The 57,671-nt window shown below is 52.7% G+C and carries 56 protein-coding genes (2 of these 56 cut by a window edge); 8 read left to right on the forward strand and 48 right to left on the reverse strand.

The genetic code is table 11. The features are described 5' to 3' along the window. Positions 1-153 carry the beginning of an L-serine ammonia-lyase, iron-sulfur-dependent, subunit alpha gene (locus tag MHH78_RS21070; RefSeq protein WP_341168711.1) on the reverse strand. Its footprint begins 1,056 nt before the window's first position, so the window shows 153 of its 1,209 coding nt (coding positions 1-153); it begins with the start codon at positions 151-153; the stop codon falls past the left edge of the window. 17 nt (positions 154-170) lie between these two features. Continuing rightward, entirely contained in the window at positions 171-1,007 is an 837-nt protein-coding gene (locus tag MHH78_RS21075; RefSeq protein ID WP_341168712.1) for an enoyl-CoA hydratase/isomerase family protein, read from the reverse strand. A gap of 42 nt (positions 1,008-1,049) precedes the next feature. On the opposite strand from MHH78_RS21075, the gene MHH78_RS21080 reads away from it, so the two are divergent. Then, entirely contained in the window at positions 1,050-1,964 is a 915-nt protein-coding gene (locus MHH78_RS21080) for a hypothetical protein (RefSeq protein WP_341168713.1), read from the forward strand. Between the two features lie 74 nt (positions 1,965-2,038). Here the strand turns inward: MHH78_RS21080 and MHH78_RS21085 are convergent, their stop codons facing one another. Next, positions 2,039-2,920, reverse strand: a complete 882-nt coding sequence (locus MHH78_RS21085) for a LysR family transcriptional regulator (protein ID WP_341168714.1) — start codon at positions 2,918-2,920, stop codon at positions 2,039-2,041. Between the two features lie 120 nt (positions 2,921-3,040). On the opposite strand from MHH78_RS21085, the gene MHH78_RS21090 reads away from it, so the two are divergent. After that, on the forward strand, positions 3,041-3,940 hold the full coding sequence (locus MHH78_RS21090) for a DMT family transporter (RefSeq protein WP_341168715.1): 900 nt from the start codon (positions 3,041-3,043) through the stop codon (positions 3,938-3,940). A gap of 546 nt (positions 3,941-4,486) precedes the next feature. On the opposite strand, the gene MHH78_RS21095 is transcribed toward MHH78_RS21090, so the two are convergent. The 8 genes from MHH78_RS21095 to MHH78_RS21130 form a co-directional block, all read right to left on the reverse strand. Beyond that, the gene (locus tag MHH78_RS21095) at positions 4,487-5,974 is read right to left on the reverse strand and encodes a DHA2 family efflux MFS transporter permease subunit (RefSeq protein ID WP_083684801.1); all 1,488 of its coding nucleotides are present in this window, start codon (positions 5,972-5,974) and stop codon (positions 4,487-4,489) included. 42 nt (positions 5,975-6,016) lie between these two features. Then, the gene (locus MHH78_RS21100) at positions 6,017-6,640 is read right to left on the reverse strand and encodes a TetR/AcrR family transcriptional regulator (RefSeq protein ID WP_341168716.1); all 624 of its coding nucleotides are present in this window, start codon (positions 6,638-6,640) and stop codon (positions 6,017-6,019) included. A 195-nt stretch (positions 6,641-6,835) separates the two neighbouring features. Next, the gene (locus MHH78_RS21105) at positions 6,836-7,612 is read right to left on the reverse strand and encodes a stalk domain-containing protein (protein ID WP_341168717.1); all 777 of its coding nucleotides are present in this window, start codon (positions 7,610-7,612) and stop codon (positions 6,836-6,838) included. A gap of 99 nt (positions 7,613-7,711) precedes the next feature. Next, positions 7,712-8,479 (reverse strand): M15 family metallopeptidase, encoded by a 768-nt coding sequence (locus MHH78_RS21110; protein WP_341168718.1) that lies wholly within the window; start codon positions 8,477-8,479, stop codon positions 7,712-7,714. Between the two features lie 69 nt (positions 8,480-8,548). After that, a complete protein-coding gene (locus tag MHH78_RS21115; RefSeq protein ID WP_341168719.1) occupies positions 8,549-9,883 on the reverse strand; it encodes an FtsW/RodA/SpoVE family cell cycle protein in 1,335 nt (444 codons plus the stop codon). Then, on the reverse strand, positions 9,883-10,215 hold the full coding sequence (locus MHH78_RS21120) for a PadR family transcriptional regulator (RefSeq protein ID WP_036694109.1): 333 nt from the start codon (positions 10,213-10,215) through the stop codon (positions 9,883-9,885). The genes MHH78_RS21115 and MHH78_RS21120 overlap by 1 nt, the downstream gene beginning before the upstream one ends. A 182-nt stretch (positions 10,216-10,397) precedes the next feature. Continuing rightward, positions 10,398-11,852 carry a DHA2 family efflux MFS transporter permease subunit gene (locus MHH78_RS21125; protein ID WP_036730057.1) on the reverse strand — a complete coding sequence of 485 codons (1,455 nt, stop codon included), beginning with the start codon at positions 11,850-11,852 and terminating at the stop codon, positions 10,398-10,400. A 66-nt stretch (positions 11,853-11,918) separates the two neighbouring features. Then, entirely contained in the window at positions 11,919-12,488 is a 570-nt protein-coding gene (locus tag MHH78_RS21130) for a TetR/AcrR family transcriptional regulator (RefSeq protein WP_036728785.1), read from the reverse strand. 351 nt (positions 12,489-12,839) lie between these two features. Between MHH78_RS21130 and MHH78_RS21135 the strand changes: the two genes are divergently transcribed. Together MHH78_RS21135 and MHH78_RS21140 are read left to right on the forward strand one after the other, a co-directional pair. Beyond that, positions 12,840-13,667: a lipase family protein gene (locus MHH78_RS21135; protein ID WP_036728788.1), complete on the forward strand. Its 828-nt coding sequence runs from the start codon at positions 12,840-12,842 to the stop codon at positions 13,665-13,667. A 52-nt stretch (positions 13,668-13,719) separates the two neighbouring features. Continuing rightward, entirely contained in the window at positions 13,720-14,556 is an 837-nt protein-coding gene (locus tag MHH78_RS21140; RefSeq protein WP_076078174.1) for a lipase family protein, read from the forward strand. A 131-nt stretch (positions 14,557-14,687) separates the two neighbouring features. Here the strand turns inward: MHH78_RS21140 and MHH78_RS21145 are convergent, their stop codons facing one another. The 7 genes from MHH78_RS21145 to MHH78_RS21175 form a co-directional block, all read right to left on the reverse strand. Then, positions 14,688-15,218 (reverse strand): hypothetical protein, encoded by a 531-nt coding sequence (locus MHH78_RS21145; RefSeq protein ID WP_076077883.1) that lies wholly within the window; start codon positions 15,216-15,218, stop codon positions 14,688-14,690. A gap of 115 nt (positions 15,219-15,333) precedes the next feature. After that, complete coding sequence (locus MHH78_RS21150) at positions 15,334-16,266, reverse strand: NAD-dependent epimerase/dehydratase family protein (protein ID WP_076077880.1); 933 nt, start codon at positions 16,264-16,266, stop codon at positions 15,334-15,336. A 288-nt stretch (positions 16,267-16,554) separates the two neighbouring features. Continuing rightward, positions 16,555-17,544: an ROK family protein gene (locus tag MHH78_RS21155; RefSeq protein WP_341168720.1), complete on the reverse strand. Its 990-nt coding sequence runs from the start codon at positions 17,542-17,544 to the stop codon at positions 16,555-16,557. 232 nt (positions 17,545-17,776) lie between these two features. Further along, positions 17,777-18,562 (reverse strand): ABC transporter permease, encoded by a 786-nt coding sequence (locus MHH78_RS21160; RefSeq protein ID WP_076077875.1) that lies wholly within the window; start codon positions 18,560-18,562, stop codon positions 17,777-17,779. A gap of 8 nt (positions 18,563-18,570) precedes the next feature. Next, positions 18,571-19,365: an ABC transporter permease gene (locus tag MHH78_RS21165; RefSeq protein WP_036730060.1), complete on the reverse strand. Its 795-nt coding sequence runs from the start codon at positions 19,363-19,365 to the stop codon at positions 18,571-18,573. 70 nt (positions 19,366-19,435) lie between these two features. Next, complete coding sequence (locus MHH78_RS21170; protein ID WP_036728804.1) at positions 19,436-20,491, reverse strand: ABC transporter ATP-binding protein; 1,056 nt, start codon at positions 20,489-20,491, stop codon at positions 19,436-19,438. 75 nt (positions 20,492-20,566) lie between these two features. Beyond that, positions 20,567-21,349: a GTP cyclohydrolase II gene (locus MHH78_RS21175; RefSeq protein WP_340979301.1), complete on the reverse strand. Its 783-nt coding sequence runs from the start codon at positions 21,347-21,349 to the stop codon at positions 20,567-20,569. A 232-nt stretch (positions 21,350-21,581) separates the two neighbouring features. Between MHH78_RS21175 and MHH78_RS21180 the strand changes: the two genes are divergently transcribed. Continuing rightward, entirely contained in the window at positions 21,582-21,908 is a 327-nt protein-coding gene (locus tag MHH78_RS21180; RefSeq protein ID WP_036728810.1) for a winged helix-turn-helix transcriptional regulator, read from the forward strand. Between the two features lie 96 nt (positions 21,909-22,004). Here MHH78_RS21180 and MHH78_RS21185 read toward each other — a convergent pair whose 3' ends face one another. From MHH78_RS21185 to MHH78_RS21205, 5 genes are all read right to left on the reverse strand, one after another. Continuing rightward, entirely contained in the window at positions 22,005-22,886 is an 882-nt protein-coding gene (locus MHH78_RS21185; protein WP_341168721.1) for an ABC transporter permease subunit, read from the reverse strand. Continuing rightward, a complete protein-coding gene (locus MHH78_RS21190; protein WP_339256412.1) occupies positions 22,883-23,875 on the reverse strand; it encodes an ABC transporter ATP-binding protein in 993 nt (330 codons plus the stop codon). The genes MHH78_RS21185 and MHH78_RS21190 overlap by 4 nt, the downstream gene beginning before the upstream one ends. Then, complete coding sequence (locus tag MHH78_RS21195; RefSeq protein WP_341168722.1) at positions 23,872-24,999, reverse strand: hypothetical protein; 1,128 nt, start codon at positions 24,997-24,999, stop codon at positions 23,872-23,874. Before MHH78_RS21195 ends, MHH78_RS21190 begins: the two co-directional genes overlap by 4 nt. A gap of 23 nt (positions 25,000-25,022) precedes the next feature. Further along, on the reverse strand, positions 25,023-25,538 hold the full coding sequence (locus MHH78_RS21200; protein WP_036728818.1) for a sigma-70 family RNA polymerase sigma factor: 516 nt from the start codon (positions 25,536-25,538) through the stop codon (positions 25,023-25,025). Positions 25,539-25,860: 322 nt separating this feature from the next. Then, positions 25,861-27,141, reverse strand: coding sequence for a stalk domain-containing protein (locus MHH78_RS21205; protein WP_341168723.1), 1,281 nt, complete (start codon positions 27,139-27,141; stop codon positions 25,861-25,863). Positions 27,142-27,368: 227 nt separating this feature from the next. On the opposite strand from MHH78_RS21205, the gene MHH78_RS21210 reads away from it, so the two are divergent. Further along, positions 27,369-27,581: a hypothetical protein gene (locus MHH78_RS21210; protein ID WP_341168724.1), complete on the forward strand. Its 213-nt coding sequence runs from the start codon at positions 27,369-27,371 to the stop codon at positions 27,579-27,581. Between the two features lie 160 nt (positions 27,582-27,741). Here MHH78_RS21210 and MHH78_RS21215 read toward each other — a convergent pair whose 3' ends face one another. The 6 genes from MHH78_RS21215 to MHH78_RS21240 all read right to left on the reverse strand — a co-directional run bounded on the left by MHH78_RS21215 (position 27,742) and on the right by MHH78_RS21240 (position 34,492). Then, on the reverse strand, positions 27,742-28,056 hold the full coding sequence (locus MHH78_RS21215; RefSeq protein WP_341168725.1) for a hypothetical protein: 315 nt from the start codon (positions 28,054-28,056) through the stop codon (positions 27,742-27,744). 142 nt (positions 28,057-28,198) lie between these two features. After that, the gene (nagE, locus tag MHH78_RS21220; RefSeq protein WP_339256402.1) at positions 28,199-29,653 is read right to left on the reverse strand and encodes an N-acetylglucosamine-specific PTS transporter subunit IIBC; all 1,455 of its coding nucleotides are present in this window, start codon (positions 29,651-29,653) and stop codon (positions 28,199-28,201) included. 43 nt (positions 29,654-29,696) lie between these two features. Next, a complete protein-coding gene (locus MHH78_RS21225) occupies positions 29,697-30,218 on the reverse strand; it encodes a PTS sugar transporter subunit IIA (RefSeq protein ID WP_339256400.1) in 522 nt (173 codons plus the stop codon). A gap of 21 nt (positions 30,219-30,239) precedes the next feature. Then, a complete protein-coding gene (locus MHH78_RS21230) occupies positions 30,240-31,106 on the reverse strand; it encodes a PRD domain-containing protein (protein ID WP_340753842.1) in 867 nt (288 codons plus the stop codon). 186 nt (positions 31,107-31,292) lie between these two features. Beyond that, complete coding sequence (locus MHH78_RS21235) at positions 31,293-34,025, reverse strand: CHASE3 domain-containing protein (protein WP_341168726.1); 2,733 nt, start codon at positions 34,023-34,025, stop codon at positions 31,293-31,295. A gap of 71 nt (positions 34,026-34,096) precedes the next feature. Then, a complete protein-coding gene (locus tag MHH78_RS21240) occupies positions 34,097-34,492 on the reverse strand; it encodes a DivIVA domain-containing protein (RefSeq protein ID WP_036728841.1) in 396 nt (131 codons plus the stop codon). A gap of 187 nt (positions 34,493-34,679) precedes the next feature. Between MHH78_RS21240 and MHH78_RS21245 the strand changes: the two genes are divergently transcribed. Further along, positions 34,680-35,243 (forward strand): TraR/DksA C4-type zinc finger protein, encoded by a 564-nt coding sequence (locus MHH78_RS21245; protein ID WP_341168727.1) that lies wholly within the window; start codon positions 34,680-34,682, stop codon positions 35,241-35,243. A 106-nt stretch (positions 35,244-35,349) separates the two neighbouring features. On the opposite strand, the gene MHH78_RS21250 is transcribed toward MHH78_RS21245, so the two are convergent. The 3 genes from MHH78_RS21250 to hrpB all read right to left on the reverse strand — a co-directional run bounded on the left by MHH78_RS21250 (position 35,350) and on the right by hrpB (position 39,767). Further along, a complete protein-coding gene (locus MHH78_RS21250; protein WP_036694148.1) occupies positions 35,350-35,709 on the reverse strand; it encodes a helix-turn-helix transcriptional regulator in 360 nt (119 codons plus the stop codon). Between the two features lie 812 nt (positions 35,710-36,521). After that, a complete protein-coding gene (locus MHH78_RS21255; protein WP_340941069.1) occupies positions 36,522-37,166 on the reverse strand; it encodes a general stress protein in 645 nt (214 codons plus the stop codon). A gap of 108 nt (positions 37,167-37,274) precedes the next feature. Continuing rightward, positions 37,275-39,767, reverse strand: a complete 2,493-nt coding sequence (hrpB, locus tag MHH78_RS21260; RefSeq protein WP_341168728.1) for an ATP-dependent helicase HrpB — start codon at positions 39,765-39,767, stop codon at positions 37,275-37,277. Positions 39,768-40,040: 273 nt separating this feature from the next. Here hrpB and MHH78_RS21265 point away from each other — a divergent pair, with 273 nt between their 5' ends. Continuing rightward, complete coding sequence (locus MHH78_RS21265; RefSeq protein ID WP_341166367.1) at positions 40,041-41,234, forward strand: IS256 family transposase; 1,194 nt, start codon at positions 40,041-40,043, stop codon at positions 41,232-41,234. A 389-nt stretch (positions 41,235-41,623) separates the two neighbouring features. Here the strand turns inward: MHH78_RS21265 and MHH78_RS21270 are convergent, their stop codons facing one another. The 16 genes from MHH78_RS21270 to fabD all read right to left on the reverse strand — a co-directional run. Further along, positions 41,624-42,022, reverse strand: coding sequence for a DnaJ family domain-containing protein (locus MHH78_RS21270; protein ID WP_341168729.1), 399 nt, complete (start codon positions 42,020-42,022; stop codon positions 41,624-41,626). Between the two features lie 151 nt (positions 42,023-42,173). Then, the gene (locus MHH78_RS21275) at positions 42,174-42,554 is read right to left on the reverse strand and encodes a GIY-YIG nuclease family protein (protein ID WP_341168730.1); all 381 of its coding nucleotides are present in this window, start codon (positions 42,552-42,554) and stop codon (positions 42,174-42,176) included. A 25-nt stretch (positions 42,555-42,579) separates the two neighbouring features. Further along, positions 42,580-43,368, reverse strand: a complete 789-nt coding sequence (locus MHH78_RS21280) for a DUF2087 domain-containing protein (RefSeq protein ID WP_445668059.1) — start codon at positions 43,366-43,368, stop codon at positions 42,580-42,582. A 155-nt stretch (positions 43,369-43,523) separates the two neighbouring features. Continuing rightward, positions 43,524-43,868, reverse strand: coding sequence for a DUF1801 domain-containing protein (locus MHH78_RS21285; protein WP_341168732.1), 345 nt, complete (start codon positions 43,866-43,868; stop codon positions 43,524-43,526). Positions 43,869-43,895: 27 nt separating this feature from the next. After that, positions 43,896-44,705 (reverse strand): SDR family oxidoreductase, encoded by an 810-nt coding sequence (locus MHH78_RS21290; protein ID WP_076077824.1) that lies wholly within the window; start codon positions 44,703-44,705, stop codon positions 43,896-43,898. A 205-nt stretch (positions 44,706-44,910) separates the two neighbouring features. After that, positions 44,911-45,777, reverse strand: coding sequence for a transglutaminase family protein (locus tag MHH78_RS21295; protein ID WP_341168733.1), 867 nt, complete (start codon positions 45,775-45,777; stop codon positions 44,911-44,913). Then, entirely contained in the window at positions 45,774-46,727 is a 954-nt protein-coding gene (locus tag MHH78_RS21300) for an alpha-E domain-containing protein (RefSeq protein WP_341168734.1), read from the reverse strand. The genes MHH78_RS21295 and MHH78_RS21300 overlap by 4 nt, the downstream gene beginning before the upstream one ends. Positions 46,728-46,756: 29 nt before the next feature. Further along, complete coding sequence (locus MHH78_RS21305; protein ID WP_076077816.1) at positions 46,757-48,220, reverse strand: circularly permuted type 2 ATP-grasp protein; 1,464 nt, start codon at positions 48,218-48,220, stop codon at positions 46,757-46,759. A 552-nt stretch (positions 48,221-48,772) separates the two neighbouring features. Next, positions 48,773-48,970: a hypothetical protein gene (locus MHH78_RS21310; protein ID WP_340826980.1), complete on the reverse strand. Its 198-nt coding sequence runs from the start codon at positions 48,968-48,970 to the stop codon at positions 48,773-48,775. A gap of 16 nt (positions 48,971-48,986) precedes the next feature. Continuing rightward, positions 48,987-49,979 (reverse strand): signal recognition particle-docking protein FtsY, encoded by a 993-nt coding sequence (gene ftsY / locus MHH78_RS21315; protein ID WP_076077811.1) that lies wholly within the window; start codon positions 49,977-49,979, stop codon positions 48,987-48,989. 57 nt (positions 49,980-50,036) lie between these two features. Beyond that, complete coding sequence (gene smc / locus MHH78_RS21320) at positions 50,037-53,606, reverse strand: chromosome segregation protein SMC (RefSeq protein WP_341168735.1); 3,570 nt, start codon at positions 53,604-53,606, stop codon at positions 50,037-50,039. Between the two features lie 207 nt (positions 53,607-53,813). Further along, on the reverse strand, positions 53,814-54,518 hold the full coding sequence (gene rnc / locus MHH78_RS21325) for a ribonuclease III (RefSeq protein ID WP_036728876.1): 705 nt from the start codon (positions 54,516-54,518) through the stop codon (positions 53,814-53,816). A gap of 14 nt (positions 54,519-54,532) precedes the next feature. Further along, positions 54,533-55,771: a beta-ketoacyl-ACP synthase II gene (gene fabF / locus MHH78_RS21330; RefSeq protein WP_341168736.1), complete on the reverse strand. Its 1,239-nt coding sequence runs from the start codon at positions 55,769-55,771 to the stop codon at positions 54,533-54,535. A 176-nt stretch (positions 55,772-55,947) separates the two neighbouring features. Continuing rightward, positions 55,948-56,181, reverse strand: coding sequence for an acyl carrier protein (gene acpP, locus MHH78_RS21335; RefSeq protein ID WP_036694165.1), 234 nt, complete (start codon positions 56,179-56,181; stop codon positions 55,948-55,950). A 124-nt stretch (positions 56,182-56,305) separates the two neighbouring features. Then, the gene (gene fabG / locus MHH78_RS21340; protein WP_036728883.1) at positions 56,306-57,055 is read right to left on the reverse strand and encodes a 3-oxoacyl-[acyl-carrier-protein] reductase; all 750 of its coding nucleotides are present in this window, start codon (positions 57,053-57,055) and stop codon (positions 56,306-56,308) included. A gap of 51 nt (positions 57,056-57,106) precedes the next feature. After that, positions 57,107-57,671, reverse strand: the 3' portion of a protein-coding gene (gene fabD, locus MHH78_RS21345; protein WP_076077805.1) for an ACP S-malonyltransferase. Its footprint extends 359 nt past the window's final position; the window shows 565 of its 924 coding nt (coding positions 360-924); its start codon lies beyond the right edge, outside the window; it ends in the stop codon at positions 57,107-57,109.

Genomic DNA, 57,671 nt, shown 5'->3' on the forward strand with positions numbered 1-57,671 from the left:
GCCTGTTTTGGCAAGAGAACCATAGATCAGTGCCTTGAACTGGTCTGCGTCTTCATTTTCTGCTTTGAAGATTCCGGACGCCTTTTCCGGCCCCATGGTATGGGAGCTGGACGGTCCGCTGCCAATCTTAAATAGCTCAGTCAACGATCTCATAGCACCCTTATCCCTTCTCAGTTGTCATTCCTCTGAAAACGTTCCTTGAGCTTCATCAGTCGCTCATGAATCCCCTCTTCATCAATCGCCATGTCAACCAATTGGTGAGTAAGCTGAAGACCCTGATTCTCTGCCAAAGCTTGTTTCCACGGGTGCGTGACAATCGAATGCGTAAGATGTCTTGTAGAGCGGGGGGCCTGCATGATCATCTCTGCCAGCTCCCATGCCCGTGGAAAAAGCTGTTCACGAGGCAATACCTCACTGACCAGTCCGAGGTCTAGTGCCTCCTCTGCAGTAATGTTCATCCCCGTGTATGCATAGTATGCCGCTTTCTTGGTTCCCACTATCCTTTGAAGTGCCAGGACGATTCCGTCTCCAGGAGGAACACCGCCCAGATAATGGGCATCGAAGAACACGGTGTCCTCCGCACAAAGGGTAATATCACAAAGCGTTCCCAGCTGCCAGTGTGCGCCTGCCCCATTGATCGCCCCAATCGTGGGGATGTCGATGCAATGAACCATATTTTCAATCATTCGGAGCGATTCATGATACATCTCCAGCTTCCGGCCATTCGGCCAATCCATGAATTTGGTGGTCCAGACTTCAGGATTGCCGGTCTGCCATAACTCTCCTGTCCCTGTAAGAATCATGACCTCATTCTCAGAATCACGGCCAATAACTGACCATACCTGACCATATGCGGCTTGCACCGGCCAATCGAATTGCAACGGTCCCCCGTGAGTGTGCATACGCACTTCGAGGATGCCGCCGCGGCGGGTCATGCAGAATAAGTCCTTGTACTTCTCGGAGTACTCTTCGAACCGTGTAGGTCCTGTCATCTTTCTATTGAACATCGTTGCCCATCAGGCGTCCCTGCATTTTCTTCAGCCGCTCCAGTGCTCCTTCTTCATCAATGGCCATGTCGTACATCTGGTGGGCCAGCTGGAATCCCTGATCGGAAAATAGATCTGTCCATCACGGCCTTCGGCCACTTTATTCCGGAACTCCAGAAGCACGGCGTCAAATATATCTTAATCCGGCCCACTTTGGAGAGCGTTAAAGAAACCATCAGCGAGATCATCAACGAGATTACCATCCTCAAGCTTAAGAACAAGAGGGCAGTGGTTGCGTGCTTATCGGTCCAAAATGAGCAGCACTTCTCCGAAGAGGAGCTTCATGAGCTGAAAGTCCTTGTCGGCAATTTTCTGCGCAGCGTGAATCTGGCAGACACGGCCCAAATCTTAGAAGGCTATGTCAGACTGTACACCACCTACGGCCATTTCATGAGAATCACCTCTAACGCTCATAACTGTTCCCTGCTGGAGTATCTGGAGGAGCGCATACAGGGCAAGGTAAAGATCGGGTGGGGCTCGGGGCATGAATATTTTCAAGCAAACGTTAACGCCACCAAGGCTCACAGACAGGCGGAAGCCTATACAGGCAGCAGCAGCTTTTTTATAGACGAGAATCAGAAAGTTGCCGGCCCCATGCGGAGCATGAATGTCATTCAGTTCTCCGAGCAGGGGGACCCGGAAATCCTTGCGTTAGCCAAAACCATCGGAATCAACAACATCAATTTGCAAAAAATCATATCTTATGCAGAAATCATGCGTACCAATAAGCTATCCTCTGAGGATGTTGCACAGTGCCTGTCCATGACCGTTAAAGGTGCAAACCGAATTCTTAACAAAATTGAGGAAAGTAAACAAGTACAAGCGGTATTTGAAAAGAGGGACAACAGTAAGGGAAGGCCCAAAAAATACTACGAGCTGTTGTTTCTCGACCATGAAGGGCGCAAGTTAAGCGAATGATACGCGGGTACGTATTGGCAAAAAGGCATGTTTTCAAAATAGAAAACATGCCTTTTTTTCGCTTTTTCAGCAAGTCAAATGGCTCCTTGGCTGGAAGACCAGTGCTGCACATGCTGTAAGAATCGCCGCGTGGCAGGTGAAGCATATTTCATCGAGTTGACTGCGATGCCTAGGGAACGGAAGCTCCGCTCCTCCAGCTCGAGCATGGCTACACGCTCATACTGGAACCGGGTGACCAGCTCTGGAAGGATGCTGATGCCCAGGCCTTTTTCCACCATGGCAATAATGGCGTAATCGTCCCCGGCCGAGAACTTGATGTTCGGCTTAATCCCGGCCTTCTCCAGCACCCGCTGCACATCATAATCCGAGCCGGGCTTCGGAATGATGAAGTCCTCGTAGGCGATCTGGGCCAGCGGCATATAAGGGGCCTTACTCAGCGGATGGCCGAGCGGGAGGATCGCCAGCATCCGGTCCTGCTTCAGCGGAATGACTTCGAACCGCTCCCTTGTCGGCAATGAGAGGAAGCCGCAATCAACCACCCCAGCCTCGATCCACTGCTCAATCTCCAGATAACCACCCTCCATCAGCTTGAACTCAATGTACGGATATTCCTCACGGAACTGCTTGATGATATCCGGCAGCCAATGCACAGAGACACTGGTGAAGGTGCCGATCGTGATTGTCCCCGTCTCCAGGCCGTGAATATCCGCCACCTGTTGCTTGAGCTGCTCATTCCAGTTGAGGATCTCCCGGATGGGCTGCATCACCTGCTCCCCGTTCACCGTCAGCTTCACCCCCGAACGGCTGCGCACGAGCAGCGGGAAGCCGAATTCATGCTCCAGGCTGCTCAGCGTGTGGCTGATGCCGGATTGGGTGAAGCCCAGCACCTCTGCCGCCCGCGTCAGGCTGCCCAGCTCCACCACTTTCAAGAACACCTCGTACTTAATCAGACTCATATCCAGTCCCCTCACTTAGCATGAAAATTTCTCATGTATCCTATGATAAACATTCAGTTACCTTATGTATTCGAGCGTATTATACTATACTCACTTGAAATAAAGAAGGATGATGACTGAATGAAGCCGCTTAAGGCCGAGCTAATGCTCATTGTAGTAACACTGTTCTGGGGCTCCTCCTACCTGTTCATGAAGCTGGGACTGGGTACACTGGGAGAATTCAATCTGATTTCACTGCGCTTCGGGCTTGCATTCATCCTGGCGGGGGTGCTGTTCCGCAAACGGCTGCGCAGTGTGGATGCCAGAACCTTGAAATACGGAGCCTTGCTCGGCTTCCTGCTGCTTGGCGTATTCACCTGCATCACCTTCGGGCTGAAGACGACCACGACCTCTAATGCCGGATTCCTGGTTGCGTTGACCGTTGTCTTTGTTCCTATGCTTGAGGTTCTGGTGTTTAGAAAAAAAGTCGCGCCCCCGCAAATCTTCGGCACTGTGCTCGCCATCAGCGGCATCGGGTTGCTTACGCTTAACGGCTCGCTGCAAATCCGGCCTGGTGATCTCCTCTGCATTCTGTCAGCAGTATTCTATGCGGTGCAGATTCTCGTGACGAGCCGGGCGGTTAAGACCTGCGACTCACTGAATATCGGCATTCTGCAGCTCGGCTTCGCCGGGGGCTATGCCCTGATTCTATCTGCTATCTTCGAGACGCCTTCGCTACCGTCCACCCTCCCGGGCTGGATCGCGATTCTGGCTCTGGGGATCTTTTGCAGCGCCTGCGGCTTCATCCTGCAGCCTGTGGCCCAGAAGTACACCTCGCCAACCCGCACCGGTTTGATCTTCGCCCTTGAGCCGGTATTCGCTACCTTCTTCGGCTACTTGTTCGTACACGAACAGCTTTCGCTCCAGGGCTACACCGGTGCTGCCCTTGTCCTGCTGGGCATTCTGGCCTCTGAGCTGCTGGGCAAGCTGCATATGGTTCCTCCGGCAAGGATGCTGAAGAAGCGGCGGGCGCATTTATAGGTTCTTCTGGCAGATCGAGTGGATGCGGGACAATTTCCTTAGACGTTCATCCGCTCCTCCCTTCTGGCTAAAGCTACTCTCACGTACCCTCACGCGCCGCTCCCGGTCCAATTGTAATCGGTTTTTCGATTACATTTGGACCACGCGCCGCCCCCAGTCTAAATGTAATCGGTTTTTCGATTACATTTGGACCACGCGCCGCTCCCGGTCCAATTGTAATCGGTTTTTCGATTACATTTGGCTCACGCGCCGCCCCCGGTTCAATTGTAATCGGTTTTTCAATTACATTTGGCTCACGCGCGCCCCCAGTCCAATTGTAATCGGTTTTTCGATTACATTCGGTCTACGCGCCGCTCCCCCGCCCATGCATTCAGTTTTCTCCCTATCATCAGCCCCGCACCTAACGCCCCTCTTCTAACATTCTCCCTTCCCCGCATCATTCATCGGGAACAACAAAAAACGCCCCCTGCCAACCGGCAGTCAGGGACGCTCTTTGTATGTCTATAACATTTGTCTACAACTTGTGTCTATAACAATTGTGGCCGATTAATGCCCCATCATCATAGCGGCATCTGTCTGCTGTTCTTCAGGAGAAGGTGCAGCGCCTGCTGTCTTCGGACGGCGCAGAATCAGACTGAGGACCACTCCGGCCACGGCGATGCAGCCCGAGAGGAAGAAGACATCCCCGAAGCCCTGTACGGCAGCGGCAAGCGGATTGCTTCCTGCCGTCATTTTACCCATATGCACCGCAATCTGGCTGGTCAGGTACCCGGTCATGCCGGCAACAGCGAACGATACCACAACCTGCTGGGCAGCGGCGGTAAGCGGGGTAACCCGGTTCACCCATTCACGCGGCGCAGAGTTCAGAACATGGGTGTTGACCGGCATCATCGACAGCCCCATTCCCAGGCCCATCATGACCAGAGACAGTATAATAACAGGAAGACTGGTGTCTACTGTAACTCCTGAGAGCAGGAACAGTGCCGTCGATATAATACTGAGACCTACGAACACTAGCGGACGCGCTCCGATCCGGTCGAACAATCGGCCGCCCAGCGGCATCCCTACTCCGGAAGCCAGCGCCTGCGGAAGCAGGATCAGCCCGGTCTCTAGCGGTGTGTAATTGCGGATCTGCTGGAGGTACAGCGGAACGAACAGCATGGAGCCGAACAATGCCGCCTGTGTGACCCAGGACAGAATAATCCCGCGCGTAAAGTCCGAGGAACGGAAGACGCGCAGCTCCAGCAGCGGATGCTTTTGCAGCAGTTCAACAATGACAAAGACGATCAACGCGGCTCCGCCAACCGACAAGCCTAGGATAGCCCCGGTTGAAGTCCAGCTCTCTCCGCCGCCCTGATTGACGCCATAAGCCAGCATCGAGAACGCGAGCGGAGCCAGAATGATTCCGAGGATATCGAGGTGGGCTCTTCCCTTTTTCTCGGTCACCGGCAAATACTTAAGGCCAAGAATAATACCTACAATACCGATAGGCAGGTTAATCAGGAAAATCCAGTGCCAGCTCACATACTCCACCAGATAACCTGCGAGGATCGGGCCAAGGGCCGGAGCCAGCAGCATTGGAATACCGAGCATCCCCATGATCGAGCCTCTGCGTTCTGCCGGAGCGAGTCTGAAGACCATCGCCATCCCGATCGGAGCGACCATGCCGCCGCCAAGACCTTGAATGACTCGGAACAAGACAAGCTGCCCTGAAGTCTGAGCTACCGAGCATAACACAGAGCCAAGCACGAACATGGCAATGGTCGTTAGGAATACCTGCTTGGACCCGAACCGGTCGGTCATATAGCCTGCCAGCGGAATTACAGCAGCGAGCGCAAGCGTGTAGCCGGTAATCGCCCATTGAACAGTCTTCAGGTCCGTATCGAAATATTGCACCAGATTAGGAACGGCCACATTGACTGCGGTGCTGTCCAGAATAACCATGATCATGCCGACAATAATCGCCAGCAACGATGGAAGTATAGCTCTCAGCGAGAACGGCGCCTCTGCGGCGGCGGTGTTACTTGGATTCATAGGTTTTGACATTCTCTTGTCCACTCTTTTCTCTATTCATGATTAGTTATACTTGTGAAAATACAGCTCAAACAACCCGTCAATCTGCTCCTCCAGCGGGGCCAGCTTGAAGATCTGCTGAAGATCCTCACGCTCCTTGGGGAGACTGCTCACCATAATCACCGGAAATACGATGGCCCCATAGATCTGCATCGTCATCGTCATCAGCTTGTCACGGTCCTGCTCTCCGGTAATCTCGGCAAGTGCATCAAGAATCCGTTCAATTCTCATCAGCTTGGAATATTTCGCATATTCATCGTGTGAGCCCATAATATGGTGTCTCTGATCCAGCATCTGTCGGGCCATCCCGGGATAACGGCTAAGATTCATAATGTAACGGGTGAAAAACAGCTTCATGCGCTCCTTCGGCGGCAACGAAGTGTCCTCCAGTGCCTTAAAAGCATCGTCAAAGGTCGCCACGAGCTGCTTCACAGCATCGCCGAACAGCTTCTCCTTGGAGCCATAGTGGTAGTTCACCAGGGCCAGATTGGTCTCAGCTCTTGCCGCGATACTGCGCAGGGTAATGCAGTGGAATCCGTCCTCACGAATCAGCGCAACCGTGGCATCGAGGATAAGTTGCTTCGTATCTTTATCTGAAGAATCAGCTTTGTTGCCCAATTTAACCATAATGCAGCTTGTCGCCCTCCTCTGTCACAGAATCTTAATCATTGATCTAATCAACGATTTAAACATTGTTTAATTCGAATTTAAAATTACTCTCTTTCCGGCATTCTGTCAACACAAATATAAAGGGAGAATTCCTGCAGCTATACTTAAGCCGTGGAATTCTCCCTTGGGAGCAGAGTTATGCCTTATGAGAATCTAGGATGGGGCCGGGCCGGCCAATACTTCACTGGCTGCCTGGACCGGCGTTAGGGTTAGCTTGGTGAGCTTACCTGAAGCGCCCAGTTCCAGAGTCAGTACGGCCTCCGCTTTGGTGAAGGACAATACGCTCACAATCGTGATTCCTCCATCCTGCTGTGTGCTGGTGGTCGATTTCACTCCGCGGTAACTGCCCGCCAGCATGTTAATTCCTTCCCAGCTCTGCTGGAGAGCCGGAAGAGCAGCGGGTTCTGCGTCCTTGGCGTAATACCGCTCCTTCAGTGCCGGATAGTTACCAGCTGCCAGCAGACCTGCTACGGCACTTGCCATTACCTCCCGTGTGTATACGTCAACCTGAGCGGTTTCCGGATTATAAGAAGTAACCAACCCGATCGCTGCAAAAAAAGACAGCGGCGCGTACGCTTTTTTTTGTTTTAACTCAAAGCCGCCTGTAAACGGTACTTTGTTCTTGCCGTCCAGCACAAGCTCCTTACCGGATAATCTGAACTGAACACTCTCCTGGAACCGTTCCAGCAGGAACGTCCCGGTAGCTCCACTGAAGGTGACCTTATATTTGAGGGCCTCTACCGTCTCCCCCAGCGGGAGCATGACGTCCGGTCCGTTGGTATAGGCCGATGTCTCACCCGTCTGTAATTCCTGACCGTTCACGATAATCCTCAAGCTTCCGGCGGCACTAACGTTATTACTGGTCAATACACCTGCTCCTGCTGCAAATAACATTACACTAAGGAATACGGCTACGATTCTTTTGAACAAATCGATCCCACCTTTCCTATATTCGAATATTATGCACGCATGCTTCAGAGATTAACCTTGCCTTATCCATTAACCGTTCTATACTGCTTTGGAACAGCCCTACTCCACTTTGAAGTTGAAATATTGCTTCGGGTAAGGCTCCTTGATCAGTGTGAAATGCCACCATTCCTTGGCGTACGGCTTGAAGCCCTGCTTCACCATCGCATCCTTCAGCAGCTTCCGGTTCGCATGTTGGGTGCTGCTGATGAGATTCGTATTATAGTAAGAGATTTCGCCGAAAAAATCATAAGGACTGCCCATATCCACCAGCTTGCCTGTACTCTTCTGAGCCAGCGTCAGGTCGATCGTGCTGCCCCGGGAATGCCCGGATTTCTTGGCGATGAAGCCCAGCTTGAACAGATTCCGCTTGTCCAGCTTCGGATAATACTGCGCCTTCATCTTCAGATCACCGGCGTCTTGTGACCAGCGCACGAAGTGATTAACGGCTTGCTGCGGACGGTAAGCGTCATAGATTCTCAGAACATAGCCTTTCTGTTCCAGATCTTCGCTAACCTTCTTCAGCGCAGCAGCGGCAGTCTTCGAGAAGATCGCGAGCGGGGCCTTATATCCGTCCACTCTGGTGCCGGTAAAATTATTCTCACTATAGTAACGGATCTCATATTGCGCCGAGGGAATAACCTCATCCAGATAGACAAAACCGCCGGGGAGATTGTTTTTCTTCACAACTGTACTTGGTGTAAACGGTGTCTCAGGAGTCACGGGTGCCGCTGCAGCCGTTGTCATGACGCCCAGAAGTGCAGCCCCGCTTACAATCATTGCGCCTAACAGTAATCCCAGTCTTGTGCCTCTAAATCGCAGCTTATTCACAATGTTTACTCCTCACCTGCCTCATCCCATATTTACCCTTCCAGTATACGGTGCAGCCCCAGGGAGCGTCTATAGCGAAGATGGAGCTTGACCCGCTGGGAGCATATCTTTGCGCCTGTAGACCCCCATCAGCAGCCCGAGAGCCGCGAATTCAATGAACACATGCTGGCCGTAGCTCAAAAACGGGAACGGTATGGAGATCAGCGGCATTCTGCCGGAGAGAATAGTCAGGCCATAGATTAGACGAATGGAGAGCATCAGAGCCAGTGCCAGAATCAGTGCCCGTCCATAGGTATCGCTTACGGTGCGTGCAGAGGATAACATTCTGAGCACAAACCAGCAGACCAGCACAAGCAGCAGCAGGCCTCCGGCCCAACCGAAGGTTTGGATCAAATACACTGGAAAAAGGTCCGTATACGGAAACATCAAGCGTTCTTCCGCAATTCTGTAGCCCATTCCCTGTCCCCTCCAGCCTGCGGAGGTTAACGTGTTATGAATTACACTATTCAAGTACCCAGCGCCGGTATCCCTATGATCCGCTTGAACGGCCGCGATGAACCGCTCCCGGAGATGCAGGTGGTTCCACACATAGAATGCCCCGCCCGTTAGAAATGTTACAGCAATCACCGTACCTCTAATCCAGCGGCGGGTAATCCAGATATAGAGCGTCAGGGATACGGCCAGATATACAATCAGTTCAGGAAAAGCTGGGATAACCGTATAAATCACGACAGGCAGCAGCAATAACGATAATTCCGCCAAGTCTCTTGTTCGTCCGCTCCATGATTTCATGAAGCCTTGTCTGTTCCATATCCCTGCCAGAGCAACTACAAATATATAAGGACTGTATCCGATCACATCGAAGAAGAGTCCTAGAATGCCCACATAACGCCTAACACCATTCGTCACTTGAAGACCATCCAATATGCTGAAGAGGATTGCCATTAATGCTGTGCCATATATCCATCCCGAAGACCGCAGAACGTGCTTGAAATTGATGAAATACATTATGGCCATGACCGCGATCCCAAGAACGATATACACAGATTGGCGCAGCATAAGGGCATCAGGAAATTTGTAATAATCCCCAAACCCCGCTTCCACAGCCGCCATCCCCAGCAGACTTACCGCCGACAACAGAATAACACCCGCCAGCAGCGACCAAGGAATCCTGGGCTTGTGAATCTGGTGCAGATCCCGGCCGATGGCCTGCGGATCACCCAATTGTGCAATTGCATACTGCTGCGCCTCTTCTTCGGATGCCCCCTGCTGCTGCCTCTCCGTCATCAGGTCGGCGAAATGTCCGCTCAGCTCCTCCCGGATCTCAGCGTGCATTCCTTTAGCCTTGACTTCGGCGCACACCTTATTCAAATAGCGGTTCAACACCTTCTGATTTGGTTCCATCAGCCGCTGCCCTCCCCCAGAACGGTATCCATGGCACCCTTGAACAGCGCCCATTCCGCCTTCTTCTCCTGAAGCTTGTGCTTGCCCTCATCCAATAGCCGGTAATACTTGCGTCTGCGTCCGTCTACCTCCATCCAATACGCTTCCACCCAGCGTTCACTCTCCATCGCATGGAGAATCGGGTAGAGCGTACCCTCCTTCAGGGCAAAAACTCCCTGTGAGCGCTGCTCCAGCTCCTTAATCAGCTCGTACCCATACAGCGGCCTGTCCAGCAGCAGAGTGAGGATCATCGTCCCCGTGCTCCCCTTCAGCATTTCTTTGCTGACCTTCATCGGCATTTCCTCCTGTTTGTTTCACCTATACATCGTTAATCTATGCTTAATATACAGTATTAACCAAACGAAGTCCAGCCGCCTCACATCCGCCTCCATACATTAGCAAACACAAAGAAACCTCTCCCGCCAAATGGTTGCCCATTTTAGCAAGGAGAGGTTCTTAGTCAATAGCAGATTAATTAATGCATCGAAGCCTGAGTCTTGTGCGATACGATGACACGCTTAAGGAAGAACGCAATCACCAGACCTATAATAGCCATGACCATCCCGAAGATGAAGGCATTCTGCACTCCATGAGTGAAGGCAGCGCCGATGTTTAGCGGATCAGCCGGGTTAGTGACGGTCTGCATGTAGCTTTTGGAGCCGGAGGTCATGATGCTTACCGCCAGCGCTGTACCAATCGCACCCGCCACCTGCTGAAGTGTATTCATAATGGCTGTACCGTGCGGGTAGTATTCCAGCGGAAGCTGATTGATCCCATTCGTCTGTGCAGGCATCATAATCATGGAGATTCCGATCATAAGCACACTGTGAAGCACGATCACGAAGACAACGGTCGAAGTAGCTGTAATTCCCGAGAAGAACCACAAGGAGACGGCGACGAGCGCCAGTCCTGGGATAACCAGCCATTTCGGACCGTATTTGTCGAACAGACGTCCCATGACCGGCGACATCAGCCCGTTGATGATTCCGCCCGGCAGCAGCAGTAATCCTGCCTTGAAGGCTGAATACCCTTGTCCCTGCTGCAGATACATAGGAAGAATCAGCATCGAGGAGAGAATAACCATCATACAGATAAAGACCATCAGTACCCCAACCACGAACATCGGGAACTTGAAGGCGCGCAGATCAATCATAGGCTGCTTCATCGTCAACTGGCGGATACAGAACAGAATAAGGGCAATCGCACCGATCACGATGGCGATAATAACCTTCGGACTTCCCCAGCCTTCCGCTTCACCGGCACTGCTGAAGCCGTAGACAATACCGCCAAAGCCGAAGGAGGACAGAATAATGGACAGGACATCAATCTTAGGCTTCGTCACTTCCGTGACGTTCTGCATGAAGAGAATTCCGCTAATTAGAGCCATTACCAGGAACGGCAGGGACAGCCAGAAGATCCAGTGCCAGCTCAGGCTCTCAATCAGCAGACCGGCAATCGTAGGTCCAATCGCTGGAGCTACCATGATTACCAAGCCGATAAGTCCCATCGCCGCCCCTCTTTTCTCAGCGGGAATGATGATTAGAATCGTATTGAACATCAGCGGCAGAAGCAGCGCGGTTCCCATCGCCTGTACCACTCTCGCAGTGAGCAGAAACTCGAAATTCGGCGACATCGCCGCAAGGAACGTGCCCAGAATAGAGAAGCATAGGGCAGCGACGAACAACTGTCTTGTGGTGAACCACTGCAGCAGCATCCCTGAGATCGGAACCAGAATGCCCAGCGTCAGCAGATAGGCGGTAGTCAGCCACTGCGCCGTCGATGGTGTAATTTGCAGGACATTCATAAGATCACTTAAAGCTACATTTAGGGCAGTCTCACTGAACATGCCGATGAAGCCGGCAATCAGCAGGGAGATCAGAATGGGTAAAGTCTTGAATTGCCGGGGCTTACTTGAACCCTTGTCAGTCATAGTTGCATTCACTCTCGTATCCTCCTGGTATCTGTGTATATCTCTCTAGGGTCTTGCGTATTACGGTTAAGCCAGTATTGCCGGAATGCACTCTGCTGCTGCTTCCAGCGGTTGAATATTTCTGCAGGTCAACGCCTGCAGCAGCGCCCCCTCGAACAAGGAGACCACCACCGAAGCTTTGCACTCTGCCGTTTCCTCCTGTACCCCCTCCCGGATCAGACGCTTCGCAATAATATCCTGCCAATCCCTGAAGACACACTGGCAAGCAGTGCGCAGCTCATGGCTGACACAAGAGGTCTCCACGGCTACCCAGAAGCTGAACGGAACCAGTCCTTCAAAAGAGGATTTCTCCGCCTCATTTGCCATAGACATGATGAAATTCTGCACAGCCTGAGCCGGCACCGCTTCACTCTCCATATAATGGCGCAATAAACGGGCTACCTCTTCACTAGTCCGGTTAATGCAGGTCAGGGCCAGCTCCTCTTTGCCGTGGGGAAAATAATAATACAAGGAACCCTTGGGCGATTCGCTGTCTTTAATGATCTGATTCAGTCCGGTAGCATGGTACCCCTGTGTAAAAAACAACCTGGAAGCCGTATCCACAATGGCTTCGCGTGCATTAGGCTTGTTCGACAAGCTCTACACTTCCTTATCTTGACGATCCAACCATTATAACAATTGGTCTACATAATAAAACCACAAAAAAACGCCTCCTGTCAATGGATAATAATTTTAAATTTTGGTAGGAGCTTAGCGTATATTTACGGTAAACTGTCGGCGAACCTCCAGAAAACAAATTCAAAAGCGAATCGCGCAGTTTCTGTATGGTATTTTCGCATTTCGCCAGTCGGTGACATCATCATTTAGGGATAGGTTTCATATTAATAATCAAGAACCCTTAACAATCTGGCCAAGTCAACCTCACGGATTGTTCAAGCTTAGGAAGAAGACGAAGAATAATCTCTCATGCGGAAAGGAGGTATACAGATGGTTTTCGCTCACAAACCGCCTGTTTTTGATAGCAAAACAGCCATATTTCTCTCTGCGATGAGCTATCAGACCTACCCGTTCTTTTTTGAGGGAAAGCTTGTCTTGCCGGAAGGCTTTAAGCTTCGATTTACGATCCGCGCTTTTGCCGACGTTGAGAACCCTACGGAGCTCGTATTCGGCTTTATCGCCGTGTCGCGGGATCAAATCGTTGTTGCGTTTAGAGGATACGCTTCGTATCCGGCAGACCTTCTTGCCTCATATGACATCTTTCTGACCCCATATCCTTTCGTCCGAAGCGGGGGGAAAACCTCTCGTGGCTTTACATGTTTGTATCGATCAACCAGAAACAACTTAATCCGTGAATTAAACAAGCTTTCGACAGCTAAAAGGCTGTATATTACCGGCCACAACTACGGTGGGGCTTTGGCCACGCTGGCCGCTTTGGATATTGCAGTAAACACCAGGTTCAAGCATCCGTTCGTCTATACGTACGGCAGTCCTCGCATCGGAGACCCCAACTTCGTTTCCCGCTTTAACAGTACAATTAAAAACAGTGTGCGAATCGTCAACATTCATGACTCTTTCCCGACTTTCCCGGCCCGAAGGTATCCGCCTCCTTTTACAAAGAGAGGAATTACTTATAGGCATGTAAAAACGAAGGTACCCATCTCTTTTCAACTGAACAATGTGCCGCGCAACGACTCGATTGCCTGCTATTTTAACAAGCTCAGTCAAAAGAATCCCAAATTCGCCAAAGCGTTATGCGACGAAAATCCGGGGTTCTGTCCTGATACCGGCATGTGCTTTCCGTTTCAAGGATGCTAGCGCTCGAATCCTTGAATATTAAGGAGGAGTTGCAGTTTTGAAAATTCCAGACATGTACAGCAACGAAGACGCGATATTGCTTGCGGCCATGATCAATCAGGCTTACCGGCTTTTTGAGAAGGAAAAGGTAGTTCTGCCGCAAGGTTATACCCTTCGATTCAACATTCTAGCGCTTGCAGGTGTCGAACAGCCGGAGGAAGAAGTATTCGGCTTTCTCGCGGAGTCGAAAGATAATGTCATAATAATTTTCAGAGGAACACGAACATTTAAGGACAATGAGTCAGACCAGGACTTGTATCAAGTTCCCTTTCCATTTGTCAGAAATGCCGGAAAAACCCATCGCGGTTTTACATGTATTTATCAATCGGCAAGAGATGAATTGATCGAGGAATTGAACAAACTTTCTACGAATAAAAGACTGTTGATTGCAGGCCACAGTCTGGGAGGGGCTTTAACCGTATTGACTGCTTTGGATATTGCGGTGAACACCGGATTTAAACATCCTGTCGTGTATTCATACGGCAGTCCGCGTGTCGCAGACCCGAAATTTTCTTCCTTTTTCAACCAAACGGTAAAAAACAGTTTTCGTATTGCCAACGTCCATGACATTATTCCGACTTTGCCGGCTAATGCGTATCCGCCTCCGTTTACCAACAACGGTTTGTTTTATCGGCATGTAAACACGAAGGTTCCGATCTCTTTCCAGTTGAACAGTTTGCCTGTCCGCAATCATGAGATTGTCTGCTATTTCAAATTCCTAAGCCGACGGAATCCTGATTTTGCCAAAGCTTTATGCGCGGATAGCCCGGGGTTTTGTCCCGATACGGGATTATGTGTTCCGTTTATAGGAATATGCAGTGCGGAGGAAGAAAGACCAAACCGTACATAATCGAGGATTTTCGAGTATCTCTAGTCCATTTCACAGAACAGGCCAGCCAGTCCTTGCAGCAGTAGAACACTACTGTCAAGGCTTGGCTGGCCTGCGCCTGCCGGAATGAAGCGGACTAAAGTGTAACCCGTTCAGCGTTCCCTGCCTGCCACATCCCAGCGGTGACGGAACTTCTCGAGGCGCGGATGGACCTCAGCCGGCGCTTCGGAGAGCAGCAGACGCAGCTTGACGATCCACTCCTCGAAGGAGGAGAAGGAGGCGAACAGATTCGCCATAGCTGGAGTCAGATAGAGGAAATACGGCGCGGGGTAAATGTCGCAGATATGACGCAGCGCCGAATCCATCGGGGTATACTTCTTACGCTTACCTTCGAGGCTCTCTACGGTGATGAAGGACTGTCCCTGCTCTTTTTTCCACGCATGCAGCCGGTCGTCCCGCTTATACCAGGCCTTCACCGGCTCCTTCGTCATCCGCCGGACGGTTTCTTCATGCAGCGGGTAGAGCACCAGCTTCGTGAACTTGCGCTCCACTGCCGTCTCCGCCGCCTTAAGCAGCTCCATATCCGATATATGCTCGAAGGAATCATAGAAGATCAGCGTTCCCTTGCGCTCACTGGCTGGCGGTTCATAGCCATAAGGCATATGCTGTATGTCACGTGTCATCCTATTACCTCCCGTGTATTACTGCCTATAGCATATCATGCTACCCGGGACGGCGTACAATTCTGCAAGCTTGTCATGAAAAAGCACTGCTGCTCATTTCCCTTGGCTCAATCCGCTAACCCAGCTCTTCACGGAACCATTCTATGGTTTCCTTAATGGCATTTTTATACGATGTCGGATTATATTCAGGAAACCGCTTCATGAATTTGTTATCATTCAGCAGCAGAGGATACTCGAATTCATATAGAAGCTCATGGAATTCGTTAGCTTCCTTATTGAACATACCGGCTAATCCGACTGCCCAGCTCGGCACCGCACAGCACTTTCCCGGACTGCCAGCCGCATGGTGGATATTCATCAGGAATTGCCGCCCCTCAATAGCTCCGGAGCCGGACACATGCCACTCCCCCTGCTCACCGCTCTCCGCCAGCAGCACGGCCGCTCTGGCCGCATCGCGGATATAGACCAGATCATGTGGAACGTCCAGCTTCACCGGCCACTTAATCGTTCTGGCTTGGAGGGCTCCGCTGAAGATCGGTCCGAATAAGCGGTTCGTGACATTGGGACCGTAGCAATTCGGATATCGCGGAATCACGTAACGGAAGCCCCGCCGTTCAGCCTCCGTCTTAAGCAGCTCCTCCAGTTGATTCCGCAGCTTCCCCTTGCGGGTTCGTGCCTCCTTCGGATGGCGTTCATCCGCTGGAAGATATTGGAGCTTTCCGTAACCGTAGATATTGCCCGGAAATAACAGGGTCTGGCCAGTCTTAAGCTGGCGGGTTACCCGCTCCAGCGCCTCTGGCATGACAGAGTACCAATCCTGATACGGTACATTAAGACAGAAATAGACGGTTGTCACCCCATTCAGCGCTTCAGCAAGCACCTTCTCATTCCTTACATCTACTGCCGCCAGGGTCAACAGCGGGCCCTTCAGCCTGCGTAAAGCCTGACTGGAACGGTGGTAGGTAGCCTTCACCAGTCTGCCCCGTGACAGTAATTCTTGTGTGATGGAATGGCCCAGACTGCCATTTCCCCCAATGACGAGATTCATAACATGAACGGCTCCTTATCGAACGCATGAATACCTTCAGCAACCAGCTAACGGTTCATTCAATTTGCCCGTGATTATAATTCGCAGTTGTTGAAGAACCGGATCATCCATGCTGCTTCTATAGAAGGGAAGGATATATATTCCAGTAACCTGCGTTGTTATCAGTATAGCGCCTGCAAGTCACTGTATTCATTGGGTTAATTTGACGATTCATGTCGATTTCGAGCTTTTATATGGACATATGGTGAATTATTGAATTTCAATAGTTTTGCATCAGCGAATTTTTGCTCAATTAGAATGGTCTAGTTGTGTATGCTTCTGTTTCTGATAAGCATATACAGCAGCACCCAGCGTACCTGCACGGCTGCCCAGTTCAGCCTGAACAATCCGGCACCGGCTTGCGGACAGCTTCAGCGCATGGGCATTTACAGTATCGCGGACACTGTTCAGGAGACGGTCTCCTGCTGCGGCCATGCCGCCCCCAATAATAACCAGCTCCGGGTTCAGCAGATTAATCACATTCGCCAGCCCGTATCCCAGCAGCTCCCCCGTCTCATGCATAACCTCAATGGCCAAGGGGTCTCCAAGATCATAAGCCTCTGAGATCATCTGCGCCGTAATCTGCTTCTGGGTCTGCTTGGTCCAGGTCTGAATCAGGCTGACCCTCCCTGCCTCCAGCTTCTCCTTGAAGGTATTCACCATCCCCACCGCAGATACATACCGCCCCAGGCACCCAGAGCTTCCGCAGCGGCAGGGACGTCCCTGCCGGTACATATTCATATGCCCGATTTCACCTGCGCTGAAGGTTGTCCCATACAGCACCTTGCCGTCATGAACCATCCCGGAGCCGAGACCGGTCCCGAGTGTGAGCAGTATCAGATGCTTATGACCTTGTCCGGCACCATGGTGCCATTCTCCGTAGAGATTAACCCGCACATCGTTATCTATGTAGACCTCGAAGTCGTAGTAAGGCTTCATTTCGTTGACCACATGGACCTGCTCCCAGCCGGGAAAATTCGGTGAGAAGACCGACAGGCCCTCCTCCGGGTCGAGCAGACCAGGGATTCCCATTCCCATACAGGCAATCTGCGACTCGTAAGTTCCGCTTCCTGCACATAGCTGTGTAACAGCAAGCCTGATCCGCTCCAGCACATGTGCCGGACCCTGCTGCGCTTCTGTGGGTATCGACAACTCCTCCAGGGCTGTGAAATGCTTATCGAATAGGCCTGCCTTAATATTGGTTCCGCCCAGGTCAATGCCGACTATGTATTTATCCATTCTCTCCCATCCTTCTTTCCCTATTAGAATGCTGTACCTCTCTTCTCTAATTATGCGCTTTCAACATTTAGATAAGTAGCATTTTCCGAGCATCTGGATAGTACGTTTCACTTGAAAATGAACATCCTGCCGATAGCGAATGCTGTTATTTTATTGACAAAGAGGGCTGCCCCGGCAGCCAAACTTATGCTGCGGGACAACCCCCATTGTATAGCTATTTCATTCAAGCGTCTTAAGACCCGGCGCCCTTATACCGCTTGACGCCATAGCTCCAGGCCATCAGGCCGATGCTGAGGAAGACCACGCCGACCAGCGGGGTCAGCAGGGCCATCGTCCGCATCTCATCGCGGTGCAGGAACAAGGCTGCCGGATAGATCCCGACAAAAGCAAACGGGATAATCCACGTAAGCAGCACCTGAATCGCCCGGTTGTAGATCGTTACCGGATAACGTCCGTACGTCTGGATGTTATACATCAGCGGCAGAATGCCTGTAGGCGCATCCGAATAGAACGACAACGAGGTCAGTGTCGTATAGATCCCTGTATAAATGGCTACAGCGCTGAGAGTCAGAAGAATCAGCATCGGCAGGGTCCACCATTCAAACGGCAGGCCCAAATTGCTGCCGCTGATCGCCATGACAATCAGCCCGATGAAGGAGCCGAACAGGGATGGCGGGTCCACATTCTCCAGGAAGATCTGGAACAGGTTATGCGCCGGACGGGTCAGGATGCGGTCCATTTCGCCTTTGACAATATACCGCTCACTGAAGCCCCACATATTGACGAAGCAGCTGAACACGCCGAACGGTACCATGAAGAAGCCGTAGACGAACACCACTTCGTTCTGATTCCAGCCGCCCAGGCTGTCAGTATGCATGAAGATGACCAGGATGAAGATAAAGTTCGTCGCCTGGAACAGCAGGTCGGAAATGACCTCCACCCAGAAATCCGCGCGGTAGGTTAACCGTGTTTTCATATAATTCTTCAGATATTCAATCAATAAGCCCAGGTAGTACATAGCTCAGCTTAACCCCCCTGCACGAACAGCCGCTGACGCGCTGCGTGATTTAGCCAGACAATCGGAATGAGCAGAATCAGGAACCAGATGACCTGGATACCCAGCACATTCCAGATGCCCACCCCCTGCACGCGGCCTGTAAATACAGAACCCGGCAGATAGGTAATCGCTTGGAAGGGAAGTACCTTAAGCACGGAGGACAACCAGTCCGGGAATAAGGTAATCGGCACAATCAGCCCCGAGAACAGATCCACGACCACACGCTTCATGCGCATCATCCCCTCATTGTTCTCCACGAAGAAGGCAGACAGGCCTGTGATAATATTAATCTGCGAGCTGATCAGGAAGCTGAAGAACAGCATGACCAGGAACCCGGCCCAAGCCGAGGGCTCCGTAGGGAGCTGTACCGGAAACAGCAGAATGGCAATCACCATGCCCGGGATCATCAGCATCATGAAGCGGAACAGGCCTTCGCCGAGGCCCTGCATCATTTTGACCAGAACATAATTATAAGGCCGGATGAACTGGATCGCGATGCTTCCGTCACGGATATCCGTGGAGATCTCCCGGTCCAGATTGTTGAAGTAGAAGGCACGCGCCATCCAGGACACCGCCACATACGTGGTCATCTGCGCCCCGGTAAAGCCGCCGAGCGATTCACCATCGCCATAGATCGCTCTCCAGGTGAAATAGTTCACCCCGATATTGAGCGTGTAGATCAGAATCCCCGAATAATAATTCACCCGGTAAGCAAGCATCGTCAGGAACCGGATACGGATAAAATCAAAATAAGCGCCAAGCAGCAGCCTCCGCCCATTCTCCCCGGAACCGCCCGGAGAACCGCCGGAGGAGGGAACTGCCGTTGCCAGCTTCTCAGACATGGATAACCTCTTTCTCATCGCTGAGAGCGGCGATCCGCTCCTCCGGCTTCTCTGCCGAGCCTGACTGATAAATACTGCGGACGATGTCATCCGTGTTTGTTTCGATGATTTTGATGTCTGTAATATCGGCCTGTCCGACGACCCGGCCCAGCACATCCGATACATTCAGCTCCAGCGGAATCCAGACCTTGGCCGCCAGCTCATTCTCTGCGGTCCAGGTCACCGGCATGCCTTCCGTCCAGCCGATCAGCTGCTGCAGCTTCGTGGCTGTTCCGAACTGGAACTGCACCTCACGCCCGGTTCCCCAGCGCTGCTTCAGATCATCCAGACCTCCGTCATAGATAATCCGCCCGTCATCCAGCATAATGACCCGCGAACAGAGCGCTTCGATATCCTGCAGATCATGTGTCGTCAGCAGGATGGTTGTGCCATGCTCCCGGTTCATATCCTTCAGGAATTCGCGGATCTCCGACTTCACGACAATATCCAGTCCAATCGTCGGCTCATCCAGGAACAGAATGGACGGATTGTGCAGCAGTGCCGCTACAAGCTCGCAGCGCATCCGCTGGCCCAGGCTTAATTTGCGGACCGGACGGTTCAGCAGATCCTGAAGCTCCAGGCGTTCCACCAGCTCATCCAGCCGTTTTTTGAAGTCCTGCTCGGACACGCGGTATACCTTGCGCAGTAGCTGGAACGACTCAATCACGCCGATATCCCACCAGAGCTGGCTCCGCTGGCCGAAGACAACGCCGATGTTCTGCACGAACTTCTCGCGCTCCTCGTACGGCACGAAGCCGCCGACAGTCAGACTGCCGGCGGTAGGGACAAGAATTCCGGTAAGCATTTTGATCGTAGTAGACTTCCCTGCCCCGTTCTCCCCAATATATCCGCAGATTTCACCTTCGGGAATGCTGAACGAGATGTCCTTCACTGCTGTTACTTCGGAATATTGCCGCTTAAACAAATCAGCGAAGGCCCCTTTGAGGCCCTCGCGGTTTTTTTGGACTTTGAAGGTCTTGCGCAAGTCCTGCACTTGTATAGCATTCATAGGTTACCTCACTAAGCTAAGTATTGGGTTCAGTACCCCATTATAATGGAACGGATGCATATCCGTCCAGCCTGCTTATTTAGCCACTCTTCCCTCAAAAAACTCTGCACCCGGCACAGCCTCCAGATGTCCGGAACGGGCCACCTTGGTCCGCAGGTACTTCTCATTGAAGGCCGATACGTCGCCCCATAGCGGCACCCGCTTCACTGTATTCATTCCGGCAGCCCGTAGTGCTTCCAGCTTCTTCGGATTGTTGGTGATCAGAGTCACAGGATGGCTGCGCAAATGCTGAAGCACGCTGATCGCATCTGTGTAATCTCTGGAATCATCGGCGAACCCAAGCTCCAGATTGGCCTCTACGGTATCATACCCTTCTTCCTGAAGAAGATATGCCATTGCTTTGCTGAACAAGCCAATGCCTCTTCCTTCATGATTCGCCAGATAAAAGAGGGCCCCGGCGCCATGCTGGGCAATCATCTTCATCGACTGGTGCAGCTGGAAGCCGCAATCGCAGCGCTTGCTGCCGAAGATATCCCCGGTATGGCAAATGCTGTGCATCCGGATCAGCGCTTCCTCCGAATGCTCGAAATCTCCGTAGACCAGGACACTGGACTGCTGTCCATCCGCAAGCTTCATCGATGACAACCGGCTGATGAGCAGCTCGGTAGCCTCCTTGCCTTCAGCGCGCTGAAGCTCTTCGTCCGTCACATTCAGCCAGCTGTACCATTTGAAGGTGATCGTCTCCCCGTCCAGATTGACAGGCAGGGTAATAGGTCCGACCAATATATTCGTGGAGTTTTCCATAGGAATCCGGTTGATTTTGTTCTGTAGTATAGATAGGATATCTGGGTTGATCATAAGAGCACCGTCCTAAAAGTTTGATAGCATAAGCTTCTTCGATTCCATTATGCAACCTTGCTGTGAAAAGAATTCACTTCGCTTTAAATTTTGATATTTTACTTTCTTCATAGTAACTATTTGTAAGTTAGTTTATCATTGTAATATAACTTCGTCAAGTTATAATATATATTTAAATATTTATAATTACTTATTGTAAGTTTATGATATAATGAATGCTGAGGTGATCCTTATGAATGATTTTGAAATGTGCCCGCGGTTTGAGAAAGCGGTAGATGTGCTGAGTAAGCGGTGGGTCGCCCTGATCGTGTTCGTCCTGATGGATGGTCCGCGGCGGTTCGGAGAAATTGAGCATTGCTTGTCCAACCTTAGCGGCAAGGTCTTGTCAGACCGGTTGAAGGAGATGGAGACGGAAGGGATCATACAGCGCACTGTATATCCTGAGATGCCCGTACGAATTGAGTATTCGTTAACCGATAAAGGTACGGCCCTGGCTCCCATTCTTGGAGAGATCGGTAACTGGTCTACGGATTGGATCGAGATCGGCGTGACCAAATGATTCCCGCACGGCACGCGAAGCAGCGCCCTTGAAGCTCCTGAACAGGAACCTTCGGGGCGCTGCTTTGTTTGATTTTATAATAAGCATGGTCGATTCCTACAGATCCTTACGCTGAAAGCGCAGAAGCCCCAGCCCAAAGATAACCACAGTGTAGATTACAGCGTATACGACAAAGGTATTAGACGGAAATGAATTGAAATTCATCAGACTAAGCGCCCCGCTATCCATCGATAACATACCATTCATATCCTGTAAGCTGAACAGCTCGACAGTCATTCGGCGCTGCAAGGTATCTGCGGGCATAATCATCGAGATCATTCCGGTCAGATTATTCAGCACCTTGAGTCCGTCGTCCTCCAGTCTCAGCGAACCGCTAAGCTTATCTACCATCCCTCCGAGAAATCCCGCCCCGTAGAGCATTGTCATGAACACACCGTTGCCAAGCGCCGAGAATAGTCCTGAACCCAGCATGGATACGGAGATTAACAAGGGAACTACAGAGGCGAACAGCAGGAATGACTTCGCAAGCACGACTGCATCTCTGGGAACATTCGCGTGGGCACTTGTAATCAGCAGAATTGCAGTGAACAGAATGAGGGCATAGATCGTTCCCAGCGTGACAAAGCCCAGCCAGCGACCAAGATACCATTTCCAGCGCGGCAGCGGCCGGGGTAACAGAGCCTGCATGACCCCCTGCTCCGCCTCACCAGCAATCACCGAGAAAGAGCTGAAGATCGCCAGAAAGGCAATAACGAACGCGCCGAAGAAAAAGCCCAGACTCAGAATAAAAGCGCCGTTCATGTACTGCATGAACAACCCGCTGCCATTTCCCAGCGTTCCGGCCCCTTGATCGTTCGTTCCCACGGTATCGGCCACAAACCAGAAGGCAATCAGGAACACCAGGGTCAGCAGGAGGGTTAGCAGCATCACTTTTTTGCGCAGCATTTCTTTCCAGGTCATTGCTAATATAGTTCTCATTCCTTCTCCCCCCTATGACTGAGCCCGGCTACCGCATCCATGAACCAGTCCTCCAGCCGTTCAGTCTGGCGGCTTACCTGGTACAGCGTCATCCCTTGCTCCACCATCAGCCCGTTCAGCCAGCCTGCCTGCTCCTCATGATCCAGCTCCGCCTCCAGCCACACGACGCTTGAATCTGACTCCTCCTGTGCCGGATCATAGCCCGATTTACCCGCCGCAGGCACGGATTCCCGGATGGATAGCCCTGTATGCTCATTAAGCCAGGACAGCAAAAAAGGCGTGTATCCGCCCACTTTGAAATGCCAGCTTGTCCGTTTGTTCAGCATCTCCGCTACTTTGCCGTGCCGCAGGACCGCTCCGTTACTCAGCAGAGCCATCCGGTCGCACAGCACTTCAACATCCTCAAGTAAATGAGAGTTGAGAAAAATAGTAATTCCCCGGTCCTTCAGCCGCTGCAAAATCTTCCGCACTTCCATTCTCCCGATGGGATCAAGGGCTGAAGAGGGTTCATCCAGGAACAGAATCTCCGGATCATTCACTAGCGCACACGCAAGACCCAGCCGCTGCTGCATTCCCTTGGAATAATGCTTAACCCGGTCCCTTCCGCGCAGCCCGATACCTACCTCCTGCAGGAGGTGAGGGATTCTCTGATCCATGACGGATTTCGGAATCCGGCACAGCTTGGCATGAAGCCTGACCACCTCTTCACCAGTCAGCCAATCCTGGTAGCGGTACAGCTCCGGCAGATAGCCAATTTTCATTTTGGCTTCCATAGAGCCCAGCGGATGGCCCAGGATGGAAGCATGGCCGCCTGTTGGTGAGATGAGTCCGACGAGCATTTTGACAAAGGTACTCTTGCCGGCACCGTTGGGGCCGAGGAAGCCGAAGGCTTCCCCTTTCCCCACAGTCAGAGTAACATCCCGGCAACCGCGCCCGTTCGGATAAGCTTTGGTCAAGGCGTTCGCATCAATCGCAGGGATACTGCTCATTGTGTGATCAACTCCTGTACCTTCTGAATGAACTGCTCGCGCTCAGGATAGATATCTCCGCCGCTAAGCTGCAGAAGCTGCCCCTTCTGCACCCAGACAGCCGTATAGCTGTTGCCGTTACTGAACTTCATTTCAGTAAGAATGACCGGCGTACCAGCCACCGTAATCTGTTCATCATGATTGCCCTTAATCAGCGGCATCGGCAAATCGCCGGACAAAATCCGGCTCTTCTGCAGACTGCTTCGCAGATTGTCGGGAATCAGCGGGAAGTTCACAACGGCATCAATCGCTTCGTCCAGATCCACAGAAGGATCTACGGTAACGACAGGTGTGTTCATCTGTGACAAGGCTCCCCAGTGCTGATCGCTGCCCAGATCGTAATTCACCTGCTCGGGGATATGAAGCGTAATCGGCTTGCCATCTACAGATGCAGGCAGCAGATTGTCCGAGCCCAGGCGTTTCAGTGCCTTGTTCACTTCATCCACCTTCAGGTTCAGTGTGATATCATGGGACCCGCTGACCTGAACAAACTTGACTGAATCCATGACGGACCCCTTCAGCGGCTCGTAGCCCAGCAAGCCTTGGATATCCTTGAGCGGAACATTTTCCTTCATCTCACCATTGGTGATGGAGATGTCACCGAAGGCCTCAAGGGATTGCTCAATATTGCCATTGCCATTCTGAATTATCTGATAGAACATATCCCGCAGATCGCCTTCTTCAACAACAGTAGCCTCCTGCATCTTGAACTGGTTCAGCAAGGCTGCCATGGCTGTATTCCCTACCGGAGTAGCCAGAATTGCTGCGAAAATCGCTACGCCTGCTGCCGCAGCGACCCACTTGCGGCTGCGGCTCATTATAGGCCGGCGTGACTTGCGCCCTGTATTCTGCACTGGCTCCGCTGCTGCACGACTATCCGCCTTAGCTGCCGGAAGCACTTCATCTGCTGCCGGTTCTGTTCTATCTGATCTATCAGCCTTGGCAGCCTGTTCCTCTAGAAGGGTCTCTTGCTTGCCCCATGTAGCCCACACCGGATTGACCGGCTCGTCTTCCAGCTTCTCCTGTAATTTAGCCCAGGCTTCATCTGTGTTCTGTGGCTGTACCTGCCCGTTTGCTCTATTCATGGTCACTTTCCTCCCGGATCTCATTATTCTTGCGGAATGGATTTCACCGCATGGTGTTTCAGTTTAGCTGTCGCCCGGCTTAACAGGGTTCCGACTACTGGCGGCTTCACTCCCAGCTCCCCGGCGATCTCTGCATAGCTGTAGCCCGAATACTTAAGCAGCAGGGCCTGCCGGTCCCGTTCGGGAAGATCCTCCAGCCAGCTCCGTACATCTTCCTGATCCAGCTTGCTGAGGACTACTTCTTCCCCCGTAGGAGCAGAAGCCCCCGCATCATATAACAGCTCCTGTTTGTTGATCAGTCGCCGCTCTCTCACCCGCTGGTTCAGATAATCATATCCGATCCGTGTTAGCACTCTATGCAGCCACGCCCCCAGAGCCGCGGGATCATCCGGCGGATTTCTGTAGAGTCTGATAAAAACCTCCTGCGCCAGATCATCGGCAGCACTCTCGTCCCTCACAAGTGCCGCCAGCTTGCGGCGCACACTCGGGTAATGCTCATAAAAGATTAATTTGTATGGGTCTGATTCCGGAATATTCATTAGGTAAATCCTCCTTATCCGCTGCAGCTATAAGTAAGACGAAGGCTAAGGCGGATTTGTATCACCTTGCCTCAAGATTTCTCTCCAGCAATTCTGATCTTCTAATTATACGTCAGCCCGGTTGACCCGCATACATCCACTCCGGGCGCTGCCCTATGCATCTACATCCACCAAATAACCCCACAAAGTGGGGCTTTAGCGTAGGTGATGACTCAGGTACTTTGCGGGGACCCCAAAACATATGAATGCTTATCTGTCACAAAAAAAACGGTCCTCCGGTAAAATCCCGGGGACCGTTTGCGTCTTGCTATTCCATTCATGACTATTGCTTGCTGTAATTCTCGTCCCCAACCTGGATGCTGCCGTCATCATGCTGGAAGAATAGGGAACTGGATACCTTACCGTTACCAAAAGCGAATACAATGGTATTCCCGCTTATCTTATATGAACCGGTGTCTGAACCGCCGGCCCCGCCTGTTGTGGGTGCTCCGCCCTGGACGGTACCCAGCATCAGGTTGTCGCTGGTGAAGGTTCCATTGCTGTTCAGCACCAGCGTCCGTGTCCAAGAAGTTGACCCGGCAGATATCCCGGCCAGCCCTTGGAAGCCGCGGTGAACATAAGTACCACTTAGGGTCAGCCCGTTCTTGACTGTTTTGACCCGGCTCAGCTCAACATCATCAATATACAGCTTGCCGGATTTGACCGCAATATCATAGGTGTCTCCGTTACTTAGCTTCAGCTTACCGTTCTGTATCGTGTAAGTCTGGCAGCCGTCACGCGAGCAGTTGATCGTCTCCGGTCCACCTTGCTTCGGAGCATCAACAACTACTTTATTACCCGGCAGGAAAGTGATGATATTCCAGCACATCCCGCCGCACGCATACCCGTCGTAGTCCGGGCTGAAGCCGTAATACATTCCCTGCAGATTGCTCAGGTTCACTTGGTCAGAAGCGGCTGGCTTATAGGAACCGTCTCCGGCAGGAGCATTCGGCACAGTCCCTGGAGCTGGCGGCTTGGGCTGTTGCGGCTGGCTGGCGATCTGCTCGTCATATACTTTTTTGAATTCAGCGATTTGCTTATCAACCTCCGCCTTCGCCGTGGCTTGGGTCAGGCCGTTTGCCGCTAAGTAAGGATCGGTATAGACGAGAATTTGCGGCTTATACGGATTCCATGCCACCAGCGCTTTAGTGGATTCCCCAACGAATCGGAGCGGGACCATTGTATAATTATCGATAATAGTTGGCGCTTGCAATAGCTGAACACTGGTGCCATTGACGGTAGCCGTCTTGCTGCCTATCGTCATGACGATGGTTAGGCCTTCCTTGGTGCCGGTTACCGTCTGCTGTGCCGGATTCCAGCCTACTGTGAGGCCCATCGCTTCGAACAGCGGACGAAATGGAACCAGCGTCGTCCCTTTATCCAGCAAGGGAGCTTTATCAAAAGATAACGGTTTATCATCCAGATTGACCTGGATCGTTTTGCCTGCTGCCGGTGAAGCTTCCGCTTGGCCCGCTGATACACTCAGCGCTACGGCTACCCCTAGCCAGATGACAGCCGTCCATAACCGCCGGATCACAGGTCCGGACATTCGCCTTTTTCTCACCTATACCCCATCCTTTCGCAAAACAAACGGATTTTTAGATTTATAACCCGTCAGTCCCGCGTTTAAACAGAACCAGTCAAAAAATGATTTTTTGACACACAGAAAAAGCCCTCCCGCACACGGTAGGACTGATATCTGGTGTATATCCATTAAAAGGTTGATCTTGCCAATAAAATATAGTAGTTTATTAGGTGTAAACTATTATAAATTGAAAGGTGGAGCTAAGGGTGGAACAGAAATGTATGGAAATGATGATGAACATGTGTATGGAAGACATGATGTCGAAGATGAAGAACATGAAGATGTGCATGGAAACCATGACCGAAATGGGCATGATGAACATGGATATGGACAAGATGATGACTCAAATGCAGCAGTGCGACGAAATGATGACCATGTGTATGACCATGATGCGTAATGGAATGGAAATGTCCAAGTAAGTCCAGGTTTACGACGGCAAGCCCTTGAGAGTGAATCTGCGAAATTCACCTTTACTGTGCATGTCATGGCTGAGCAGACTAACTGCATGCCATTTTTTAGTTAAACTATATTACCTCTATATCTACCTAATCATATCTCCGATTATTTCTTCTCTATCCTCTATCTAATCCTGATATACCGCGCTTGAAGCTGCTTAGCCACGTGAATCCGCTCCATCTTCAGCTCCCACATCTGTTCTCTCCACAGACCGCTATCCGTTGTATCCTCTTGCTCTCTCAGCTTATCGAATAATTGCATCAGCAATAAGTTAATATCGTCGAACCGCGACCACAGCGCTCTCACACTATCCACTTGTTTCTTTTCTTCGGCAAGCATTTCATAGTTATTCAATTGCTCCAGGAGATCAGCCTGCCACTGTTCATCGTTAATTGCCTTGGCATAATTCAGCAAATCCAGATAATCATCTATAGACAAAGGGACCGACTCCTTTTTTCTTTATACCAAGTATTATACTCGGTATTGTATATATTGCAATAGCCTGCGCACAAAAAAACAGACATCCTGTGAAGGATGCCTGCATGGAATTCCCTATTCTGCTGTGCTAACAAGCTTCAAGCTACATCAGCTTCTTAATATCATCCTTGAGTTGCTCGGACTGTGGTCCAAATACAATCTGTACAGCCCCCTGACCAAGCCGCATGACACCGGAAGCCCCCAGCTGCTTGAGCGCGGAGTCCTTAACCGCCTTGTCATCATTTACGTTAAGACGCAAGCGGGTGATACAGGCATCGATGCTGCGGATATTCGCAGGACCGCCGATGTTCTCCAGAATCTTGGCGGCTCTGGAAGAGGACGACGCGGCTGTACCACTCTTGGACAGATCAATCAGGTCATCTTCCGTCTCATCCTCGCGTCCGGGAGTTTTGAGGTTGAACTTGACGATAATGAACCGGAACAGCACATAATAGAGGACGAAGAAGCCAAGCCCAACCGGAATCAGCACCCACGCATTGGTGGAGAGCTTCATGTTAAGCAGGTAGTCAATGAGCCCGGCGGAGAATCCGAACCCCAGCTTCACATCCAGCACATACATCAGAAATCCGGCAAAACCGGTCAGCAAAGCGTGTACCAGATACAGCAGCGGTGCGAGGAACATGAAGGAGAATTCCAGGGGCTCCGTAATCCCTGTCAGGAAGGAAGCAATCGCCGATCCGATGAAGATGGACGCAACCATTTTGCGTTTCTCCGGTTTGGCTGTATGAATGAACGCCAGGGCTGCACCCGGCATAGCGAACATCATAATCGGGAAGAAGCCTGTCATGAACATTCCCGCAGTCTTATCTCCGGCGAAGAAGCGCGTCAGATCTCCGTGAACAATATCCCCTGCAGCGTTCGTGAAATCACCCAACTGGAACCAGGCGATAGCGTTGATTACATGATGCAGGCCGAACGGAAGCAGCAGACGGTTAGCTGTCCCGAATACAAATGCCCCTGCACCGCCAAGACCGACAACCCAAGTGCCGAAGTCACTGATCACATCCTGAATCGGGCTCCAGATCATCCCAAACAGCACTGCGAGAATCATGGTGGTTATGGCCGTAATGATAGGTACGAACCGCTTACCTGCGAAGAAGCCAAGCCAGTCCGGCATTTTGATATTATGATATTTCTTGTATAGGTAAGCAGCCCAGGCTCCGGCAAAAATCCCGCCCAGCACGCCCATATTCAGCTTCACATCATCAGCGATGAACGGCATTTGGGCTGGAAGCACCTTAAGAATACTGTCCAGCACCTGATAAGCAATGAGGGCGGACAGCGCGGCAACCGCATCCCCTGCGAACCCGATCGCTACCCCAATTGCAAAAATCAGCGCCAGATTACCGAAGATTGCACCCGCACCTGCATTCAAGAAAGGAGCCACATACTGGTTGAGAAATCCCCCCACGGTACTGCCCAGATGGAAGTCCTTCTCATAATTAATCAGTCCGAACCCTTGCAGTATGGCTGCCGCCGGTAAAGTTGCGACTGGAAGCATCAGAGATTTCCCTAACTTTTGTAAAAAAGCCAACATAATGAAATCATCCCCCTGGTTTCATATTAAGTACATGTATGTTCTAAGGCTGTGAAGCTACTGCTGTTGTAAGAACACTGCTTGTTCCTGCCGTAACCTGGCCGTAATGGCAATCCACTTCCGGGGTGTCCTCCCCGTTGCCCGTTACAATTACCGGAGTGATCGTACGATAACCCGCAGCGCGGATTGCCTCCAGATCAAATTCGATCAGCGTCTGCCCTGCCTGCACTTCATCTCCGGTGGCAATATGGCTGATGAAGCCTTCGCCCCGCAAGCTGACCGTATCAATTCCGATGTGCATCAGCAGTTGCAGACCAGAGGCATGCTCCAGGATTAGAGCGTGATTGGTTTTGACCACATGCGCAATTTTTCCGTCAAAAGGGGCCGTTAATCGTCCCTCTATAGGTTCTATGGCGATGCCTTGGCCCATATGCCCACCGGCAAAGGTCTCATCCGGCACTTCCGTTAACGGTACGGACTGTCCGCTGACCGGAGCGTATATCTCCAGGCGGGTTACCGCCTCAGTAGGTTTCTCTTCTTTTTTAGCTTTCCATCTCGAAAACATAAAAGTCACTCCTTGCTGCTGCTATTTATTCTTCTCTATGGTCTGGAACAGCCGGTGCAGATGCATAGCCAGGAAGCAGATTTCTTCTTCGGGTACGTCTACACTGAGCTTGCCCTGCATGACTTTGCCCATCCTATGCGCGAGCTTGTATTCATCCTTGTATTCCTTCTTGATATGCTTCACAAAAGGATTGTCGATGAGCGAACCCTGCAGAATCCGTTCAATCGAGAATCTCAAGTGAACCATCAGCCGGACATGATTCATACTGCCCTGCTCAAAGCGGATCTTGCGTTCACTGCGGATCATCTCCATCAGCTCACTGACAATGTTAGAGGCCTTCACAAGCTGGCCCACCGGCACATTGCTGACCGCAGAATAGACGTGGTAAGTTAGGAAACCGACCTCGTCCTCAGGAATCTGCACTTCAAAGCCTTCACTGATCTTCCCGGCCGCCTTGGAAGCGATCTCAAATTCCTTGGGGAACGTCATCCGGGTCTCCTCCAGGAATGGATTCACAATGTCCATCCCGCTGCGCAAGCGGAAAATGGTGAATTGGATATGGCTGGGGAGCGCCAAATAGATCTTGTCGTTTAGCTTGCCGGGAAACTCACGGGCGATATCAGAGATAATCTCATCCGTAATCCTCATGACCTTGGGATCAATGTCCTCCAGCAGAATCTGATACTGACTCCATTCCTCCCGGTCCTCCAGCCGAAACAGCTTCTCAATCCGGGGATCATCCGAATCAATAACACCCGTATCCTTAAGCGCAAACCCGATGCCCTTGCCGATAATTACATATTCCTTGCTCTTCTTGCCGCCCTCTACCATTACGACATTATTCCCAATCACCCGCAGCACCTGAAATTGTTCAGTGTCCCTCGCCAAGTTCCCCCTCCTTTCCGCCCATATCCTGATTTTTTGCACAAAAAAGAGCCAAGACTGGACTCAAAGTATTGAGTACGAATCTTGGCTCATGCCCTGTTAAGGTAACACGCCACTGCATATAAATGATCATTTATGAACCCATCATAAAGCATACCTTGTATTCCCGTCAATGGGTTTTTGGAAAAGTCAAATGTACCGGCACATTCGTGTAATGACGTCCTGCATCAATACCGGCTTGCTGATGAAATCAGTGGCTCCGGCGGCCAGGCAACGCTCACGGTCTTCCTTCATCGTCTTGGCAGAGATTGCAATGATCGGGAGGTCGGTGAGATGCATCTCCTCACGGATAATAGACAGCGTGTCATAGCCATCCAGAACCGGCATCATAATATCCAGGAGTACGATATCCACCTCCGGCTGCTCTCTAACCACTTGAAGACATTCATACCCTGTCTGAGCGGTAATAATGATCATTCCGTAAGGCTCCAGACCCTTCTGCAAGGCATAAATATTGCGCATATCATCATCCACAATCAGGACAGTTCTGCCTTGCAGCATGGCGTATTCTTTCTCGAACAGGGAGTCCCCGCTATTACCCGGCTGCCCTGTATCATGAACGGTTCTGGAGTGCTCCGACCCGGCTGCAGTCTGAGCCAGCTCCGCCGGATGGAACGGTTCTTCTTCACTGTCCAGTTCACGGCATGGGAGATACAAGGTGAATGTACTGCCCTTCCCTTCTTCGCTCTCCAGGCTGATATGCCCGCCCAGTAGCTTAGCCAATTGCTGGGAGATGGACAAGCCCAGACCGGTTCCCCCGAATTTGCGGGCAGTCGTTCCGTCCACCTGGCGGAAGGCCTCGAAGATCAGCTCACGGTTCTCTTCAGAGATGCCGATTCCGGTATCCTGGACAGCAAAGGCCAGTACCGGCCCCTCTGCTATGTAACTCTGATCTGAATATGCCGCCAGCTTGGTAATCTCCATGGTAACAGAGCCCTGCTCCGTGAATTTGAAGGCATTGGACAGCAGATTCCGCAGAATCTGGTGCAGGCGCATCTCATCGGTGAAGAACAGATCCGGAACCTCGGGGTTCAGGGTCACGTTAAACTCCACATTCTGCGCTTCTGCAAGCTTGCCGAAATAACCCTGCAGCAGCGAGGGCAGCTCGGTGAGATTGACGGCATCCATTTCCACCAGCATTTTGCCCGCTTCCACCTTGGAAAGATCCAGAATATCGTTAATCATAGTAAGCAGATCACTGCCGGAATTGTAAATGACAGAGGCATAGCCCAGTTCTTCCTCGGTTAACGTATGATTGCGGTTCTCCGTCAGCAGCTGTGAGAGAATCAGCATACTGTTCAGCGGTGTCCGCAGCTCATGCGACATATTGGCCAGGAATTCAGACTTGTAGCGCGAGCTCTGTTCCAGCTGTTCATTGTACCGCTCCAGCTCGATCGCTGCATTCTCGGCTACATATTTCTGATTCTCAAGCTCCTTGTTCACGGTTAGCAGCTCGCTGGTCTGACTCTGAAGCTCCTCCGTCTGCATCTGCATCTCCTCGGACTGAGTCTGCAGCTCTTCGGATTGAACCTGAAGCTCTTCGTTCATCACCTGTGATTCATGCAGAAGCCTCTGGATCTCCATCCGGGTCTTCACCGAATTCACGGTAACCCCCATCATATCCAGCAATTCCTTCAGCAGCTCGAAATGGTAAGGCGCCCAACGGGTCAGCGCAGCAATCTCCAGTACAGCAACAGTCTTGTTCTCAAAAATAATCGGAGCAATCACAGCAAACCTCGGCGGCGTTCTGCCCAGAGCGGAGCTGATGGAGATATAGTCATCAGGCAATTGCTCAATCACATTCATCCGCTGATCCAGCGCACATTGACCTGCCAGGCCTACTCCCGGCTGAATAACCTCGGGCCCGATGCGTTCTTCCTTATTCTCTGCGCCTGCATAGGAATAGATGCGCTCGAACAGTTCCTCGTTATTCACGACGTATATAGTGGCATACTGCATTTCCAGCATAACCGACAACCGGCTCACAAAAATTCTGCACAGCGAAGGCATATCAATGGTCTCTTGCAGGGCAATCGACATTGAGGTGAGCTGTTCGCTCGTCCACTGCTCCCGCTGCACGTTATCCAGCAGCCCGTTCGTCGCTTCGCCCAGGTCATAGATTTCATCCAGCGTCTTCACCCTAATGCGCTCCGAGCGGTTACCGCCGGAGGCAATACTGTTGATGGCCTGTATGACGCTGTGCAACGGATTCACAATGCTGGCCGAGAGCAGATAAGTGATGAGCAGCGCAAGTACGACCACCAATCCCCACAATATGTACATGGTAATCAGCAGCTTATGATTGCTGTCCTTCAGGTTGCTGATCCGGTCGTTCGTGAGCGTACGTTCGATGTCACGGAAGTAATCGGACTGGGAACGGATCGTGTCGACCAGGCTTTTTCCCGTATCGTTGCGAAAAAAAGCGCTGACCGCTTCCGTATGGCCATTCTTCTTCAGCTCAACCACATGCTGTCCGGCAACATCGACCCACTTCTCGATATTATCCGTAATCGTGTCCAGATTCCGTACCTGCTTCGGGTTATCGGCAATGAGATTATTCAGCTTCGCTGCATTAATCCTCCACTGCACCAGCCCGTCATTATATGGCGCCAGGTATGACTCATCATCGGTAAGGACGTACCCCCGCTGTCCAGTCTCCATATCGAGTACATTTTTCTCAATTTGATATGTAAGTTCATGAACTTCTATATCATGATCGCTCAAGAACACGGTTTCTTTCTCCAGGCTGTTAATCCGGCCAGAGACTATAATCAGAAATAGCCCCAGCATTAATAATATGATGACATATCCAAGTGCGATTTTGCCGCGGATCTTCAAGCTCCAAGCATGCTTCTCCGGCAATGGTCCAACCCCCGTCCAGAGTTATACTTATGCTGCATATTGTTGTCTCTCACGCTGTGGCTGCACAGGGATTACAAATACCCCTCCGTGCGGGGAATGGGCAATCTGTCCTTGAGCTGACGCACATTGGCTTCCAGCTTGATGATAATATCTTCGAGATCCTGCGGATCAATCCCCTTAATAATCGGCACAGGGGCCGGAGTGGCTGCGGTCTTCACCTCTGCCTTCAGCTCTTTCATCTCAATCTGCTGCTCCTGCCATTTATCCATCAGATCCGCTATGGTAGCATAGAACCGTTCATAATCCTTAATGACGCTGTCCAGGAACGTATCCACCTCTTCGGCATCATAGCCGCGAAGCTTCATACTGAATTCCTTCTCATGAATGGTAAGTGCATCAAGGGTAATACCGAGCTGGCTGAACAGCTTTCTCTGCTTATCCAGCCGGCGTTTCATATGTTCGTCCATTTCATAACCTCCAAGTGTATGCTGCATTCATCCGGCAGGTATTATTATAACAGGGTGAAAGCAGCATGAAAATATCACTAAAGTTACAATTCAGCATAGGGATACCTGCTGATTGCCCTATAACACATTAGGGTAAGGAAAGATTACGACAGTGTAACTACTAATCAAGCTGAAAGGAAGATGACACATGAGCCACTTAACCAAAGACCAATTGACTAAGCTTAGAGCCTCGCTTGAAGAACGCAAGGCAGAACTGGATCAGCATTTCTCCGGCAATGGAGCAGAAGACAGCCTGCTTGGCGATTCCCTTATCCTCTCAACGGGCGAGCTCTCTTCGGTCGATAACCATCCCGCCGATACAGGAACAGAGACGTTTGAACGAAGCCGCGACCTGTCCATCAACACCTCGCTAGCCGAAGAATTAACGGAGATCGAAGCTGCTCTTGCGCGGATGGATGACGGAACGTACGGAATCTGCGAAGCCAGTAAGCAAGAGATTCCTTATGAGCGGCTTGAGGCCATCCCCTACACCCGCCATACCGTGGAGCATGCCCCAACCAGCCGTGATACCGGCGCACGCCCTGTGGAAGAAGAGGTGATGACCCCGCCGCCAGCCGGTGCAGGCGAAGGACGTCAGCAGAATAGCGGAAGATTCGATGACGCTGGTGCCTGGGAAGCCGTCGAGGATTATGGCAGCGCAAGCTCGCCGGTAACCCCGCCGGGCCAGGATTCTGAAGATGAGGATACCTGATCCGGCTGTTCACGACTTGTGAGGCTTCTGGATAACTGATATAGATGAGTCCGCCGGAACGTGGCCAGATCGATATACATGAGCCCTCCAGCTCGTGGATCTCCCATCAGAAGTTGTCTGCTACTGCCTTATTAAGAATACCAAGACAACGGTCCAGATCGGCCTTCACCTGCTTCTTATATAGTTTGGCCTTCTCCTCCCCGTCCGAAGTGAAGTGATACAGGACAATCTCCTGAAAATCGACCTTCGGATCGCTCCCCTTAAGCTGCTTGGTACGGTAAAGTATCCCTTGCTGCACCAACTCATGCAGAGCGCGGTAAATTTCACTTTGGGGAGGCGAATAGCCATGAGCTTTGAAATCTCTGCGCAAATCCTCAAGCATCTGATAACCATACCCCTTGTGTTGCTCCACCATCGTAATCAGGTATACCTTTATAAATGCCCGCTGAGCAATCATAAACGCCATAAGACACCTCCCGGGGTGTTTTTTGAAATATAAGAATGTATATGTTTCACACTATACATTATCCTTCTATTTCTCGCCGAAACGGTACCGTCCTTTAAAAGGACGGCAAAGCCGTTTCCACTTGTTAGAAATCATATAGCAGGGAAAACTGTTGCCGCTTGGCAATTCCCACTATTACTCTAGTATAAACTCTATTTCCCAGCTTTCACAACAAGTTATTTAAAATTTAGGAGGATACCAAAACAGTACTGTCGTCAATCATGGAAATGAGACAATAGTCATTTAGTGAGTTGCCTATTTGTCGATAATGGGGTAATCTTTCACTTTTTCTGTTTTGAAGTAGATAAGTAAGTGGTTGGTATGGGGGTTAGGTGGCGTAGATAGGTGTAGAGATGGGGATTTAGCATCTCTATTGTGAATTTTTCATATGATGAATTATTATTTTTAGTGGAAAAACGTATCTTATTTCATCAAACTTCGAGGATTGCACGGCAGCAAGTGGAAAAAAGGCAGCTAATTTTACTCGTTTGCCTACAAGTTGGGGTATTGTGGTTTTTTAAGTACCATTTTTCCAATTGTTGATGTAGATACGCGAAAAATCTCATCAGTAAGTGTTGAAAATCCAACTATTCGTTCTTTTGCGAATTTTTCATATGATAAATTTATATAACTTTCGAACGGTTGTGCCCCTTATCTTATCTCACATTATAATGAAGGAATACGATGCTGTCCGCAAAAAGAACTGCCTGGGGTTGTCCCGCAGGCAGTTCTTTTGTTGAGCTATATTAGCGGGGTTGTGTCCCGCTATAGGGTTAGATTTTGTCGCGGTTGTATAGGTCCGGGTCACGGTCTGCATTCATCGAGCCTCTGTTGCCCAAGGTATTGCCAACCGTTGTGTCCCTAGGGACCAGATCCGGGTTAGTTGCTCCGCGGTCCGCCAGCGTATCCTCCGGATACAGGCTATCGTACCGGCCGGAATTGAGTGAACGGTTGCCCCGGAATACCGTATGGATATCTCTTCCACGGCCGTTGTCATCGACCAGGACGAGGATTTTGCCGCTGTCGATATAGCCTTCGTAATCTCTGGCCTCATCCTCGGGAATGCCGAGTCCGATTAATCCGCCCACCAGTCCGCCTGCTCCTACTCCGATGGCAGCCCCTGTTAGTGTAGCTGCGATTGGGCCTGCAGCAAGGATTGGACCAATTCCCGGAATGGCCAGCGCACCGATCCCGGCCAGCAGTCCGGTAATTCCGCCCACTACGCCGCCGGTGGCCGCACCTGTAGCAACGCCTTCCGGCGCCATCGTTCCTGTATCTTCGGAGATGTGTTTCAGGTCATCTCGATCCTTCGTTATTACTGAAATCTCATCGTTCGTGAACCCTTGTCTCTGCAAACTTTCAATTGCTCTGGTTGCTTCTTGTTCCGTATCGAATACGCCAATAATTTTCTCTGTCACTTGAAGCCCTCCTTCGTAATTGTTGTTCGCTACTCTATTACCCGTTTACGCGGTGCCCAAACAGGAAAAGCTTCTTCGGATGCATGAATGCCTGATCACAACCACATTCTATTTGGTAGGACGGGTACGGTTGGTAGGTGCTGCCTCCAGCGGATTATCCGGCCAGTAGTGCTTGGGATAACGGCCTTTCAGATCTTTTTTCACCTCGAAATAGGTGTTCTGCCAGAAGCTGGCCAGATCTGAGGTGATCTGCATCGGCCTTCTCGCCGGAGACAGCAGGTGCAGCAGCACCGGGACCTTCCCCCCGCCGATCCGCGGAGTATCCGTCTGCCCGAACATCTCCTGCAGCCTAACTGCCAGTACCGGCGCTCCGGGATTACTGTAATCCAAGGGAACCCGCGAACCGCTCGGTACCGTAATATGCGTCGGTGCCTCCTTGTTCAGCTGCTGGCGGCTGTTCCAGTCCAGCATACCCTCCAGTGCCTGCGTCAGCTTCACCCGCTGTAAATCACGGAGATTCCGCATCCCTTGTATAAAGGGGGCCAGCCATTCCTCCAATGTATCCGTCAACGCCTCATCCGACATATCGGGCCAGTCGGCCCGCAGTGAGTGCATGAATTCCATCCGCTGCCGCAGCTGAGTGGTCCCTTTCTCCCATGGCAGCAGTTGTAGCCCTTCCGCCGCGATCACCTTCAGCAGTACGCTCTCGGTCTCCTCGGGAGTAGCCCGCTCATGGGTCGTTTGCTTCAGGATGAGCGCCCCCAGCCGGGTCACTCTGCGCGCCTTCACGCTTCCGCTCTCACTGTCCCAGTAGACTTCGCGCTCCTCCAGAAGGCTGTCCGCATGATGCTTCAGCAGGTCCTGCTCGGACAGCGCTGCGGCAAGCATAATCCGGCTCTGCCCGGCACGGTCATCCACGCCGGGTGCCACGATGTAGGGCGAGCGTGCCAGCGGCTGCCCCTCGCGCATTGCCGCCCCCCGGCCGCCGGAGAGCAGGAACGCGCCATTGCCGCGCTCCTGCCCGATCCGGTCGGGATAGGCGAACGACAGCAGCAGGCCGCTGCGGCTGAGGTCGCCGGGCCCTTCGCCCGGCGCTGCCTGCAGCTGCGCCAGGAAGCTGCGGCTCTCGCGCTGCACCGCGCGCAAGGCCGCCGGGTCCGCTCCGCCGCTCCCGGCGGAGCGCTCGAACCCGAGCAGCGCCTCCACGCGCAGCGTGAGGTCGCTATCTAGAGCCGCGGGACCCCGGAAGAGGTCCCGCTCCTGCAGCAGCGCAGCGAGCCTGGCGGCGAGCGGCGCAGCTGCAAGGTCTGCCGCGCGCAGCAGCATATGCGCGATGCGCGGGTGCGCGCCAAGCACGGCCATGCTGCGGCCGTGCGGCGTAATGGCGCCGCCGGCGTCCAGCGCGCCGAGCTGGCGCAGCAGCGCCGTGGCCTGCGCGTAAGGCGCGGCAGGCGGCGCGTCCAGCCAGGCGAGCGCTCCCGGCTCGCGCACGCCCCAGAGCGCCAGCTCCAGGGCGAGCTGCGCCAGGTCGGTCTCCATGATCTCCGGCACGTTGTCGTCCGGCAGATGATCATGTGCCTCCCGGCTCCACAGCCTGTAGCAGACGCCTGGCGCTGTGCGGCCTGCCCGGCCGCGCCGCTGATCAGCCGAGGCCTTCGAGACCGGCACTGTCGTTAAGCGCGGCATGCCGGTACGCGCAGAGAATACCTGCGTCCGGCGAAGCCCCGTGTCAATCACCGAGCGTACTCCTTCGATGGTCAGACTTGTCTCGGCAATGGAGGTCGCCAATACGACCTTCCGTTCGCCTTCCACCGCAGGAGCCACCGCCGCATCCTGCTGGTGCTGCGGCAATTGGCCATAGAGCGGCCGGAGCACCGTTCCTGGCGGCAGGCTTCCTGATGCCAGCTCCTGCTCCGTCCGGCGGATCTCCCGCTCGCCGGGCAGGAAGACTAGCACATCCCCCGGCTGCTCAGCAAGCGCACGCCGGACAGCGGCAGCTGCGGATTTCTCAAGGGCAGCATTGCCTGCCTCCGGCATATAGACCGTCTCCACCGGATACGTCCGGCCCGGACAACGGACGACCGGCGCTTCGCCCAGCAGGGAAGCTACGCGATCTCCATCCAGGGTCGCCGACATCACCAGAATGCGCAGATCCTCGCGCAGCACACTCTGCGCTTCAAGCGCCAGTGCCAGTCCAAGATCCGCATGCAGGCTGCGCTCATGGAACTCGTCGAAGATCACAAGCCCCACATCCCCCAGCGAAGGATCGCTCTGGAGCATCCTCGTCAGCACGCCTTCCGTCACAACAACAATCCGTGTATTCCGCCCCACCTTGGTATCCATCCGCATACGGTATCCTACGGTCTGACCGACACTCTCCCCCATACAGGAAGCCATGTAGCCTGCGGCCGAACGGGCTGCCAGACGTCTGGGCTCCAGCATCAGAATGGTTTTACCGGCCAGCCAGGACTCCTCCAAAAAAGCAGGCGGCACAGTCGTTGTCTTCCCCGCTCCAGGCTCAGCAATTAGAACCGCCACAGCACGGTCTGTCAGAATTCTCTTCAGGTCAGGGAGCACCTGCATAATCGGAAGCTGCTTCATTTCATCTCTCCATCATCCGCTAAAAGTTAAGTTTCATATCCATTTCATTATCATGGGTGAAACCGCCCCGGATATCAAGTAGAAGCTTAGTCACCCTTAGGGTGAACATTCTTGGCTTCCGGCTGTTGTATCACGCAATTCATGATTCTGCCTTCACCGCAATACACCACGATGGCGTAAAGTAAGTTGTGTACCAAGATTTGGAGCCTAGTCAGGCACCAAAAAAGTAGGGTATCCTCGGGATTGCGAAACCACCAAGGAGGAACCCTACCAATGAATATTTTACCCGAAAGTTCTCTGAATAATCTATTTGAAAAACTTGTTAAAGATTTTGTGAAAGACAACATGGAACGCCTGTTGCGCGCCGAAATCCAGGGGTTTATGGAGAGTGAAGAAGCCGGCGCCAGCAATAGTCGCAATGGCTACTATACGCGAGACTTACACACGAAATATGGCCATATCGAGGATCTTCAGGTGCCCCGGGACCGCCAAAGCCTTTTCCAGACGCAGATGTTTGAGCCGTACCAGCGGCGGGACGGATGGTTAGAAGAGGCCGTCATCCAAATGTATAAATCGGGCATGGGTACGCGGGATGTGGCCCGGTTCATTGAAAGTATGTTTGGCAGCCACTACTCCCCCACCACGGTCAGCAATATTACGGCTACAGTGCTGGACGATATCCACCAGTGGCAAAAGCGGCCACTGAGCAAACGGTACTCTGTGATCTATTTAGATGGGCTGTACGTGAAGCTGAAACGGGGCACGGTTCGTGGTGAAGTGGTCTACTTTGCGATGGGAATTGACGAGGAGGGACAGCGTCAAATTCTCGGGTTCTACGTGGGTGGCCAAGAGAGTTCGAATGGCTGGCGGGAGGTACTCAAAGACCTGTACGACCGCGGAGCGCAGGAAGTCCTGCTGGGTGTGTTTGACGGACTGCCGGGGCTGGATGCGGCGTTTAAAGAGACCTATCCTCAGGCGGATGTACAGCATTGCGTAGTGCACAAAGTGCGGGCCACGTTCCATAAAATCCGGTTGGAGCACAAAACCGATGTCATGGAGGCGTTGAAAACCATATATACGGCACCGGATGAAGTGGTAGCCCGGGCTAACTTTGATACGGTCAAAGCGAAGTGGAACAAGCTGTATCCGAAGGAAATGAGGTCCTGGGAGGAACAGTTATCCACACTCCTGACGTTCTACAACTATCCGCTGTCGATCCGTAAAGCGATCTACACGTCGAACCCCATCGAGCGGATGAACAAGGAAATCCGCAAGCGTCTGAAACCGATGAACAGTCTGACAAACATGGATGCCGCAGAGAAAATCGTGTACCTGGAGATGCTGGAATACAATGAACGTCATGCAGGGCGGGTCGCCCAAGGCTTTGGAGTGGATGCCGTTAAAAAGAAGCTAAAAGTGCTATTCGAAACACGCTACCCCTCTTTGCCCACACCGGAAGAGGCGTAACAGAGAAATCCAGTTTCTGGGGGTCGGGGTTCCCCCTTCCCCCAGAAACACTACATCCCAACCCGTAACCCGGGGGAGGCACTTCTACTCTTTTACACAAACTTCTTGACGCTACCTACACCACTGTAAGCAAGTGGAATTTTGTATCTTAAATTGTGGGTTTCGGCGGATTGTAGGCAAGCACGTGGAAAAACAGCATCTATTGGCGGTGGTATTAGCTACTTTGGGTGAAGCACGGTCATTTAAGTGCTATTTTTCCACCTGCAGTTATAGCTGCGGTTCATTCGTCATCAGCAGGTGGAGAAAATCCACCTATATGAAACGCACTTCCCCCACTCCCCTACCCAGCACAAAACCTCCAGTTCATAGAACCGGAGGTTTCCGCTTACTTACTCTTCCCTTCCCGCCAGCCGCTGCCCGATCGCGTCCCTGTAATCCGTATATGCAGCATTGCCTTCCAGCCCCCGTTCCTGCAAAAGCATCTGAAGACGCAGCCGCTTCAGGGAGAGCCTGCCCTCCAGCTCCTTTCGTTCCTCGGCAGTGCTGTTGCCGCTTCGGTGGCAAGCCACCAGCAGCTCTTCGAGCGTTACACACTCTGCCCGCAGCGTCACTTCCTCCGGCAGCAGCCCGGCGTTCTTCATAATCTTGTAGGACATCCGCAGTTCCTCAGGTACGCCGGAAAGATCCTCCAGCGCAAGCGGCTTGCCGTGCCCCGGCAGATTGGCGAACTCCCCGCTGCGCATAGCTTCCTGAATTCTTTGTTCTGCAAGCCAAGATAATATAGCCATCCGCACCGTTCCTTTCATCAGCGCCCCAGTGCCCTTTTACATTCCAAACGGCACATTCTGCTACAGCTTTGTCCTTATTTTAGCACGGGTGCTGCTGAAATTCATTCCCGGTTTGACTGTAAGTTATCGCTTCTTATCACCAGGCAGAAAGCTATTTCTGCTTATGATATCCGCGCTCCCCGTAAGGAGACAGCTGCTCCAGCCACTTACTCTCCATATCCGGCAGCATCTTGCGGTATTTATGCAGCTCCTGCACATCGGCCACGAAATCCTCTTCCGGCTTAATCTGCTCCAGTACCTCGAAGCGGAAGCCCGCTTCCCCGCGTTCATTCCAGTCTTCCTGCAGCGCCTTGTTGTCATGGCCTTTGATATCCAGCATGAACTTATGCTTATTCCAGACCCCGTCCAGATTCAGGCTGCTTCCCACATACATTTTCTCATTCGCGGTATTCACAATTCTGTATACCCCCATCGGCCTGTGCGTGTGCGCATAGTTATATCCCAGTTCCTTGCGTCTGGCTTTATCCGTCATTTATGCTCTCCCCTTCATCTCTCCGTTATAATTTCACCCAGTAGCTGCTTCCATCTTCTTCACGGCCGAGCAGCCCGTAATCGATCAGATAACGCCGGAGCGTTACATAATCGGGGTAAGCAGCTTCGAGCACCGCATTGATTTCCTTCTCACTGTACTTACGCCCTGTCTCAAAACGCTGCAGCAAATGGCGCAGAATAGCCGCCTTCCGCTTCTGCCGTTTAGGGAACTCTGACAACGGGCCGTCCGGCCCCTGTTTGAAATAGGTGCCCAGAATCTCGTCGTTCTCCTGCTCGGTAATCGCGAACCGTTCATCAACCATCACAGCCGTACGCGGAATACTCACAAAAGGAGATGAAGCTCCCGGCTTCTCCTCAGCCAGCTCCATAACCGCCAAAAACAGCTTGGCCTGCTTCACCTTCTCGCGAAGCGTGAACCGGTGGTTACGCACCGTGGAGGTGCTGCCGATTCCCAGCTCCTTGGCTGCTTCTGCATCGCTCAGACTTTGGCGGAAGGCCTGCAGCAGCCCCTTCTGCAATTCGGTTAACCCGCTCAGCTTCTTGTCCAGCGTCAGCAGCCAATGGAACATCCCGCCATGAACCCTGTCCACATGCAGAGCTGCGAACTTCTCCGCTTCGTAATACTGCCCTTCATCCTTATAAATCAAGCCCTTCTCGAAGGCAGCTCCGCAGACCAGACAATAATACTTTTCCGTCCGCTCTTCCGTCTCCACATTATAACCCCGCTTCAATTCTGCAATGGACGCATTCCAGAATTTCTCCGATATCCGCACTGCTTCATTCTCTTCTGCCAACTGGACCATCACACCCTTTGTTTGCTTTTATATAAACATATTATCATTTCGTTTGTTATTTTACAACTATCTAATTAGATTGTTTGTGACAAAAGAAAAACACCGCCATTTCCGGCAGTGTCTCTATATCCCGAAGGATCCCTATTTGTTAGTAGCTATAATGCAGCAGAAGCCTGCTTCAGCAAGGAAGACAGCAATTCATAATCAACAGCCTTGCCCTCCGTCAGCTTGGTTGTGAGACGATCCCCGCTCCCCGCTTCGAATTGGCCTTCAGGCACTTCCAGCCCTGCTGCGTTGAAGATGGAGAAGCTCACCCAGCCTTTGGCGGTAGAGATGACAGCGGCATATTTCCCGTTTTTGAGAAAATGCGGTTTGCCATACTGAATCCGTTCCGCTACCTCCGGTATAGCCTCGTGAATGACCTCACGCAGCTTGGAGCCTATCTCGGATTGCCAGGGCAGCTTGATCTGAGCAATGTAATCCGTCACTTCTTGGTTCATGGAATCACCTTTTCCTGGAGAATGAATTTAAGACAGCAGCGACTCCGCACCGTCAATCACAATCTGCGAGCCGGTAATATGAATGGATTCATCCGAGGCCAGGAACGCGACCAGATCGGCCACATTCTCCGGTTTGCCCGGACCGTCTGCCAGCGGCTGCGCACCATCGGGGAATTCAATGGGAATGACAATGGACTCCACATCATCGTTCCACTCCGTGCTCTCGTCGATATTCGTGGCGATCGCTCCCGGACAAATGACATTGACCCGGATTTTGAACTTGGCCAGCTCCAGTGCAGCCATCTTCGCGAACGCGACCTGTCCCGCCTTAGTGGTGCTGTATGGTGACCAGCCGAAGCTGGTAAATCTGCTGTTGCCGTTGATCGAGCTGGTAATAATAATACTGCCTTTGCCCTTCTCCTTCAGATGGGGAATGGTGTATTTCAGCGTCAGGAAGGTGCCAGTGAGGTTGACAGACAACGTCTTCTCCCAATCATCCACGCTCAGCTCCTCAATCGGCCCGACCACTCCGTTAATGCCAGCATTGGCAAACACAATATCCAGACCTCCGAAATGCTCCACAGTCCTGCGCACCGCTTCCTCCATCCGGCCGGCATCCGAAGTATCCACATCAATAGCTAACGCGCAATCCCTGCGCAGCTTATTCAATTTCTGTTCAAGGATCGAAGTACGTTCGTTCACCAGATCGAACAAGGCGACATTCGCACCTTCACGTGCCAGCTGAATTGCTGCCGCTCTGCCGATTCCCGAGCCCGCACCTGTGATTATGGCTGTTTTCCCTTGAAAACGCTGCTTTTTTGCTATATTGGGGCTCATATGTACACTCTCCTTCCGTGAATACCATTCTACATGTAATGGCTCTGTTTCAAGATTACCCAAATGATGCTTGATTATAATCATGTTATGCAAAAAATTGCACAAGCCCAGTGCAACATGCACAGCCTATCCGCTTGTTAAGCTCCTGCATATCTTGTCTGCAACAGCAAAAACCCCACATCTGCGGGGGCCTGCTCTGACTCATTCAATTCTCCAGCTGCCGTACATCCACCTTGACTGTAAGCTTGCCCGCTCCACCACGGTATACGCCTTTGACCGGAACGATATCCTTATAATCCCGTCCATGCCCAAGCTTGATATACCGCCAGTTCACTTCAACATTGTTGGTCGGATCGAAGCCCAGCCAGCCCGTACCCGGAATATGCGTCTCCACCCAGGCATGCGAGGCCTGTTCGAAGTTGGCGTTGCCCCCCTGCAGATCCCCGACAAAATGGTACCCGCTCACATACCGCGATGGCAAGCCGACACTGCGGCAGACCGCAATCATCAGATGCGCATAGTCCTGACAGACTCCGCGCTTGAGCATCAGTGCTCTTTTTACCGTAGTATTGACGCTTGTCGCCTCAGGATCGTACGTAAACTGCTCATAGATGGTGGACGACAGCTTCCGGGTCCATTCATACATATCCTCTGCATCCTCAAAAGGATGCTGCGATGCAAATTCCACCAGCTCCGGCGTCACCTCGGTGTACCGGGTAGGCAGAATAAACTCTATATACCGGTTCTGAAACTTCTCGTCATTCAGCAGCTTCACCTGCTCCTCCAGCGGAATATGCGGCAGATCCGTGCCCTGCGCCTTGTCGAGCGTGACCACGGTCGCTTTGGTGTGAATCACCATTTCCGTGTGCGGCTTATTCACCGAATAGGCATGGACCCGGTTGCCGAAGAAATCCTCATAGGTTAGCAGATTGGCTGGCGGGTGCACCTCCACCTCATGGTGATAGCAGGATTGCCGGTAGTTCGTGCGCGGCGTCAGCCGGATCTCATTGACACTGTCCGTCACCGGCTCGGGGTAGCTGTAGGTGGTTGTGTGGTTGATTTGTATTTTCATACCGAGACTCCTTCACGGCGAAAAAAAGCACCGTCCATCGTTCTGCCGAGCCTCTGACAGGATATCATCAGTGACTCCAGCACATCCAGGGCCAGGTCCCCGGACATCTCATCCTTCTCCATATAATCCAGCTCCGCCTTGATCTTGCCCGCCTGCCGGATCACCTTCTCATGCCCCGAGCCCTTCTCTGTAGTGTCCAGCTCCAGCTTGGCCAGATGCTCCTCCAGCTTGTGGAAGGAGAAGCGGATTGAACGCGGGAAGAGCGGGTTCACGATCAGGAATTCCAGAATGCATTCCGGCGACATATCATCGGCGTAATACCGGCGGAAGGACTGATAGCCGCTCACCGATTTCAGCACAGCCTGAAGCTGGGTATAGATGGAATTGATAGCCTTCGACTTGCAGGATACCGTGACGGTCTGCAGGATGCGTGTCGTATTCTCCGCCCGTTCCAGAAACCGGCCGCTCTCGATGAAATGCCATTCATTGCCCCGGAGCATCACCGATTGCTCCGCGCCGAGGAACATCGCCGCCCGTTCCTTAACCTGCTGATAGAATTGATGGGGACCGCGCATGATATCCGCTACCGACTGCTCCCCCAGCCACAGGTTAAAGCCGTTTACAATATCCCACAGCTCACTCGGCAGATGCTGGCGCAGGGTGCGCAGATTATTCCTGGCCTGATGCACACAGGAGAATAGAGAGTTGGTATTCCCCAGATCCAGCGTAATGAAGGATAATACATCCTGTTCGCTGAAGCTCTCGAACTGCCGTAGATATTCGCTCCGTACCCCAAGCGCGTCAATCAGGCGCGACCACTTGTGGCCCTCTTCCTGGAAATCCTCTTCCTGCTGGATATGGTAATGCACATCGATCAGCCGGGCGTGATTCTCAGCCCGTTCAATATACCGGCCGATCCAGAACAGAGCCTCCGCATTGCGATTCAGCATTCTAGCCACCCCTTTAACGTAGATAGTCTCTAGGCCATTACCCAGGTATCCTTCACTCCGCCGCCTTGGGAGGAGTTCACGACCAGCGAGCCTTCGCGCATCGCTACCCGGGTCAAGCCCCCTGGAATGACATGCGGCTTACGGTCAGCCCCCATCAGCACAAATGCCCTCAGATCGATATGCCGCGGAGCCATACTGCCTTCTGACAAGACCGGTGCACGGGACAGCGACATAATCGGCTGGGCGATGTAACGCTCGGGTTCTGCCAGTATTTTGAGCCGGAAGTCTATGAGCTCCTCCTTCGTCGCCTCACTCCCGATCAGCATGCCGTAGCCCCCGGAGAGAGACGTCTCCTTCACCACCATTTCAGACAGATGGTCCAGCACATACTGGCGCTCTTGCGGCCGTGACAGCAGATAGGTCGGCACATTGCCCAGAATCGGCTCTTCATTAAGGTAATAGCGGATCATATCCGGCACATACACATACATGGCCTTGTCATCAGCTACCCCGGTTCCGGGTGCATTGGCAATCGCGATATTTCCCGCCCGGTAGGCATTCATCAGACCTGCAACCCCCAGCAACGAGCTGGGCTGAAAAGCAAGCGGATCAATGAAATCATCATCCAGGCGGCGGTACAGCACATCGACCTTGCGCAGACCGTTCATCACCTTCAGGTAGATTTTGTGGTCCTGCGCAACCAGGTCGCGGCCCTCAACCAGATGAATGCCCATCTGCTGCGCCAGAAAAGCATGCTCATAATAAGCCGAATTGTATTCCCCCGGTGTCAACAAGGCAATGACCGGGTCTTTGGTCCGGGACGGGGACAGGCTGCGCAGCACGGAGAGGAAACGGTTCAGGCTGTGATCCACATCGCGGATGGAGCTGGCAAACGACAACTCAGGAAACAGCTGATTCATGAGCGATCTGCCTTTGAACAGATACGAGAAGCCAGAGGGTGTACGCAGATTATCCTCAAGCACATAATACTCGCCGTCATGATGGCGGATCAGATCGATCCCTGAAGTGGTGATGTACGCACCGCCGGGTACACGGAGTCCGGTCATTTCCGGCCGGAAATAACAGTTCGATATAATCATCCGCCTCGGCACTATACCGTCCTTCACGATGTATTGCTCATGGTAAATATCATGAATGAACAGATTCAGTGCGGTAATCCGCTGCACGATGCCCGCCTCCAGCCGTTCCCATTCCCCCTTGGGGATAATGCGCGGAATCATATCGAAGGGAATCGTCCGCTCCATAGGCTGATCCTGTGCCGGGTTGTACAGTGTAAAGGTAATGCCTTCTTCCATCATCCGACGCTGCATCAGCTTCTGCTTGCCTTGCAGCTCTTCGGGGCTCATCCCGGAAAACATGCGGTTCACATGCTTGTAATGAGGCCGGACGTTCCGTTCATCCGCATACATCTCATCATAGAAATGCTGTAGCGGATACGGAGACAGACCGGGCAAAGGATCTAGTTTGGACATGAGCCCGACTCCTCTCGGATCAGTATAATGTGTTATGTTTCTTAACAAATAAGTTCGAATTTTAAAAATTCACCACGAAAATATGATTTACTACCTTCATAATACGTAAATGATATTATCCATGTCAATATTTATAACAGCAAAATGGAGTTTCTGAACCATCCTGCCGGTTTGGAATCGCTTCCTTTCTCTTAAACTTGCTTTTCGGGGCGCTCCGCGTTCATTCCACATCCAATTGTATGCCGGAGTGCTGACAAGCAGTACTATTATGAATTTTTCATATGATGTATTTTTAATATAATTTCGGCGTATTCTTTTAAACGCCAAAAGGGGAGTAAGCAGAAGAATGGTTATGTACTGGTGGGGGCTCCTTTCCGCAGAGGAGTATATGTCCGTGGCGGGGGATTCTGCGCGGGAAGCCAAGAAGCGGCAGCCCCGCAACAACAGGTGGACAAACGTATCTTAATTCTTCGATTTCTGAAGGATAGGGGAAAGCAAGTGGAAAAACTACAACTGCTAGTCTTAGTATCAGCCACATTGGCTGAAATGCGCTCAATTAAGTGTTGTTTTTCCAACTCCTTCCCTAACAGAGACCTTTCTTTCATCAGCAAGTGGAGAAAATCCAACTATTTCCTCTTCCCCTCCCCTCTCAGCGGGTCCAATCCGTTCAACAAAAAACCTCCCCGGGAATATTTCATTCCAAAGGGAGGTTGCAATGGCCGTTATTTCGTTCTGCCTGCACTGCTTCAAATGCAAGCCTGAGCAGTTATTCTTCCGGGTCCGCTTCCTCCGAGATCATGCCTGCGAACAGGGCATGCACGAACTGGTCGGAATCGAACGGCTGAAGATCTTCCATTTTTTCGCCCAGACCAACCAGCTTCACCGGCAGGTTCATTTCCTGGCGGATCGCGACCACGATTCCGCCCTTCGCCGTACCGTCCAGCTTCGTCAGTACCAGGCCGGTCACGCCGCTCTTCTCGCCGAACAGCTTGGCCTGGGTGAGCGCATTCTGCCCGGTGGTGGCATCCAGCACCATAAGCACCTCATGCGGGGCGCTTGGAATCTCGCGCTGAATGACACGGAAGATCTTGTTCAGCTCTTCCATCAGATTGCTCTTGTTCTGCAGCCGGCCTGCCGTATCGCAGATCAGCACATCCACACTGCGCTGCTTGGCAGCCTGAACCGCATCGAACATCACCGCTGCCGGGTCCGAGCCCGACTGCTGCTTGATCACATCCACTCCGGCACGCTTGCCCCACACCTCAAGCTGCTCAATGGCTCCGGCACGGAAGGTATCGCCTGCCGCCAGCAGAACCTTCTTGCCTTCCTGCTTGTAGCGGTGCGCCAGCTTGCCGATGGTCGTCGTCTTCCCGACTCCGTTCACGCCGACGAACAGGATCACGGTAATGCCATCCGGATTCTCGTTCAGACTATTGTCATCATCTCCGCGCAGCAGCTCCATCAGCTTGCGGGAGAGAATCGGCTGAAGCTCTGCCGCGTCCTCAATCCGCTTCTGCTTCACTTCTGCACGCAGCTCCTCTACCAGATTCATGACCGTATTCACGCCGACATCTGCGCCGATCAGAATCTCTTCCAGCTCCTCATAGAATTCTTCATCTATCTTTTTGCGGCGGATAATCAGATCCGAGACCTTCTCAACGAAGCCCTTGCGTGTTTTCTCCAGACCGTCGCGGAACTGTTTCGTTACGCTTTCCGTTTTACCGGAGATGCTGTCTTTCAGTTTTTTGAAAAAACTCATATGCGTATGCTTCCTCCTAAAGGGTTATAGGGATCACTTCATGAATCCTGCGTCTAGTTAAGCTATCTCTGCCTCTTCATCCTCCAGCCGCACGGATACGAGCTTGGATACGCCGCCCTCCTCCATCGTCACGCCATAGAGCACATCGGCTTCCTCCATCGTTCCCTTGCGGTGGGTCACTACGATGAACTGCGTCTGCTCCGAGAACTCGCGCAGGTACTGGGCGAAGCGCACCACATTGGCTTCATCCAGCGCCGCTTCCACTTCATCCAGCACGCAGAACGGCACCGGCTTCACCTGCAGAATGGCGAACAGCAGAGCCATCGCGGTTAAGGCGCGTTCTCCGCCGGAGAGAAGCTGGAGATTCTGCAGCTTCTTGCCCGGCGGCTGGGCAACGATATCAATCCCTGTATCGAGCATATGCTCAGGGTCCAGCAGCTGCAGATCTGCCCGGCCGCCGCCGAACAGCTTCGTGAACACCGTACCGAACTCGCGGCGGATGGCATCGAAGGTCTGCTTGAAGCGCTTAGACATCTCCTCTTCCATCTCATGGATGACATGATACAGCGTTGTTTTGGCTTCCACCAGATCATCCTTTTGCCCGCTGAGAAAAGTATACCGCTCATGCACCCGCTGATACTCTTCAATCGCACCAAGGTTGACCTCGCCCAGACCGGAGATGCTGCGCTTCAGACGCTGCACCTCCAGCAGTGCCGCAGGCACATCCTCCGGCACCGGATAACGCTGCTTCGCCAGCTCGTAGCTCAGCTCGTAGTCATCGCTCAGCTTGCGGAGAATATTGTCCAGCTCCACATCGAGCCGCCCAACGGCAACCTCCGTGGAACGGAGCTTGTCCTCGACTGCCCGGAGCGCCTGACGCTGGTCTTTGGTCTCGCCTTCGGCCAGCTCCAGCTTGCGCGAGATCGCCGCGCGGTCGGCACGGGCCAGGTCAAGCCTCGCAGACGTATCTTCCTTGCTCAGCCTCAGACTGTTGACCTCTTCCTTCTGCTTCACGGTCTCCCGTGCATTCTCTTCCAGATCCTGCTCGATGGTCATAAGCAGGCTGCGGCTCTGGCGCAGCTCCTTCTCCTGGGAGCCGGCATCCTGCCTCATCCGGCGCAGCTGCTCCTCCAGCGAGAAGATCTCCTGATCCAGCTTACCCTCCGTGACCTTCATCCCGGTCAGCTTGCCCTGCAGCTCTTCCTTGGCCGATTCATTCGCCTTGCGGTCCGACTCGGCACTGCGGATGGCTGCGTGCGCCTCCTGCTCTTCCTTCTCCAGCCGGGACAGCTCAGCTTCAGCCTGCTTGCGGGCCTCGTCCAGCCCGCGTACCTCCTGCTCGAAGCCGCTGCGCTCCGCGCCTGCGCCCTCGACCTGCTCCTGCACATGCCGCAGCTCCTGCTCCAGCTGCTTCAGATCGCCGGATACGCGCTGTTCCTCCAGCCGCTTCTCATCACCGTCATGCCGCAGCTGCTCCAGCTTCTGGGAGCCCTTGTCCTGTTCAGCGCGCAAGCGGCTGATCCCCTGCTTCAGCTTGGCAATCTGCTGCTCACTCTCTTCAATCTCGCCGGAGAGCTGGTCAAGCTGACGCTTGCGGCTAAGCAGGCTGTTGTTCTTCTTATGCTGGCTGCCGCCGGTCATCGAGCCGCCTGCATTGACCACATCGCCTTCCAGCGTAACCACTCTGTAGCGGTATTGGCATTTGGCCGCAATGCGGTTCGCCTGCTCCAGACTCTCAGCGATTACGACATTGCCAAGCAGGCTTCCGATAATGCTTCCATACTTGTCTTCATAGCCTACCAGCTCCGAGGCGATACCGACAAACCCTTCAGCACCTTGAACCATGCTGCGGTCACTGCCGGTAATCTGCCGCGGCCGGATCACATCCAGCGGGAGGAAGGTCGCCCGTCCGAGCTGACGCTGCTTCAGGAAAGCAATCGCCTGCCGGGACACCGCTTCATTCTCCATAACCACATGCTGCAAGGAAGCGCCCATGGCGGTCTCAATCGCCATTTCCAGCTTCTCGGGAACGGAGATCAATTCGGCAACTGCCCCGTGTACACCGCTTAGCTGTCCTTTGCGCGCGCCCTTCAGCACCTCTTTGACCCCAAGCATGAAGCCGTCAAAATCATCCTGCATTTCCTTCATCGTCTCATGCCGGGACACCTGGGCTTCGCGCTTCTGCTCCCATTTACGCAGGCCGCTCTGCGTCTCTTCGAGCAGCTTCTGCCGTTTGCCGGTCTGCTCGCTCTCCGTAATATATGCGCCGCGCAGCAGCCCGATTTCCTTGCCTAGCGCGGCAATCTTATCCTTCAGCCCGCTCTGTGCAGAGACCAGCTCCTCCAGCCGCGCTGTCCACTTGCCACTCTCCTCCTGGCTGCGGCTCATCCGCCGCTCCAGACTCTCCTTCTGCTGATCCGCATAGCGGATCTCGTTGCGCGCCTGAGCCATCAGGTTCATCAGCTCAAGCAGAGCACTCTTCAGCTTCTCTTCCTTGCTCTGGCTGATGCCGCCGGCCACACCCTGCAGCTTCGATTCCTCATCCGCCAGCTGTGCCCGCAGCTCCGCAAGCGTCTGCCGGGTCTGCCTCAGCTTATGCTCCAGCTCGGCCAGCTCACGCTGCCGCCCTTCAGAGCGTTCGCCTACAGAACCCAGAGTCTGCATGAGCTGTTCCCGGTTCTGCTCCAGATTCCTGCGGCGCTCCTTCAGCAGCTCTCCGTAGCCTTCGCTCTTCTCGTTGGCTTCGCTGCTGCGCAGCAGCTGTTCCTGCAGCTTCTCCACTTCCTGCTCCAGATTACGCAGCTCCGCCCGGCCGCTCTCCAGCTTGGCATCATGGGCAGAGACTATAGTGGACAGCTCCAGCTGCTCCGTCTTAAGCACCTCCAGGCGGGCGTTGCCCTCCTGCCAGGATGTATGTATCCCTTCGATCTGATGCACATATACCGAAATCTCCAGATGCTTTAGCTGCTCGCGCAGCTCCTTGTATCTTATCGCCTTCTCGGACTGGTCCTTCAGCGGTCCCACCTGATCCTCCAGCTCGCTGATCAGGTCATGAATCCGCAGCAAATTCTGCTCGGTCTCATCGAGCTTGCGGCCGGCATCCTTTTTGCGTGACTTATATTTAACAATACCTGAAGCCTCTTCAAAAATCCCCCTCCGGTCTTCCGAACGGGTACTGAGAATCTCTTCAATCCGGCCTTGTCCGATAATCGAATAAGCTTCACGGCCGATACCGGTATCCATGAACAGCTCCGTAATATCCTTCAGCCTGCAGGCCTGCTTATTGATCAGATATTCACTGTCGCCGCTGCGGTGGACACGCCGGGTCACGGTCACCTCGCTGAAATCCAGCGGCAGCACATGATCCTCATTATCCAGCGTCAGCGAGACCTCACCATAGTTGACCGCCTTGCGGGCATCACTTCCGGCAAATATAATATCCTCCATCTTGCCGCCGCGCAGGGATTTGGCACTCTGCTCCCCAAGCACCCAGCGGATGCCGTCGGATATGTTACTTTTTCCGCTGCCGTTCGGGCCGACTACAGCCGTTATTCCGCGCACAAATTCCATCTCTGTTTTGTCGGCAAATGATTTGAAGCCTGCTAATTCAATCCGTTTCAGAAACATAACTCGCTACTCACCTCTGACCCATTATACCATAGTGTTTCCTTGCCAAAACAACCCCATAAAGTGGTGCACCTGCTTCGATATTTACCCCAAAACATATCATTTCTGATCTTTCGAAAAAGAGCAGCAAAAGTCTGACTTCCGCCGAACCGCCGGCATTCAGACCATTGCTGCTCTACTCCGCATTTCAGATGTTCATATGTGCCTTCAGGCACCATCTTCCTTCAGAAGCAATAACGCCGCTGCCGCTGCCTGCTGCTCCGCTTCCTTCTTGGAGCGGCCGCTACCGCTGCCGAGTGAACGGCTGGCCATATATACTTCTGAGACGAACTCACGCTCATGCGCCGGTCCGCGTTCTTCAATAATCCGATATTCCAGCGTACCCATCCCATGATGCTGTATCAGTTCCTGAAGCTCTGTCTTGAAGTCGCTCATCTGCATTTGCAGCTTACCGTCGGTTTCCACCAGCGGAAATACGTGATTATCCAGGAATCTCCGGGCCGTCTCCAGTCCCTGATCGAGATAGAGCGCTCCCACGAAGGCTTCGAACACATCAGCCAGCAGAGCCGGGCGGGTACGCCCGCCCGTAAGCTCTTCCCCTTTTCCCAGCAGTACATACCGCCCGAAGCCCAAGGTCTCGGCGAACCGGACCAGCGACGGCTCACAGACAATCGCAGCACGCAGCTTGGTCAATTCTCCCTCGGGTCTGTCCGGGAGCAGATTATACAGATATTCGGACACCGTCAGTTCAAGCACCGCATCACCCAGGAACTCCAGGCGCTCGTTGTCCTGATGCTGATTGAACCGGTGTTCGTTCACATACGATGCATGGGTGAAAGCCTGCTTCAGAAGTACAGGATCGTGAAATTGGATTTGAAGTTGGCTCTGTAACTGCTTCAGGTCTCCTTTCACTGCACTGTCTCCCCTTACCTATTATATTTTTTGAGAATAACGGTCGCGTTATGTCCCCCGAATCCGAAGGAATTCGACATCGCGATATTCAGCTCCGCCTGACGTGGCACATTCGGAACATAGTCCAAATCGCAATCCGGGTCAGGGTTGTCCAAATTGATGGTAGGCGCGATCATACCCTTCTGCAGGGACAGCCCGCAGATAATCGCTTCCACCCCGCCGGCAGCGCCAAGCAAGTGGCCTGTCATCGATTTGGTTGAGCTGATCGCAACCTTGTACGCATGCTCTCCGAGCGCCTTCTTCACAGCGGCTGTCTCGGATTTATCGCCTACCGGTGTAGATGTACCATGCGCATTGATGTAGTCGATATCCTCAGGATGAATACCGGCATCACGGATCGCCATCTTCATGCAGCGCGCTGCACCGTCAGGATCAGGCTCCGTCATGTGGTGAGCATCGGCGCTGAGACCGTATCCGATGACTTCGGCATAGATCTTGGCTCCGCGCTTCTCGGCGTGTTCCAGGGATTCGAGAATCAGGATTCCCGCACCCTCGCCCATAACAAAGCCGTCACGGTCCACATCAAACGGGCGGCTGGCCTTCTCCGGCTCGTCATTGCGGGTAGACATGGCTCTCATTGCACAAAAGCCTGCCATTCCTGTAGGACGAATGGTTGCTTCCGCACCGCCGCAGATCATCGCATCCGCATCACCGCGCTGGATCAGACGGAAGGATTCTCCGATGGAGTGGCTTCCTGTTGCACAAGCGGTCACTGTCGTTGTATTCGGTCCCTTGGCCCCGAGGTTGATCGACAGCTGGCCGGAGCCCATGTTGGCAATCATCATCGGAATGAAGAACGGGCTGACCCGCTTCGGGCCTTTTTCGAGCAGCAGGTTGTGGTTATCTTCCCATGTGCCGAGGCCGCCGATTCCAGAGCCGACAGATACCCCGATCCGCTCTGCATCGATATCTTCACCGATCGTAAGTCCGCTGTCCTTCAGCGCATCTTCACCGGCAGCAACTGCGAATTGTACGAACCGGTCCATCTTGCGGGCTTCCTTGCGGCCGAAGCGTGCTTCCGCATCGAAATCCTTGACCGAGGAAGCAATTCTTGTTGGATATTCACTGACATCAAAAGCTTCAACCAGGGATACTCCGGACTTGCCGCTCATGAGGCTATCCCAGAACGTCTCAAGATCCTTACCCAGCGAAGTCATTACACCCATACCAGTTACAACTACTCTATGATTCAAACATAATCACCCCGTCTATAGGCTGTGTACCTCTACAATGTGTAAACGCAAACATACCAGATGTCTATATAAACTGCAGTCGCCGCAGGATTAGTTAATCTGCGGTTCTGTTATTATCACTGTAAAATGAGGAGAAGTCCCGCCCTGGCAGGAACGGGACCCTCAATCATATGACTCTAGGTATGAGATTGTATGTACTTCACAACTTCACCCACGGTCGTAATTCTCTCTGCATCTTCATCAGAGATTTCCATGTCGAATTCATCTTCCAATTCCATTACCAATTCTACAACATCAAGAGAATCAGCACCTAAATCATCTTTGAAAGACGCTTCTAATGTTACCTCTGCTTCATCGGCACCTAAGCGGTCGATGACAATGCGTGTTACACGCTCCAATACATCGGACATCCGGTTCACCTCCTCTTTTGGTATTATACGAGATATGAAGTCAAAATACCATAGAGCATAAAAAACGCTGCCCTGGCTGCCTCTGTCCATCTTCACCCGTAACGATCTAACGCCCTGCGAAGCCTTACATGTACATTCCGCCATCCACATGAAGCGTCTGGCCTGTCATGTAAGCTGCCCCTTCCGAAGCCAGGAATACCGCCGCATTCGCAATGTCCTCCGCCCGCCCAAGCTCTCCCAAAGGAATCCCCTTGATCAGCTCGCTGCGAACCTCATCGGACAACTCGCGGGTCATGTCGGTATCAATGAAGCCTGGTGCGATGCAGTTCACTGTGATTCCACGTGAAGACAGCTCGCGGGCCGCAGACTTCGTCATGCCGATTACCCCTGCCTTGGCAGCGGTATAGTTCACCTGTCCGGGATTCCCCGTCACGCCCACAACCGAGGAAATATTGATGATCCGGCCATAACGCTGCTTCATCATCGGGCGGGTTACTGCCTTCAGGCAGTTGAAGACGCCCTTCAGATTCGTCTCGATGACCTGATCGAATTCTTCCTCTTTCATACGCATGATCAGATTGTCCCGGGTAATGCCCGCATTGTTCACCAGGATATCGATTTTCCCCCAGGTCTGGATAACCTCTTTGACCAGGTTCTCAGCGTCACTGCTGCGGCCGACATTCCCCTGCAGAGCGATTCCTTCCGAGCCCAGCTCGTGAATCCGGGCCACGGTCTCTTCAGCCGCCTGAAGGCTGCCGGAATAGTTCACCGCGACCTTCACGCCATGAGCAGCGAGTGCCAAGGCAATGCTGCGGCCGATCCCCCGGGACCCTCCGGTTACAAGGGCGGTCTGACCTTTTAGTGCTGCAAACATGCTATGTTGTCCCCCTTCGATAATCATGCGGCTGCGGTTAGGCCAAGCTGCTTACCAGCCAGCCTGCACGCTCTCCAGACTGTTGATATTCACAACCTTGACCTTCCTGTCAATCTTGCGGATCAGGCCAGCCAGCACACTGCCGGAGCCAATCTCTACAAAAGTATCTACACCTGCGCCAATGAGCCATTCCACGCTATCCTGCCAGAGTACCGGAGAATATACCTGTTCTACCAGCAGCTTGCGGATTTCTTCAGGGTCTGTCACCGGAGCAGCGGTGACATTGACCACTACCGGCATAGCAGGAGCATTGAAGGTTACCTTCTCGAGCTCAGCAGCCAGCCGCTCAGCCGCACCCTTCATTAATGAGGAGTGGAACGGCCCGCTAACCTCCAGCGGAATCGCCCGTTTGCCCCCGGCTTCCTTCACACGCTGGACCACCTCATCTACACCGGCTACGGAACCGGACACCACAATCTGTCCCGGACAATTGACATTCGCCAGTTCAACGGGAGTACCCGCCGCTGTAATACTGCGGCATAATTCCGTAAGCGCCTCACGGTCTGCTCCAAGCACCGCTGCCATAGCCCCCTGTCCTCCGGGAACTGCTTCTTCC

This window comes from Paenibacillus sp. FSL H3-0333, from assembly GCF_038002805.1.
Lineage (GTDB): Bacteria > Bacillota > Bacilli > Paenibacillales > Paenibacillaceae > Paenibacillus_AQ > Paenibacillus_AQ silagei.

What these genes read in the sequence shown, in the direction of transcription:
- smc (WP_341168735.1), bottom strand. Translation starts at nt 53,606, where the DNA reads ATGTTTCTGAAACGGATTGAATTAGCAGGCTTCAAATCATTTGCCGAC.
- MHH78_RS21295 (WP_341168733.1), bottom strand. Translation starts at nt 45,777, where the DNA reads ATGAAAATACAAATCAACCACACAACCACCTACAGCTACCCCGAGCCG.
- MHH78_RS21275 (WP_341168730.1), bottom strand. Translation starts at nt 42,554, where the DNA reads ATGACGGATAAAGCCAGACGCAAGGAACTGGGATATAACTATGCGCAC.
- nagE (WP_339256402.1), bottom strand. Translation starts at nt 29,653, where the DNA reads ATGTTGGCTTTTTTACAAAAGTTAGGGAAATCTCTGATGCTTCCAGTC.
- hrpB (WP_341168728.1), bottom strand. Translation starts at nt 39,767, where the DNA reads ATGAAGCAGCTTCCGATTATGCAGGTGCTCCCTGACCTGAAGAGAATT.
- MHH78_RS21135 (WP_036728788.1), top strand. Translation starts at nt 12,840, where the DNA reads ATGGTTTTCGCTCACAAACCGCCTGTTTTTGATAGCAAAACAGCCATA.
- MHH78_RS21240 (WP_036728841.1), bottom strand. Translation starts at nt 34,492, where the DNA reads ATGGACGAACATATGAAACGCCGGCTGGATAAGCAGAGAAAGCTGTTC.
- MHH78_RS21170 (WP_036728804.1), bottom strand. Translation starts at nt 20,491, where the DNA reads ATGAATGCTATACAAGTGCAGGACTTGCGCAAGACCTTCAAAGTCCAA.
- MHH78_RS21200 (WP_036728818.1), bottom strand. Translation starts at nt 25,538, where the DNA reads ATGAATATTCCGGAATCAGACCCATACAAATTAATCTTTTATGAGCAT.
- MHH78_RS21270 (WP_341168729.1), bottom strand. Translation starts at nt 42,022, where the DNA reads ATGGCTATATTATCTTGGCTTGCAGAACAAAGAATTCAGGAAGCTATG.
- MHH78_RS21140 (WP_076078174.1), top strand. Translation starts at nt 13,720, where the DNA reads ATGTACAGCAACGAAGACGCGATATTGCTTGCGGCCATGATCAATCAG.
- MHH78_RS21175 (WP_340979301.1), bottom strand. Translation starts at nt 21,349, where the DNA reads ATGATCAACCCAGATATCCTATCTATACTACAGAACAAAATCAACCGG.
- MHH78_RS21190 (WP_339256412.1), bottom strand. Translation starts at nt 23,875, where the DNA reads ATGAGCAGTATCCCTGCGATTGATGCGAACGCCTTGACCAAAGCTTAT.
- MHH78_RS21265 (WP_341166367.1), top strand. Translation starts at nt 40,041, where the DNA reads ATGAATATTTTACCCGAAAGTTCTCTGAATAATCTATTTGAAAAACTT.
- MHH78_RS21155 (WP_341168720.1), bottom strand. Translation starts at nt 17,544, where the DNA reads ATGGATAAATACATAGTCGGCATTGACCTGGGCGGAACCAATATTAAG.
- fabG (WP_036728883.1), bottom strand. Translation starts at nt 57,055, where the DNA reads ATGTTTGCAGCACTAAAAGGTCAGACCGCCCTTGTAACCGGAGGGTCC.
- MHH78_RS21290 (WP_076077824.1), bottom strand. Translation starts at nt 44,705, where the DNA reads ATGAGCCCCAATATAGCAAAAAAGCAGCGTTTTCAAGGGAAAACAGCC.
- MHH78_RS21150 (WP_076077880.1), bottom strand. Translation starts at nt 16,266, where the DNA reads ATGAATCTCGTCATTGGGGGAAATGGCAGTCTGGGCCATTCCATCACA.
- MHH78_RS21305 (WP_076077816.1), bottom strand. Translation starts at nt 48,220, where the DNA reads ATGTCCAAACTAGATCCTTTGCCCGGTCTGTCTCCGTATCCGCTACAG.
- MHH78_RS21160 (WP_076077875.1), bottom strand. Translation starts at nt 18,562, where the DNA reads ATGTACTACCTGGGCTTATTGATTGAATATCTGAAGAATTATATGAAA.
- MHH78_RS21120 (WP_036694109.1), bottom strand. Translation starts at nt 10,215, where the DNA reads ATGAAGGTCAGCAAAGAAATGCTGAAGGGGAGCACGGGGACGATGATC.
- MHH78_RS21115 (WP_341168719.1), bottom strand. Translation starts at nt 9,883, where the DNA reads ATGGAACCAAATCAGAAGGTGTTGAACCGCTATTTGAATAAGGTGTGC.
- MHH78_RS21195 (WP_341168722.1), bottom strand. Translation starts at nt 24,999, where the DNA reads ATGAATAGAGCAAACGGGCAGGTACAGCCACAGAACACAGATGAAGCC.
- MHH78_RS21125 (WP_036730057.1), bottom strand. Translation starts at nt 11,852, where the DNA reads ATGACTGACAAGGGTTCAAGTAAGCCCCGGCAATTCAAGACTTTACCC.
- MHH78_RS21245 (WP_341168727.1), top strand. Translation starts at nt 34,680, where the DNA reads ATGAGCCACTTAACCAAAGACCAATTGACTAAGCTTAGAGCCTCGCTT.
- MHH78_RS21180 (WP_036728810.1), top strand. Translation starts at nt 21,582, where the DNA reads ATGAATGATTTTGAAATGTGCCCGCGGTTTGAGAAAGCGGTAGATGTG.
- MHH78_RS21075 (WP_341168712.1), bottom strand. Translation starts at nt 1,007, where the DNA reads ATGTTCAATAGAAAGATGACAGGACCTACACGGTTCGAAGAGTACTCC.
- MHH78_RS21185 (WP_341168721.1), bottom strand. Translation starts at nt 22,886, where the DNA reads ATGAGAACTATATTAGCAATGACCTGGAAAGAAATGCTGCGCAAAAAA.
- MHH78_RS21225 (WP_339256400.1), bottom strand. Translation starts at nt 30,218, where the DNA reads ATGTTTTCGAGATGGAAAGCTAAAAAAGAAGAGAAACCTACTGAGGCG.
- MHH78_RS21300 (WP_341168734.1), bottom strand. Translation starts at nt 46,727, where the DNA reads ATGCTGAATCGCAATGCGGAGGCTCTGTTCTGGATCGGCCGGTATATT.
- MHH78_RS21250 (WP_036694148.1), bottom strand. Translation starts at nt 35,709, where the DNA reads ATGGCGTTTATGATTGCTCAGCGGGCATTTATAAAGGTATACCTGATT.
- acpP (WP_036694165.1), bottom strand. Translation starts at nt 56,181, where the DNA reads ATGTCCGATGTATTGGAGCGTGTAACACGCATTGTCATCGACCGCTTA.
- MHH78_RS21100 (WP_341168716.1), bottom strand. Translation starts at nt 6,640, where the DNA reads ATGGTTAAATTGGGCAACAAAGCTGATTCTTCAGATAAAGATACGAAG.
- MHH78_RS21095 (WP_083684801.1), bottom strand. Translation starts at nt 5,974, where the DNA reads ATGAATCCAAGTAACACCGCCGCCGCAGAGGCGCCGTTCTCGCTGAGA.
- MHH78_RS21285 (WP_341168732.1), bottom strand. Translation starts at nt 43,868, where the DNA reads ATGAACCAAGAAGTGACGGATTACATTGCTCAGATCAAGCTGCCCTGG.
- MHH78_RS21090 (WP_341168715.1), top strand. Translation starts at nt 3,041, where the DNA reads ATGAAGCCGCTTAAGGCCGAGCTAATGCTCATTGTAGTAACACTGTTC.
- MHH78_RS21145 (WP_076077883.1), bottom strand. Translation starts at nt 15,218, where the DNA reads ATGACACGTGACATACAGCATATGCCTTATGGCTATGAACCGCCAGCC.
- ftsY (WP_076077811.1), bottom strand. Translation starts at nt 49,979, where the DNA reads ATGAGTTTTTTCAAAAAACTGAAAGACAGCATCTCCGGTAAAACGGAA.
- MHH78_RS21085 (WP_341168714.1), bottom strand. Translation starts at nt 2,920, where the DNA reads ATGAGTCTGATTAAGTACGAGGTGTTCTTGAAAGTGGTGGAGCTGGGC.